Genomic DNA, 57,671 nt, shown 5'->3' on the forward strand with positions numbered 1-57,671 from the left:
GCGCCCTCGGGTGGCAACAGCGGTTCGATGGGCGGATACGCCGTGTCCGGATCCTTCGCGTCGTAGGTCGTCAGGCCCGGGGCCGGGCGATCCGGGATCGGCAGCATGCTGCGTGAGTGGCGGTCGAGACTCATGACGTTCCCCCAGGTCGTTGATTCGCGGCATCCGTGCGCTCGGCGCCGCGGTCGTCGCAGTGACGATGCGGCCACCGTACCGAAACCGGCGCGACGCCGAATCATCCTGTTCGGGTGATGCGTCGGTGCCCGCTCGCGACGACCCTGAAGCTGGCATGAGGCGCAACGCGCCGCTGCCGGCACTGCCACGAATCGGAGGAATGAAATGACTGAACAGGCGCTGGACGACCTCGGACCGGTCGACTTCCTCGTGATCGAGTTCCCGGCAGGGCAGGCGAACTTCACGGGCGAGATCGCGGAGGAGCTCGTGCGCCTCGTCGACGCCGGAACGATCCGCCTGATCGACGCGATCGTGCTCACCAAAGACGAGAACGGGACGATCGAAGCCGCGGAACTCGCCGACCTCGGCGAACTCGGCCCGCTCGTCGAGCTCGAAACCGAACTCGCCGAGTTGCTCGCCGCCGACGATGTCGAGCAGCTCGCGAACGCGATGGAGCCCGGCAGCGTCGCGGGCGTGCTCGTGTACGAGAATCTCTGGGCGGCGCCCTTCGCCGCGGCGGCTCGGCGTGCCGGCGGACAGCTGATCGCGAACGGCCGTATCCCGATCCAAGCGATCATCGCGTCACTCGATGCCGATGACGCCCTCGAGACGACAGGAGCCTGACATGCCATTGAGAGCTGCACGAATCGGACGCGTCGGCGTGGTCGGCGCACCGGTCGCGAGAGCGGCCGTCGTCGGAGCGGCGGTGCGCCCAGGACCCGCGCCGGTCGCGAAGGCCGCCGTTGTCGGTGCCGCATTGACGCCCGGACGTCGACGGCGTATCTAGTCGAGACTCGCGTCGTCGGGGGCTCCCGACGCGGGGGTCGCGTCGACGGGGGACCGGCGTCGACGCGACGCCGAATGCGTGAGTCGTCGTCGCATCGATCGGGGGAGATCATGGTCGCCGAGACGTTCGAGATCCTCGTTCGAGGCGAGGTCGGCGAGATGATCACCGATGAGCTCGAGGGATTCGAGGTCGTCGCGAGCGGCTCGGGTTCGACCCGCCTGCGCGGGCAGGTGCCCGATCAGGCGCGGCTCCTCGGAGTGCTCGACCTGCTTCGCGGCTTCAACGTCGAGATCGAGTCGGTCATACACGTACCGGCTCGACCGGCTCGACCGGCGTGAGCGGCCCGAGCGGCGTGAGTGGCCCGAGCAACCTCAGTTCGCGGGCTTCGGCGATCGCCGCGCTTCGCCCCGAGACCCCGAGTTTTCGATAGATGTGGGCCAAGTGCGTCTTGAGGGTGTTGACCGACACGAAGCACGCTCGTGCCAGTTCGGCGGTGGTCGAGTAGCCGGGCAGGTACGCGAGGATCTCGAGTTCGCGCTCGGTCAGCGGTTCGGTCAGGCCGTCGTTCGCATTCGGAGGTTCGAGCCGGCGTCGCCGTCGCAGGATCGCCGCCGCCAGGCCGTCGTGCGCCGGCGCGAGTTCGGCGACCAACTCGACGACGACGGGGCCCGATTCGAGGAAGACCTCGATGAGTCCGTCGGGTTCGGCGCGACTCAGCGCGGAGGCCGCGAGGTCGAGGGCGCCGCGATGGTCGCCTTCGAGTTCCGTGATCCAGCCGAGCAGTAGCGAGTGTCGGATGTCGCCGAGCTGCCCTGCTCCGGTGAAGAGGCGGCCCGTGTCGGAGAGCATCCGCGCTGCCGCAGCGTGTTCGCCGACGGTCAGGAGCGCGGCGATGGTCTCGAACGCGATCGCGGGCGTCGCGGGCGAGGTTGCTCCGTGCACCCGGAGGCTCTCCCGGGCCTGGCCCGTGCGGCGCAACGCCGTCATCTGCACCGCGACGAGTCGATCGAGGAGAACGGGCGCCGGCCCCGGCCCGGCCTCGCGCAGGGAATGCTCGGCGAGTTCGAGGGCCTCGGGGAAGCGGCCGGCGGCCGCAGCGAGGCGGGCGTGCTCGATGCGCGAGAGCCACAGCAGCTGTGCTCGACGGTTGGCCTCCGCACGGATCGTGCCCTCCCGGAGGGGCGGAGCCGCGGCATCCGGATCACTGCGCTCGAGCGCGACCATCGCCTCGGCGAAGTAGGCATCCGCGATCACCGGATGGGTGAGCAGCCCCGCGGTGGCCGCGAGCTCGAGGACTTCGGCCGCCAGGAGCTCGGCGTCGATGGTTCGCCCGCACCACGCATGGACGAGCGCGAGCGAACCGAGCAGCCCCACCCGGAACGGCGGATAGGAGCTCCCGTCGGTCTCCAGCGCCTGCAGCAGCCAGCGCTCCGCAGCGGCGAGGTCGCCGGCGAGGAAGAGCGATCGGCCGCCGGAACCGACGGCGAGGGTGCGCAGGAGTCGGCGACTCGTGAGGTGCATCAGATCGGGAACGGGCGTGCCCGTCTCGGCTTCCGCATCGGCATCCAGTAGGGCGATGGCCTGCTCCGCCGCGCGGAGCGGCCCAGCAGGGCGGGGGTTCCACTGGGTCGCCGCCGAGATCCACGCGTGGGCGACCATGCGCTGGCCGACCGTGGCGCGCGGGTCGTTCGCCACGGCGCTCATGGTATCGACCGCACGCACCGCGTCGCCCTCCATGCCGACGAGGATGCCGAGTTCGAGCGCGACATCCAACCGCTCGGCTCGAGCCGACTCTGGAACCGCGGTGATCCAGCGGATGACCGTACGCATCTCGCCGCGCTCGAACACATCGCTTCCGCGCGCCATGATGGCGTCGAGCGCGTCGTCCCACTGCCGCGCTCGCAGCAGGTACTCGATCGCCGGAGCGAGCTCACCGTGACGAGCATGGAACTCGGCGGCGCGACGGAGCAGACGAGTCTCCTCCTCGGCGTCGTCGGCGCGAAGCCGGGAGCGGAGCAGGTCACGGAAGAGCTGGTGGAATCGGAACCGCTCGCGGTGGGCGTCGAGTGCGACGAGGAAGACGGATTCGTGTTCGAGACGCTCCAGCAGCCGTTGCCCGTCAGCGCACTCGAGGAGATGGTCGAGGAGTTCGGCGGTCATCGCATCGAGGGTGGACATCTGCAACAGCCGCTCGCGGTCGGCCTCGGGCAGCGCGTCGAGCACTTCTTCGGTGAGGTACTCGGCGATCAGCCGATCGGTGCCGCCGAACTCGGCGACGAAGTCATCCGGTCGCTCGTGGAAGCGAAGGGTGAGTCCGGCCAGTTGCAGGCCGGCGGCCCATCCTTCGGTGCGGGTCATCAGCAACTCGAGCATCGCCGGGGGGATGTCGCGACGGGTGACCCTGGCGAGGAGCTCAGCCGACTCGGGGCCCGTCATCGCGAGATCGGCCTGCCTGATCTCGAGCAACCGGTGTCTGAGCCGCAACCGGCTCCACGCGATGGGCGGATCGACGCGCGTCGAGATGACGAAGTGCACGTTGGGCGGACTCGTCGATGCGAGCCTGCCGAGGTCGGCCAGCAGCGTGCCGTTGGAGAGGTGGTGCAGGTCATCGAGCACGATGACGGTCTCGGGGAATGCCTCGAGCTCGGCGGCGAGCGACCGGATCAGCGAGGTGCCCAGGCCTCCTGCGTTCAGCGCGGTCTGCCGTGCGAGCTGCATGACCTCGGGGTTGACCTCGGCGAGCGCCGCGAGCAGACGTCGGGCGAACCGCACCGGGTCGTCATCGGCCGATTCCACGTCGATCCACGCGAAGGCGACGCTCTCGTGCTCGGCGGCCCATTGGCTCAGCAGCACGGTCTTGCCGGCACCGGCCTGGGCGACGACGAGCGTCAGCGGCAGTGAGAGTGCACCGGCGAGGCGGTGCTGCAGTGCTGGTCGTCGGACCAGGTATTCCGAAGCGAGGTGTTCGACCACTCGTGCCCCCACGGACGCGCGCAGCCGTCCCACGGGTCAGTATGCACCGCGCGAGAATTCGCAGCCACGCCTTTCCGACCCCCCGAACGGGGCGCACGCACCACGGCATCACTCGATCCGGGTGATGTGCGATGGCGCGCAGCGGAATAGCTTCGAGCCGACGCGGGCGTGATCGGCACACCCACGGGAGAAGGGAACGGCCGTGACTCTCTGGGACTTCTTGAGCTGGTTCTTCTGGTTCTACATCGCAGTGTCGTGCATCGCCATCTTCATCTCGCTGCTCATCGACGTGTTCCGCGACGACACGCTGGGCGGCTGGGCGAAGGCTCTCTGGGTGCTGTTCCTGCTCGCGTTGCCGTTCCTCGCCGCCTTCATCTACCTGATCGCGCGCGGCAGCAGCATGTCGGCGCGCCGCGCGCGAGGCCGGGAAGTCATCGCATAGCGGGTTTCCACGAGCTCAACCGGCAGGTCGCGACGAACTCGACTCGCAGAGTTCACTTCGTGAGCAGTTCCCCGGCGAGCAACTCGAGCGTCTGCTCGCGGCCGGGGGTCGCGTCTGCGGGCTCGGCGTCGTAGGAGCCGCCGATCGGCGCGAGCATGACCTCGTCGATGCCGTGACGGGCGGCGAGGGTTCGCAGCTCGGCTGCGGCGCTCGCCGGGTCGGCGATGATCCAGCGCTGCTCCATCGCGGCGATGATCTCGTCGCCGATCGAGTCGGTGGGGGCGGCGAGCGCCTCTTCGACCGTCTCGAGGGGCAGCATCGGCCGGTTGGTGCGCAGCCGTGCCATCGAGTGCAGCTGCGGCAGCGCCCGCGCCCGGGCCTCTTCGACCGTCGGTGCCACCGAGGCGTTCACGGTGAGGAACGTCTCGGGCACCGGGTGGGCCTCGCTCGGCTGGTACTCGGTGCGGTAGAGCTCGAGCGCCCGCTCGAGTCCCTCGCCCGAGAAGTGGTTCGCGAAGACGTAGGGCAGGCCGAGCGAGGCGGCGAGCTTCGCCGAGTAGTCGCTCGACCCGAGCAGCCAGAGCGTCGGGACATCCGTCGCCGCCGGCGTCGCCGTGATCGCGTACTCGCGCCCGCTCGTGAGGCGCAGCATGGCGCCGTCGGGGGAGAGCAGCGAGATGATGTCGGCGATGTGGTCGGGGAAGCGGTCGACGTCGGCCGTCGGGCCCGAGATGCGCAGCAGTTGCGTGATCACGGGGTCGCTGCCCGGCGCACGGCCGATGCCGAGGTCGATGCGGCCGGGCGCGAGCGCTTCGAGCGCCGCGAACTGCTCGGCGACGACGAGCGGGGCGTGGTTCGGCAGCATGACGCCGCCCGAACCGACCCGGATGCGCTCGGTCTTCGCCGCGATCGCGGCGATCAGCACGGGCGGTGTGGTCGATGCGACCGAGGGCATGTTGTGGTGCTCGGCGAACCAGTAGCGGGTGAAGCCGAGCCGGTCGGCCAGCTGCGCCAGGCGCACGGATGCCGCGAGCGCGCCCGTACTCGTCTGGCCGCTGCGTACCGGAATCAGGTCGAGCACTGAGAGGCGGGGTGAAGAAGTCATCTCTCTCGGCAACCGGAGTTCGCGTCGGCGTATTCCGGTAGACGGAGCTCGAATCGGCGGGATCGCCGCTACGGCACTCAGCTCACGAGTTCAGACGGGAGCTGATCGCGCATCGCCTGGAATGCCGTTCCTCCGGCGCCTCGGGTGGAGAGCGATCCCGCGGACGCCGCCCACAGCACCCGTTCGGACTCGTCTCCGACGCCCGCGAGCATCGCGGCGAGGTACCCCGCGTCGAAGCTGTCGCCCGCTCCCGTGGTGTCCACGACATCGACGGCCAGCCCCGGTGCACGCACCGCCCGCCCGCCGGCCGCAACCGAGATCCCGCCGTCGGCACCGGCTTTCACGACGACGCGCGGGCCGAGCGCGGCGAGCGACCGCGCGGCAGTGACCGGGTCGTCGAAGGGCCGGCCCGCGATCGTGCCCGCTATGGCCAGGGCTTCCTCGACATTGGGGAAGAACACGTCGACGTGGGGCAGCACGGCATCGAGCCCCGCCCAACGATTTGCCGGGTCCCAGTTCGTGTCGAGGCTCGTCGACACCCCGCGGGCACGCAACCAGGCGAGGAGTTCGGGCAGCTCGGCGGCCAGTGCGGGTTGCAGGAAGTATGAGGCGACGTGCACGTGCCGAGGTGCGAGCCGCTCGACCGCGTCACGTACTTTCGCTGCCGTGAGCAAGGGGATCGCCCCCACCGAGGTGAAGATCGTTCGATCGTCGTCGGTCTGAAGGAGGACCGAGAGCCCGGTCTCTTCGGAGGGATCGACGATGAACGACGAGGTGTCGACCCGCCGGTACTCGAGCCGCGCACGCGTGAACCTGCCGAAGTCGTCGTCGCCGATCACGGCGATGAGCGCCGTCGCGACACCGAGGCGGGCGAGGCCGCACGCGACGATCGATGCGCTGCCGCCGAGCAGCAGGGTGGCGCCGTCGAGCAGCTGCTCGGACTGGCCGAACCGCGGCACGGTGTCGCCGGTCAGGATGAGATCGGGATTGGCGTCGCCGACCACGAGCACGTCGGTCGTCTCGGGCGGGGTGGTCTTCGTCACGGCGATCATCCCTTGAGGCCCGAGAACGTCATGGTGGCGATGAACTGCCGTTGGGCGAAGAGGAAGAAGAGGATGAGCGGCAGGGTTGCCACCACATTGCCTGCCATGAGGAGGCTCCATTCGGTGCGTCGGGTGCTTTGGAAGTTCGCGATGCCGAGTTGCAGCGTGAACGCCTGGTCGTTGTTGATCGCGATGAGGGGCCAGACGAGGTCGTTCCACGATCCGAGCAGGGTGAAGATCGCGAGCGTCGCGAGCGCCGGCTTCGCCAGCGGCAGCACGATGCGGAAGAACACCTGCCAACGGTTGCACCCGTCGATCATGCCGGACTCCTCGAGCTCGACGGGAAGTGAAAGGAAGAACTGGCGCATCAGGAAGATTCCGAACGCGGTCGCGAGCCACGGCACGATCGCGGCCCCGAGGCCGTCGAGCAGACCGAGTTTCGCGAACATGATGTACGTCGGGATCATGAGCAGCTGCGTCGGGATCATGATCGTGCCGATGATGGCGAAGAACCCGAATGCACGCCCCCTGAACGCGAGGCGCGCGAACCCGTAGCCGGCGAGGGAGCAGAGCACCAGGTTCGAGACGATCGCGGTACCGGCGACGATCACCGTGTTCGCGAGCCAGAGCAGGATGTCGGTCTTCGTGAAGAGGGTCGCATAGCCGTCGAAGGTCAGCGCCGACGGGAAGAACGGCGGAGGGAACGACACGAGTTCCTTCGCCGGTGACAGGGAGGCCATCGCCATCTGCACGAACGGCACGACGAAGATGAGCGCGACCGGGAAGAGGAAGAGGTGCCAGAAGCTGAATCCTCGCCGCCGTCGTCGCTTCGAAGGGCTGCGCGCGACCACTTCGGAGGACGTGGTGATCTCGTGGAGCAGGGTGGTCATCAGAAGGCCTCCAGGTTCCGCTTGCGCGAGTACACGACGATGCCGATCGTGATCGACAACGTCACGGCGAAGAGCACGTACGCGGCGGCCGAGCCGTACCCGAATTCCAGGGAGTGGAACGCCTTCTCCCAGAGGAAGTAGACGATCGTCTTCGTCGCGTCGAGCGGGCCGCCCCGAGTGGTCGTGTAGACGAGGTCGAACAGCTGGATCGCGCCGATCGTCTGCCAGATGGCCACGAACACCGTCACGGGCGTCAATTGCGGCCAGACGACCCGCCAGAAGGTCTGCCAGCGGGTGGCGCCGTCGATGCGGGCCGCCTCGAGCAGCTCGCCGGGAATGTCTTGCAGGGCGGCGAGGTAGATCACGGTCGTGAAGGCCGCCTGGCCCCACAGCGACATGATGGCGATGACGACCATCGCCTGAGACGGGTCTTCGAGCCAGCCCTGCGACGGTAGGCCGAGCGTGCGGAGCACGTTGTTCACGAGGCCGAACTGCGGGCTGAAGAGGTAGGTGGCGAGGATTCCGGTGGCTGCGGCGGAGGCGACGAACGGCACGAAGATCGCGGTGCGGTAGATGCCGATGAAGCGGATGCTCCGGTTCAGCGCCACCGCGAGGAACAGCCCCACCAACACCGAGGCCGGCACGAACAGCACGGTGTACCCGAGGGTGTTCAGCACCGCGTTCCAGAAGTCGGCGTCGGAGATGAGCCCTATGTAGTTCGCGCCGCCGACGAACGTCGGCTCGCTGAATCCGTCCCACTCCTGGAGGGACAGCACGAGCGCCCATGCCGCCGGAAACACCGACAGGCCGAGGATGATGAGCGTCGCCGGGCCGACGAAGCCCCATCCGGTCAACGTGGCCCGGGTGTTGTTGCGGCGACGTTGGCGCGTGGCGGATGCCCCGCCGTCCACGTTCATGGACGTCGGGGCATCCGCCACGGCGGTGTGCTGGGTGGGCATCGAGTGCGTCTCCCGGTATCCGCTACTTCGCGAGGGCGGCGTCGGCGTCGGCCGCTGCGGCCTCGAGTGCTTCCTTCGGATCGCCTTCTCCCTGCAGTACTTCGGAGATCGAGGCGCCGATGGCTTCGGAGAGTCCGACGTAGCCGGGGATCGTCGGACGAGGTTGCTCGGCGTTCACCGAGTTGCTCGCCATGATGTCGAGTCCGGGGTAGGTCGCGACCTGCTTCGCGAACGCCTCCGACTCGATCTCAGACGATCGCAGCGGGAGATTGCCGAGTGCGACGTTCCATCGCTCATCCTGCTCGGCCTCGGTCAGCCACTTCGTGAACTCGTACGCCCAGTGCTCGCGGTTCGTGTCCTTGTGATCGAAGAGGGCCCAGATGTCGGCGCCCGACACTGTCTGGTGGTCGCCGTCGGTGCCGGGCAGGATCGTGACGCCGTATTCGGTGCCCGCGGTCTTCAGGTCGTACAGCTGCCACGGACCGGAGGTGATCATGCCGATCCGGTCGCTTGCGAACAGCTGTCCGAACTTCGTGTCGGTCTGGTCGAGATAGATGCTCTGGTCCTCGACCGCCATGTCGCGGAGGAATGTGAGCGCCTCGACACCGGCTTGGTCGGCGAACTCGGCGGTGGTCTGGTCCTCGGAGAGGATCGCACCGCCGTTCTGCCAGAGGTGCGGCCAGAACTGCCATGTGGTCTCCTCGGAGCCCGAGACCGAATACGCGTAGCCGTACGTGCCGTCGTCGGCATCCGTCAGTTGCTTCGCCGCCTCGCGAAAGTCCTCCCACGTCCAGTCCTCGGTCGGGTACGCGACGCCTGCTGCGTCGAAGACTGTCGTGTTGTAGATGAGGGAGAGGTTGTCGGTGATGGCCGGGAAGCCGATGGTCTTCTCGCCCGTCGGCTGCACCGTCGCTCGCGACGAGGCCGAGAACTCGTCCCATTTCAGATCTGGGTCGGAGACCTTGTCGCTGATGTCGAGCGTGCGACCCGAGCCTTCGAGCTGTCCGGCCCACGAGCCGAATGCGTAGGAGATGTCAGGGTATTTGTCGCCGGCGAATCCGGCGGAGAGCTTCTGAAGCAGGTCTTCGGTCGAGGAGGCGCCGGGGGTGACCTTGATCGTCACGTTCGGGTGCAGCTCCTCGAACTCGGCGGCAAGTCCCTCGAGGAGGCTCTGCGCCTCATCGGCCTGCCCGCTCCACATCTCGATCTGTACGGGAGCATCGACATCGAGCTTCGTCGCCCCTTGCGGTGCGGCGCAGCCGCCGAGGGCGAGCAGTACGGATGCAGCTGTGACCATGCCAAGGGTCGGGGCGAGTGCGGATCGGCGGGAGTTGCCATTCATCGTTGAATCCTCTTCCTGGTGGTGCTGACGGTGCAGGACAGGTGGATCGTGCGTTTGCGGTCGACGGCACCGCGGTGGTTCATTCCTCGGGCATGCGCCCGCCGAGCGAGGCCGGAAGCACCTCGGCGTGCGCGACGGTGAGCTCGTCGCAGAGTGCCCAGATCTGGGCAGGTGTCAGGGTGGAACTGGCATTGGGGTCGACGAGCACCGCTCGACGGACGAGCTCGGGGTCGCCGGTTCGCGCAGCTTCGATCGTGAGTTCGGCCACCGAGAGGTACATGCGATTCAAGGCGGCGCCCTGCACCGGGATCGCACCGTACTGCAGCGGCCGGACCCCGCTCGCGTCGACGACGCTCGGCACCTCGACGACCGCGCCGCGGGGGAGATTGTCGATGAGGCCGTGATTCACGACGTTCGCGTGGATGAGGCGCTCGGTTCCGGTGAGCACCGAATGGATGATCTGCGGTGCGTACTCGGCCGCTTCGTTCTCGAGCGGCAGGTCGCGACCCTGCGCGAGCGCGGACTTCGCGGCCTCGAACTCGGCTACGTTCTCCTCGGAGATGCCGAGGTACTCCGACGGCTGAAGGCGGAAGCGTTCGATCTGCGCGTCGGATCGAAGGAACCAATCGAGGTACTCCGACGAGTGCTCGCTGGTCTCGGTGGGGTAGTAGCCGATGCGCCGGAAGATCTCGACCCGCGCGCGACGTTCGAGTTCCGGATCCTCGGCGATCCGCGCACGGAGGGCAGGGTAGAGGCTCTCGCCGTCGCGCGAGAATTCGAGGAGCCATGCCTGGTGGTTCACCCCGGCGGCGCGATAGTGCGTGCCCTCGACCGGCACTCCGATGAGCTCGCAGAGGTCGTGCACGGTCCAGTACACGCTGTGACAGAGGCCGACCGTCTTGATCTCGGGTGCGACCACCGACATCCACCACACGTTCATCGCCATGGGATTCGTATAGTTGAGGAACCAGGCATCGGGGCAGAGCTCGCGCATGTCCCGGGCGATCCCCGAGAGCACGGGAAAGGTGCGGAGACCTCGGAACACGCCGCCGACGCCCGTCGTGTCGCCGATCGTCTGGCGCAGGCCGTGCCGAGCCGGAATCTCAAGATCGAGCCGGGTCGCTTCGATGCCGCCGACCTGGATCATGTTGATGACGAAGTCCGCGCCGTCGAGTGCTTCGCGGCGATCGAGCGTCGCTGTGAGCTCGACCGTGCGGCCGAGTCGCGTCGACACCTGCTCGGCGGTGCCGCGGGCGACCGCCAGCCGTTCGGCGTCGATATCGTGCAGGGCGATGCTCAGTGTCGGCAGATCATCGAAGCGGAACAGATCTGCGAGCAACTGGCGGGTGAAGACGACGCTCCCGGCGCCGATGAACACAACCTTGGGCATGCCCTCGATGATGCGGGCGAATGCGCAATACGCGCAACCTTTTGCGCAATCTGCCGCTAAAATGATCATTCGAAATGATCAGCCGGCCACGAAGGCCGGGAAGGAGCCCCGTATGGCCATCACCGACGCCGCGTCGCAGATCCCACGTGTCGGATCGGGCAAGCGTGCGCGCCGAATGGTCGAGATCCTCGATCTCGTCGCCGCCCGCGGCACAGTGAAGCTCGACGAGTTGGCCGCCGTGCTCGGGGTCTCCGCCGCCACCGCGCGCCGCGACCTCGCCGATCTCGCCCAACAAGAGCTGCTCATCCGCACGCATGGCGGCGTCACCGCGGTCGACCGCGGCGAGGAGCTCCCCGTGGCCCTGCGCGACACTCGTTTTCACGAGGCCAAGACTCGCATCGCCCGCACGATGGCCGCGCTCATGCCCAGTGGGCGGCATGCCGTCGCCCTGTCCGGCGGCACGACGACGGCGAGCGTCGCACGGGAACTCGCGAACCATCGCGACCTCACGATCGTGACGAACTCGCTCACCATCGCCGGGCTCATCTCGAGCCACCCGCAGCTCAAGGTGATCATGACGGGCGGCATCCTGCGGCCGCAGTCGCTCGAGCTCGTGGGTGTGCTGGCCGAGAGCACCTTCACCGCCGTCAACATCGGCACGGCGATCCTCGGCGCCGACGGCATCTCCGCCGCGAACGGAGTCACCACCCACGATGAGACGGAGGCGCGCACCAACCACGCGATGGTCGCGAAGGCCCAGCGAACCGTCGTGGTCGCCGACGGCTCGAAGGTCGGGCGTGTCGCCCTCGCGAAGATGGCAGACGTGGATCAGGTCGCGATGCTCATCACGGACCGCTCCGCAGATTCCGACGAGATCAGGCGCATCGCCGCAGCCGGCGTCGAGGTGGTCATCGCCGACGGATGACTCGACGGGCGCAGGCGGCAGGCAGGGCTGGCCCTGAGCCGATCGGAGGGCCGACCCTGAAGCAGCGCCGCCGGCATCGAAGTTGGATGAGGATCGTCGCGAGCGCCGCCGGAGATCCGTGCGGCCGTCGAGCGCCGCCCTCGAGGCGCGCATGGGCCCGCGACGATCCCGAAAGGAACCATCCGTGAACACCCCTGTGCCCTCGGCCGTGACGACCGACATCACTGAAGCACCGGCGCGCGACGACGACGTCACCACGCTCTCCCTGCGCGAAGCCCTCGCGCTCCTCGACGCTCGCGTCGCGGGCGAGGTGCTGATCTCGGGCGACCCGCGCTGGGACGATGCCCGCGCCGCCTGGAACCTCGCCATCGACCAGCGGCCGACCGCGGTCGTCATCGCGAGGAGTGCCGCCGACATTGCACACACTGTACGCACCGCGAGGGGCGTCGGGCTCGCGGTCGCCCCGCAGGGCACCGGCCACAACGCCGGCCCCCTCGCCGCCCGCGACGGACTCGCCGACGCGATCCTGCTGCGCACGCACGAGTTGCGCGGAGTCGAGATCGATGTCGAGGCACGAATCGCGCGGGTCGAGGCAGGCGCGCTCTGGGGCGATGTCGTCGCCGCGGCCGCACCCCTTGGGCTCACCGCACTCGCCGGCTCCTCGCACGACGTCGGCGTCGTCGGCTACACCCTCGGCGGCGGGCTCAGCTGGCTCGGCCGCTCGCACGGCCTCGCCGCGAACCACGTCGTCGCGATCGAACTCGTCACGGCCGATGGCGAGAACCGCCGCGTCGACGCCGAGCACGACCCCGAGCTGTTCTGGGCGCTGCGCGGTGGCGGCGGCGACTTCGGCGTCGTCACGGCGCTCGAGTTCCGGCTCTTCGAGGTCGCCGAGCTGAGTGCCGGCATGCTGCTCTGGCCGATCGAGCGCACCGAAGACGTGCTCGCGGCCTGGTCGGCCTGGACCGACGAGCTCCCGACCTCGGTCACCTCGGTCGCGCGTGTGCTGCGCCTGCCGCCCATGCCCGAGCTGCCGCCGTTCCTCTCCGGGCGTTCGCTCGTCGTCGTCGAGGTCGCGATGCAGGAGGGCGCTGTGCGCGTCGACGAGATGCTCGCACCGCTGCGCGCCCTCGGGCCCGAGATCGACACCGTGCACCCGCAGTCCACGGCCGAACTGCTGCAACTGCACATGGACCCGCCCGAGCCGACTCCCGCATACGGCGACGGCATGCTGCTCGCCGAGTTGCCGCCGGCCGCGATCCGCGCATTCGTCACCGCGGTGGGGCCGGATGCCTCGTCGGCACTGCTCTCGACCGAGATCCGTCACCTCGGGGGCATGCTGTCGCCGGGGGTCGCGCGCGCCGCGGCATCCGCGCAGGCAATGCCCGAGCCCGGTGTCGTCGCGGGCTTCGACGCCGGCTACGCCGTCTACGGAGTCGGCATCGCGATGCCGGGCGCGGGCGACGCGCTCGCGGCATCCCTCGGCCGCCTGCTCTCGCGTATCGAGCCGTGGCGTGCCGAGAGCGACTACCTGAACTTCGCCGAGCACGAGCGCCCGGCCGAGCGTCTCTTCGGAGAGGAGCTCGAACGGTTGCGCGCAGTCAAGCACGCCGTCGACCCGACGCGGGTGATCCGTTCGAATCATCCGGTCGGCTGAGCTTGGGGGTGTCGCTCGCGCTCCGGCCTTCATAGGCTGGGGTGTGAGCGACCTCGCTGTCGCACGATCTTGGGGGAGAAACGATGACCGTACATTACGCATTGCCCACGGCAGCGGATTTCGTAGTGCTGGCGGGAGTGCATCACCCGTCGATCACGATCTACGCATCGACCTCGCCCGTCGTGAGCGAGCGTGAACGCGCAGAAGTCGCCGTCAAGAGTTCGTTCGACGAGGCGATCGAACGGGTGAAGGCGTCGGGCGCCCCGAACGCCGAGCTCGAGGCGCTCCGCCGGGAGCGCGATGCCGTGATCGGCGACCAGCAGGTGTGGGCCGGACTCGCCCGGTCGATCGCGATCTTCGTGGCCCCCGGGTTCAACGAGGTGTTCGTGCTGCCGAACCGCCTCGACGACGCCGTGCACGTCGGCTCGCACTTCACCCTCGGCCAGCTGCTACGGGCGCCGAGCCAAGACCAGGAGGCGTTCGCCCTCACCCTGTCGGCCAATGAATGGTCGCTCTGGCATGCGACGCCGACCGATCGTGCGGTGCCCCTCGACGTCGACGAGTCGCACGACAAGAGCCTCGACGATGCCATCAACCGCGACCCCGAGAACGACGACAAGCCGCGCGGCGGCAAGCACGGCGATCGCGGCGTTCAGGGCGACGAGCGCCGAAAGGGCTTCTTGGAGCTCTACGCGAAACGTGTCGCCGATTCGACGCGTCAGGAGCTCATGCGGCGCGACCCCGAGGGCAACGTACCGCTCTTCGTCTTCGCCGCCGAACCGCTGCTCAGCCTCTTCATCGACCGGATCCGGAATGGTCGCCGCGTCGTCGGCGTCGCCGGCGCCCCCGACCGGCTCGGCGCCGCCGAGATCGATGAGGCGCTGCGCGAACAGCTCGGCCGGCTGAACGTCGCCGAGGCCGATGGGGCGCTGCGCGAGCTCACCGAGGGTGCCGCCGGCCGCGTCGAACGAGATCTCGCCGCGATCGCCCGTGAGGCGGCCGACGGCGCGGTCGAGGTGTTCTGGTTCGACTTCACCACTTCGGTGAACGGCACGCTCGACCGCGAGTCGGGCGCCATCGAGTTCGCGAGCGACCACGGCACGGGTGAGCAGTTGGGTGACGGCACCCACGCCGGTGACCTGCTGCCGCAACTCGCGCTGCTCGTCATGGCGAAGGGCGGCAAGGTCGTCACGGTGCGCAGCTCCGATCTCGACGGCACCGTGTGGTCGGGGCCGGCGATGGCCGAGCTCAGGTACGCGCTGGCGTAGCTGCTACGCCTGCTGGCGGAGCTCTCGTCCGCTCGACGAGGCTCAGTAATCTCGACGAGGCTCAGTAATTCAGGTGCGGAGGAGTGTCGCGGTGCGTCGCGGGCGCGACACGCGGGCGCGACACACCTCCGCACCTGAATTGCTGCGGGGTGCGGCAATTGCTGCGGGGTGCGGCAGCTCAGCGCAGGGCGCCGACCCGCTCGCGCAGCGGAAGCACGAAGCCCTCGCGCCAGCGGAACCGAATGACGATCTCCTGCGCCGGGGAGTCCTCGATGATCGCCTCGACGGTCGCCTCGGTGAGCACCCGCGCGGCCCCATCGCGCGGCGGGGTCTCCCGGATCTCGAGCCACAGGCTCTCGGGATGGGGCACGACGCCGGGGTTGGCCGCGATGAGCTCGAGCTTCCAGCCGGCACTCGCGCAGAGCCCGGAGCCGGTGACGCGAATGAGGCGGATGCCGCTGCTCTCGATGACGGTCGCGTCGAAGTCGGCGGCTGTGAACTCGCAGTGCTGCTCTTCGTTCATTCGGCTGAAGCTACGCCCGCAAAGGTGAGACTGCCTCAGTGCTGGCGCTGAAATGAGACGCGCCGAACCACCTCGTTCCACCGGCGCGGGGCGCCTCGAGGCATCCGCCGAATCGTCCCTATGCTGTTCGAATGAGATTCGGAATGTTCGTTCCCCAGGGCTGGCGTCACGACCTCGTCGGCATCGAGCCGGCTGCGCAGTGGCAGGCGATGCGCTCGCTCGCCGAGTTCGCCGATGCGCCCGACTCGGCCTGGGAGTCGATCTGGGTCTACGACCACCTGCACACCACCCCCGTGCCCTCGGTGACCGAGGCGACGCACGAGGCGTGGAGCCTCATGGCGGCGTACGCCGCGTCGACCTCGCGCGTTCGCCTCGGCCAGATGTGCACGTGCATGAGCTACCGCAACCCCGCGTACCTCGCGAAGGTCGCGGCCACGGTCGACATCGTCTCGGGCGGGCGGGTCGAGATGGGCATCGGTGGCGGCTGGTACGAGCACGAATGGCGTGCCTACGGCTACGGCTTCCCGCCCGTGCCCGAGCGCCTCGGACGCCTGCGCGAGGGGGTCGAGATCATGCACCAGGCCTGGACCACCGGCTCCGCCACCCTCGACGGGAAGTACTACCAGGTCGACGGGGCGATCGTGCAGCCGCAACCGCTGCAGCCGGGCGGAATCCCGCTCTGGATCGCCGGCGGCGGCGAGAAGGTCACCTTGCGCATCGCCGCGAAGTACGCGTCGTACACGAACTTCACCGGCACGCCCGAGGAGTTCGCCCACAAGAGCGAGGTGCTGCGCGCGCACTGCGAGAACCTCGGCACCGACTTCGAGGCGATCACCCGGTCGTCGAACTTCCACACCGTCGTCGGCACCGACGAAGCGGATGTCGCTCGGCGCCTCGCTGCCATCGAGGCGCGGGTCGCGCCCTTCCTCGGACCGGAGAAGACCGCGGACTACCTCGCCGACCTCCACGCGCCGAACGCCGCGGTCGGCACGCCTGCCCAAGTGGTCGCCAAGCTCGCCGAGCGCCGAGAACTCGGCCTGGAGTACTCGATCCACTACTTCCCCGAGGCGGCCTACGACCGCTCGGGGCTCGAGTTGTTCGCGGCGGAGGTCATCCCCGCCCTGCGGTAGCCGTGGGGCGCGTCAGCGCAGCCCGCGCATGAGCAGGCCCAGCATTCGCGGCAGGTTGTCGGATGCCTCGGCGCGGGCGTCTGCCCCGACGCCCGGGCGCGACGCGGCCCACGCGAGCGAACCCGCCATCACGAAGAGGTCGCGGGCCGAGACATCCGCTGACACCGCGCCCTGTTCGCGTGCGCGCTCGAGGAGTCGGCCGGTGGTGTCGACGAGGCTGGAGCACGAGGCGCCGAGGGGCGATTTCTCGTTGTTGATCGACTGGGCGATCGAATCGGGCAGGCCGTCCCACGTGTTCGAGTGGCGGGCGATGGCGAGCATCCAGGCATCGAGCGCGGCGCCCGCGTCGTCGTCTGCGAGCAGGCGCTCACCGAGTTGGTTGATCTCGAGGCGGCTCTCGACGAGCGCGGCCTCGAGCAGGCAGTCGCGATTGGGGAAGTGCCGGTAGAGCGTGCCGGGGCCGACGCCCGCGCGACCCGCGATGTCGTCGAGCGATGCTTGCGTGCCGTGCTCTGAGAATGCCTGGCCGGCGACCTTCACGATGGTTTCGTAATTGCGGCGCGCGTCGGCGCGCATGGGCCGCGACGGTGCGGCGGCTTCGATGCTCACGGTTCCTCCTGCGGGGTCATGTGACGACCCTCTTGACAAAGCGGAGACTGTCTCCGTATTGTCGATTCGACAAGGGGAGACTCTCTCCGGATATCAGCCTAACCCAGCGAGACCAGGAGCACCAGCAATGAGCGAAGCGCCACCAGCGACCGTCGCCGAGACACCCGCCCCAGACGGGGCGCAGAGCCGCGACGGGGCGCAGGGCCGCGACGGGGCATCCGTCGGCGCCGCGCCATCCGTCGGCACGAAATCAGCCGTCACCGGCCCGGCCGCGACCCGCCTCAAGGGCCGCACCCTGCTCGGCCTCATCGTCGTCTTCATCACCCAACTCATGCTCGTGGTCGACGCGAGCATCGTGAACGTCGCGCTGCCGCACATCCGCGACGAGCTCGGCTTCAGCCCCACCAACCTGTCGTGGGTCGTCACGGCCTACGCGCTCGCGTTCGCCGGCCTCATCCTCTTGAGCGGACGCATCGGCCAGATGACCGGAGCGCGCCGAGCACTCATCATCGGCACGCTGATCTTCATCGCGGCATCCGCGCTCGGCGGCTTCGCCGTGAATCCCGAGATGCTCGTCATCGCCCGCGTGCTCCAGGGTGTCGGCGCCGCGCTCGCCGCGCCCAGCACGCTCGTGCTGCTCATGGAGAACACCGTGCCGGGCGCGCAGCGCAACCGCGCGATGGCGCTCTTCGTGCTCGCCTCCGGGTCGGGCGGGGCGATCGGCCTCATCCTCGGCGGGGTGCTCACCACGACCCTCGGCTGGGAATGGGTGATGTTCGTCAACGTGCCGATCGGCCTCGTGATCGTCGCCGGCGCGATCGCCTTCCTGCGCGAGACGTCGCGCACCCGGGCTCGCCTCGACGTCGGCGGTGCGTTCACCTCGACGCTCGCGATGGTCGCGCTCGTCTACGGCTTCACCGTCGCCGCGGAGTCCGGCTGGCTCGACCCGCGCACGCTCGTGGCTTTCGGCGTCGCGGCGGCGTCGCTCCTCGCGCTCGTGCTCATCGAGCGGCGCCATGCGAGCCCGGTGGTGCAGCTCGAGTACTTCCGCTCGCCGCGCACGGCCGTGCCGTTCTGGGTCATGCTCTTCGTGCCGGCCGGCATGTTCGGCTTCTTCTACTTCGTGACGATCTTCACGCAGAACGTGCTCGGCTTCGACCCCCTCGGCACCGGCCTCGCGCTGCTGCCGTTCGTCGCCAGCATGCTGATCGTGAACCAGCTCACGCCGCGGCTCGTCGCCCGCCTCGGCGAGCGGGTGGTCGCCCTCACCGGACTCGCCGCCCTCGCGGGTGGCATGCTCTGGATGGCCCAGCTCGGCACCGCGAGCACGTTCCTCAGCGGCATCCTCGGCCCGGCCATCGTGCTCGGCCTCGGCGCCGGACTCGCCTTCGCACCGATCACGTCGATCGTCATGGCGCAGACGCCCTCCGACGAGACCGGGCAGGCGTCGAGCCTGCTGCAGGGCATGCAACAGCTCGGCGGCTCGATCGGCGTCGCGGGCCTCACGACGGTCTTCGCGGCAGTCGCGGTGGCCGGCGGCGAAGCGCGAGGCATCGCCGCGGCGCTCATCGGCGGCACGGTCTTCCTGACGGTCGCGTTCGCGCTGTTCGCGGTCTGGGGCCGGCGGGCTCCGGTCGAGGGGGCGGCGGATGACGCGGAGCGAGCGGATGACGCGGAGCGAGCGACGGCGCCCTTCAGCCGGTGACGGGTTCGTGGTTCGCGGCTCGAGCGAGCGCTCCCGAAGCCGCCGATCTCGCGGTCTGCGGCCAGCCGGTCGCGGGGCGCGCGGTGCCCGCGTCGTCTGCGATCGCGGCGTAGGGCAAGGCGAGGAGGTCGCCGGCCACGAGGTCGCCGGGCAGGTCGATCGTCGTGAGCTCGCGACATCCGCCCGCCGTCGCACCGATCGTCGTCGGAGTCACCCGGGCGATCGACGCGCGACCGATGAGCCGCGCTTCGGCCCATACGGGTTCGAGTGGCGTGAGGTCGGCATCGATCGTGATGGTGCGAACGTCGTGGGCAGCGGATGCCTCGAGCACCTGCACCACGACGACGCCCGTCTGCTCGGAGACCGAGGCGAGCCGGCCGTTCGTGCCCGGCGCGACGGAACGGCCGATGTGCACCGCCGGCGTGCCGCAGAGCTCGGCGAGGCGGCGCAGCGAGACGCCGCCCACCGAGACGTCGGCCGTGCTGGCCGTCGTCGCATGCGGCCATTGGTCGACCGCCAGTGGGTCGGGGATGGAACGGCGCAGCGTCGGCAGGATGCGCGTCAGGGTCATGCCGCTCCCCGGCTCGGCCCGCTCGCCGTTCGGCGGGCGGGCGAGGTGGCACGAGACACTGGCATGACTTCAGTTGTACGCCGAGCAGGGCGCGCGCGCCGGAGTGTTACGCCATTCGAACGGCTCGGGGGCATCCGCAGACGGAATCCTGACGCAAATGCCCTGACGCAAATGCCCCGACGCAACTGCCCTGACGCACGCGGATGCCCCTGGCGCGATCGAGCTGCGCCAGGGGCATCCGCCCATCGGAAGCTCGAACTACTTCGCGAGCACCGCGGCGATCGTGTCGGTCAGTGCGGGCAAGCCGTTCGCCCAGTCGAACGTGAGCGCGGTCGGCGGGGAGACCGACGAGACGGTGATCGGGTCGAACACCTGCGCCACGTCGCCGGCGGCGACGGCGGGGATCGCCTGGAGCGCGGGCTTCGCGAGGAATTCCTTGGCCTCATCCTCGGTGTTGTGGTAGCTGATGACGAAGTCTGCGCTGAGCTTGTCGAGTTCCTCGTAGCTCAACTCGTAGAAGAAGCCGCCGTCGGAGTTGTCGAGCTCGGCGACGCTCGGCGCGATCTCGAGTCCGAGTTCGGTGAGGATCGCGATCCGCGCATCGAGCCCGGTGTAGACGTAGACGAAGCCGTCGCCGTCCCAGACTCCGGCGAAGGTCTTGCCGGCGAACTCGGGGTGCGCCTCGGCGCTCGCGGCGAGCGTCGCCTCGATGTCGTGGAGCACGGCGGTGCCGTCGGCTGAACGGCCGAGGGCGTCGGCGGTGATGCTGATCGTGTCGTCCCACGTGGTCGTCCACGGGCCCTCGGGGTAGGCGACCGTCGGGGCGATCTCGGAGAGCAACTCGTACTGCTCCTCGGTGAGGCCCGAGTACGGCGCGATGATCAGGTCGACATCGGCCGCGACGAACTCCTCGTAGGGCACGGTCGCGCCGCCCTCGGAATCGGAGAGCAGCGCCGGCAGCTCGACATCCGCTTCGGTGTAGGCCTCTTCGACCCATGGGAGGTAGTTGCCGGCGCCGACGGTCCAGGCCTGCTCGGCGATGGCGACGGGGTAGACACCGACGGCGATCGCGGCTTCGGTCGAGCCCCAACCCCACGTCGCGACGCGCTCGGGTGCGGCCTCGATCTCGGTCTCGCCGAACGCGTGGCTGATGGACAGGGGGAAGGTGTCGCCGGCACTGCTCGCGGCAGCGTCGGACTCGGACGGCTCGGCTGCGCCGGGGGTGCACGCGGCGAGGGTGAGCGCCGCAGCGGCGAGGGTGGCGATGGCCGCGAGTGGACGGCGAAGACGCACGGAGGGCTCCTGGTGGATTCGTGGTGGGATTAGGGCAGCCTAAGCTTACTTGATGGGTCGGGCCAGGCTGTCGACGGGGGCTGTCGAGCCGGGTATCGAGCCGGGGTGTCGACCGGGGTGTCGACCGGGCTCACGCCGCCGCGTGGAAGCGGCCGACGGGCACGACGAGCGGGCTCCCCGAGACGGGGTCGACCACGACGCGGGCCTCGAGGGCGAACGCCTGCGCGACGGTCTCCGTCGTGATGACCTCCGACGGCGGGCCCTGCGCGATGACGCCGCCGTCGCGCATGACGACGATGCGGTCGGCGTACCGGGCGGCGAGGTTCAACTCGTGCAGCACCATCACGACCGTCGTGCCGCGCGTGCGATTGAGTTCCGTGAGCAGGTCGAGCAGTTCGAGCTGATGCGTCACGTCAAGATAGGTCGTGGGTTCGTCGAGCAGCACGATGCCGGTCTGCTGGGCGAGCACCATCGCGATCCAGACCCGCTGTCGCTGGCCGCCCGAGAGCTCCTCGACGCGCCGGCCGGCGAGGTCGCCGATGCCCGTCGCCGCGAGCGCTTCGGCGACCACGCGGTCGTCGTCGCTCGAATGCCGGCCGAACCATCCCTGATGCGGGTACCGACCGCGGGCGACGAGTTCGGCCACGCGAACTCCGTCAGGGGCGATGGACGCCTGCGGCAGCACGCCGATGCGCCGTGCCAGGTCGCGACGGGACATGGTGGCGGTGTCTCGTCCGCCGAGTTCGATCCTTCCGGACTCCAGCGGATGCAGGCCGGCGATCCCGCGCAGCAGTGTCGACTTGCCGCACGCGTTCGGACCGACGATCGCGGTGATCCGGCCCGCTGGCAGCTCGAGGTCGAGCCCCTCGATGACGCGGCGGCCGTCGTAGGAGATGCTGGCGGACCGCACGGCGAGCGAGTCGTCGCCGGCCAGGTCGTCGGATGTCACGGAGCTCGCGTTCATGCGCGGGCCCTCCTCTCGTTCGTGGCGAGCAGCCACAGCAGGTAGGGCGCTCCGATGAGTCCGGTGACGATGCCGACGGGGGCGGTGAACGCCGGAATCGCGTATTGGCCGACGACGTCGGCCGTGAGGGTGAGGGCGGCGCCCACGAGCGCCGAGGTGCCGAGTGCGGCCTGGCCGTCGCCCTGCAGGCGCCGGGCTATCGCGGGCGCGATGAGCGCGACGAACGCGATCGGTCCGGCGGTCGACGTCGCGAGCGCGACGAGCGCGACGGCGAGCAGCAGGAGCACCATCCGGGCGGTGTTGGTGCGCACCCCGAGGCCGCTCGCATGATCGTCGCCGAGCGCGAGCACTCCGAGCGAGCGAGCCGTGAGTGCGATGAGCAGCGACAGCACGACGACGCCGATGAGGAGCATCGTGAGCTCGTCGCCGCGGATGTCGGCGACGCTGCCTACCGTCCAGACGAGCGCCGATTGCGCTTGCTTGACGTCGGCCCGGGCGAGCACCCAGGCCACGAGCGAGCCGCACACGTAGGCGAATCCGACGCCGACGAGGATGAACCGGATTCCGTGGAGGCCCCGGCGCCAGGCCAGGGCCCAGATCAGGACGGCGACCGCGATGGCGCCCAGGAACGCGAACGAGGAGACCACGAGCCCCGAGTAGCCGAGCATGAGGATCGCCCACACGGCGCCGAGGCTCGCCCCACTCGAGATGCCGAGGATGTCGGGGCTCGCGAGTGGATTGCGCAGCACGGATTGGAAAACCGCACCCGCGAGGGCGAACGCGGCACCGCATGCGACCGCGGCGAGGACTCGCGGCATCCGCAATCGGAAGATCACGAAACGGTCGCCCTCGTCGCCGAGCCCGATGAGTGCGAGCAGCACGCGATCGACCGATAGGCCGGCGGCGCCGAGCAGAAGCGCCGCGACACCGACGACCAGGATGATCGCCGCCCCGGCCCCGGCGACGAGGAGGAGCCGGCGGCGCACGGCTGCTCGCCGTCGACCCACATCGTCGGCGAGGCGCTCGGTGTCGGCAGCGGCCGCGAAGTGGAGGTCGGTGGACATGCTCACACCCCCGCCACGGTGCGGCTGCGGGCGACGGCGATGAGTACGGGGGCGCCGAGCAGGGCGGCGACGACACCGGCCTCGAGTTCTGCCGGTGCGGCGACGAGCCGCCCGATGACGTCGGCGGCGAGGAGCATGATCGGGCCGAGCACCACCGCGGCAGCGACGATCCATCGGTAGTCGCTGCCGACGAGGCGACGTGCGGCATGGGGAACGACGAGGCCCACGAGTGCGATCGGCCCGGCGAGCGCGGTCGCCGTACCCGTGAGCAGCACGATCGCAACCGCAGCCATGGCCCGGGTCGTGCCGACTCGCTGGCCGAGCCCCCGCGCGATGTCGTCGCCGAGCGCGAGGCCGTTGAGCCGGTGCGCGAGCACGATGGCGAGCACTGTGCCGGCCACGAGGAAGGGCCACAGCGCCGCGGCCGTGTCGAGACCGCGCCCGGTGAGCGAGCCGACCGCCCAGAACCGGTACTGGTTGAAGGCGTCGATGTCGCCCAACAGCACGAGAGTGATGAGCGGGGTGATGAACGCGGTGACCGCCGCGCCGACGAGGGCGAGCCGCACCGGCTTCGCGTGGCCGATCGAGAAGACGACGACGGATGCCGCGGCGGCACCTGCGAACGCGAACCAGACGAACCCGAACGGCGATGAGACGCCGAGCACCTGAATCGAGAGCAGCACGGCGAGCGATGCGCCGGAGTTGATGCCGAGCAGGCCCGGATCGGCGATGGGGTTGCGGGTGACGCCCTGGATCAGGGTGCCGGCGACGCCGAGGGCGACGCCGGCGAGCAGGCCGATGACGGTGCGGGGAATCCGCAGCTCACGCACGACGGCATGATCGGCGTCGCCCGGTACCGGTGCGATGATCGCCTGCCACACCTCGGTGACCGCCATCGATCGCACTCCGAACGCGAGACTCGCGGCGACGACGAGGAGGAGTACCGCCAGCGAGGCGCCGATCGCGATGAAACGCCGGGTGCGGTGCGTGTCGGTCGGCGAGTGTTCGGGTCGCGGCGAGTGAGTCGGGAGCGCGGCTCTCGACCTCGTGCTCAGCACGGTTCTGCACGGGCGTGAGTTCGGCCCGCACTACGGCGAACGCCGTACGACTGTACTGAGGTAAGCATTGCCTAAGTTTGACACGGCGACGCGCGTGCCCCAAGCCGGATCCGCCTGACCGCGCGGCGGAGAACGACCGTGCAGCGGAGAAGAACCGTGGGGCGGAGAAGAACCGTGGGGCGCAGAAGACCCCGCAGCGGAGAAGACCCCGGGGCGGCGGGCCGACCGGTCTACGCGGCGACGGCCTCGTCGAGCTTCGCGGCGAGCTCGGCGTCGGTCGGCTCGGTGAAGTGCGTACCGTCGGGGAAGACCACTACGGGGATCTGCGTGCGGCCGCTGATCGCCTTCGCCCGGTCGGCGCCGTCGAGCACGGTCTCGAGGTCGACGTAGTCGTAGTCGACGCCGCGGCGGTCGAGGAGTGCCTTCGAGCGGCGGCAGTCGACGCACCACTCCGCGCCGTACATCGTGACGCGGGCGGGGTTCAGATCGGGAGCAGGGGAAGTCATATCCATAACCTACGTGGGTACCCTGTGCAGTATTCCCAGCATCGGATGCCGGTGGCAGACTCGGCTTCATGCGATTCGAGACCACGATGTCCCAAGACGGCAACAACACCGGCATCGAGGTGCCGCCCGAGGTGATCGAGGCGCTCGGCGCCGGCAAGAAGCCACCCGTCGTCGTCACGGTGAACGGCTACGAGTATCGCAACACGGTCGCGGTCATGGGCGGCAGATTCATGATCTCGTTCAGCTCCGACAAGCGGGCGGCGACGGGCATCGGCGGAGGTGATGCGATCGTGGTCGACCTCGAGGTCGACACGGCGCCGCGCACGGTCGAGGTGCCGGCCGATCTCGCGGCTGCGCTCGAGGCGGCGCCAGGGGCGCGAGCCGCGTTCGACGCGCTCACGCCGAGCGCGAAGAAGGCGCACGTCACAGCCGTCGAGGGCGCGAAGGCCGCTGAGACGCGGCAGCGGCGCATCGACGGCATCGTCGCCAAGTCCGGCGGTTGAGCCGCCGCGGTCTGGCGTGGTCGTTCCCCAGAACAGGATGACCCGCCGGGTGCGCCGAGAACAGGTACACGCGGTCTCTTCCGCGGGCAGGTGCCTGTTCTCGTGACCCGGGTCAGCGCGCGCCGACGAGACGGACGAACGCGCTGAGTTGCGCCACCCCTTCGGGCGTGTACGGAAGGGCGTCGAGCAGCCCCGGGGAGTAGAGCAGGTACGCCGCCCACTTCGCCCGCGAGATCGCCACGTTCAGGCGGTTCTTCAGCAGCAGGAACTCGACGCCACGAGGCGCTGCCGCCGCCGATGAGGCGGCGAGCGACACGATCGCGACGACGGCCTCTTGACCTTGGAACTTGTCGACGGTGCCGACCGGCACTTCGGTGAACCCGGCGTCGTCGAGCGCCGCGCGCACGACGGTGAGCTGCGCGTTGTACGGCGTCACGACGATGAGGTCGCGCTGGGTGAGTGGGCGCGAACGAGCGGATGCCGCGGCACCCGCCGACCCGGCCGACGCGGCTGGGCCAACCGACCCGCCGGACCCGACCGACTCGACGGAGCCGACCGACTCGACGGAGCCGACCGACTCGACCCACTCCCGCCCGAGCAGGGCCTTCGCCAGCTCGACGACCGCGAGCGCCTCTTCGGGCGAGGAGGTCGTATTGCCGGTGTGCTCGATCGGCAGCGCGGTGAGGCCGGGCGCGACCGAGTCGAGCATGCGCTGCGAGGCCACGGGGTGCGAGTGCAGCTCTCCCTCGTAGGAGAGGTGCGAGACCGGCTCGGCGACCGCGGGGTGCATACGCCGGCTCTCGGCGAGGAAGTAGCCGAACTCGCTCGGTAGCACGTCGTGGCCGTCGGTGATCCAGCCGAGCGCCGAGGTGTCGATCGGTTCGGGGTGGTTGCCCTGGCTGACCTGCGGCAGCTGCTGCGGGTCGCCGAGCAGCAGCAGGTTGCGCGCCCCGACCGCTGAGGCGATCGTCGAGGCGAGGGAGAACTGGCCTGCCTCGTCGATGACGAGCAGGTCGAGCGAGCCGCGCGGCACGCGGTTGTCGTTCGAGAAGTCCCACGCGGTGCCGCCGATCACGTAGCCGGATGTCTCGTGAGCCGCCGTGTATTCGGCCACGCCGTTCTTCGCGATGAAGGTGTACTCGTGCCCGCCGGGATCTTTCGGGTCTTTCGGCGCTTTCGCGACGAGCTCTGGGTCGAGGCGCGCCGCGACGACGGCATCGAGCACGTTCTCGACGACCGCGTGCGACTGGGCGACGACGCCGATCTTCCACGCGTGCCGGCTCACGAGCGCGGCGATCACGTGCGAGGCGAGATAGGTCTTGCCGGTGCCGGGCGGGCCCTGCACCGCGAGGTACGAGTCGTCGAGGTCGCGGAGCGACGCGGTGACCGCGCCGACGTAGTCGTGGTCGGGCCCGAGCGGCACGAGTCCGCGGCCACTGCGGGTGCGCGGTGGGATGCGCCGCAGTACGTCGACGGCGGGGTCTGCCGGCCAGAGCGGGAAGGCGCGGTCGACCCGCTGCGCCCACTCGAGGATCGCGCCCTGCTGTCGCCCGGCCCGCGGGGGCGTGCCGGGTGCGAGAGCGAAGGGCAGCTCGTGCCAGGCGACGCCGGCGACCGCGGTCTCTTCGATGAGCACTCCGTCGTCGAGCACGTCAAGCACCCGCACCGAATGCCACGCTCGCGAACCGGGGCGCAGTGATTGACTCGGAAACGGCGCCGGCGGTTCGTAGAGTGCGATCGGCTCGCCGCCGACGCTGAACCGCGAGCCCGGCGCGATGCGACCGCGCAGCAGCACGTGCCGCCGATCGACTCGGTGGTGGTCTTCGCGGTACCAGCGTTGCACCACGGCGGATGCCGCGGGGTCGACGACGAGCACGTCGCGGTGGTCTTCCCAGGCCTCGAGCGGCTGCTCGACGCGGAAGTAGTGCGACCACCAGAAGCTCTTCGCCTCGCGGTCGTGATAGTCGATCGCGGCCGCCGCGAGCGCGAGCGCGGTGTGGTCGGCGTCTCGGTCGGGGTCGTCGGGCGGGCCGGCGACGGCCTGCAGGTGCACGGCGAGCGGGGAGGGCTCGTAGACCTTGCCCGCGGCCTTCGCCGATTCGACGATGAGCGACTCGGGCACCGGTTCGACGCCGGCGCCGCGCGCGAGCCCGAGCAACCAGTCACGCAACCGCAGGGTCGACACGCAGTCGTAGCGGTTGTAGTCGGCGAGATCGTCGAGCACGTGCTGGGCGGCAGCCGCACCGACGAGCCCGGTGATGGGGTCGGTCTCGCCCGTGGCGGCCAGCTCGCGAGCGCGCACGTACTCGAGGATCGAGTCGCCGCCCGACTTCACGTCGGCCTCGCGCAACTCGGTGCCCATGTAGAGCGGCTCGAGCTTCTTGATCGAGTACGAGCGGCTGCCGACCCGCACCGCGCGTTTCACGATCGGGTAGAGATCGACGAACACGCCGTCGGCGAGCAGCTGGTCGACCGCGGCCTCGCCGACGCCGTGGCGTGCGGCCATCGTGAGCAGGTGCGTACGCTCGTAGCTCGCGTAGTGGTAGATGTGCATGTTCGGGTGCGCCGCACGGCGCAGCGCCACGAGCTCGAGGAACTGCACGAGCGCGACCCGCTCTTCGGCGAACGAGTGCGCCCAGAGCGGTGTGAACTGCTCGGCCGTGTCGACCATGCCGAAGAGGTAGTCGAGTCCCCAGTCGTCGGCCGCGCCCTCGGTGTAGAGCGGGTCTCCCTCGAAGTCGAAGAAGAGGTCGCCGGGGTCGGGCTCGGGAATCGCGGCGAGCGAGGCGGCATCGCGCACGACGACCGGAGGGGGCAGTGGCGGGTCGTCGGGGGAGCGGAGCCCCGAGGCATCGGCGGCCACTTCGGCTGCCTCGGCCTCGAGCTGCAGCCGCGCCTGCACCCGCAGGTTCTCGATGGTCGCGTCGAGCACACCGGGCACCGGGCCGAAGGATGCCGCGAGCGCATCGATCGTCGTGATGCCCGCGTCGAACAGGGCGGCGCGCTGAGTGACCCGAAGCCCCGCGACGAGCAGCACGTCGCGGTGCGCCTGCACCTCGAGGTCGCATGTCGGGCAGCGACCGTCGAGTGCGTAGCGCGGGTCGCCCCAGGCGACCGGGCCGGCCTCGGCGAGCCGGTCGGCCACGATCTGCTCGAGCCGCTCGCGGCGCAGCCGGTAGACGGGGGCGATGTCGGCGAGGCGGTGCACGCTCGTCGATCCGTCGCCCAGGAGCAGTTCAACGGTGTCGGCGCAGGGCACGCCCGTACGTTCGAGTTGCTCGGCATAGGCCGCGAGCTGCAGCAGCGCCGTCACACGGGCCCGGCGCGCGAGCTTGGAGTCTTGCACGAGGTAACGGCCGTCGGGCTGACGCACGATGAAGTCGGCGAACCCGATGAACCCCTCGTCGGCGAAGGTCGCCTGGAAGACGATGGGCGCCCCCGCGGCGAACGCAGCCTGTGTGGCCTCGACCGCTGCGGCGACGGCGGCCGGATCGCGCACGTCGGGCCGCTCGATCTCGACGACGCCGTCGCCGAGCTCGGCACGGTAGGTCTCGAGCACACGGTGCTCGTGCTGGTCGCCGAGCCGACCCGAGCGCTCGAGCATCGCGTCTTCGGGGTCGGGCACCTTCTCGATGCGGCCGAGCTTCGCGTCGAGCGCGCGCAGGAAGGCGAACTCGCACTCGGACGCCTTCTTCAGATCACTCGCACTCGTGACGACCGAACCGTCGACCAGATACATCGGGCGTCCTCTCGTCGTCTCCGGACTTCACCGTAGCTGCCGCCGCCGACATCCGAGGCCGGCAGGGATGCGTCGACCGCCAAGTCGATCGGATGAATCGCGAACCATGGGTGATCGCGCATGATGAACCCACGGATGCCGCGGCATCCACTGCCCTCACGCCGGAGGCACCGCAACCCCGCGAGGGAGGCACCGCACCTCGCGCTGCTCCCGCCCCGCCTCGCGCTGCTCCCGCCCCGCTTCGCGCTGCTCCCGCCCCGCTTCGCCGCTCCCGCCCGACCTCGCGCTGCTCCTCCACATCCGTTCCGGGGGTGCTTTCCCGTCACAACGACGGCGTTTCCCGCGTGGATTTGGCGGGGATGCACCCCCGGAGCGAATCGGATGCTGCAGAGGTGAGTGCTGAAGAGTTGGGTGGTCGGTGTGGCGTGGAACGACTTCCTCGGGGCGAACAGTGACCTCGCGCTGCTCCCGCCCCGCGCTGCTCCCGCTCCGCCTCGCGCTGCTCCGGCCCCGCCCCGCGCTGCTCCCGCTCCGCCTCGCGCGCCCCTCCACATCCGTTCCGGGGGTGCTTTCCCGTCACAACGACGGCGTTTCTCGCGTGGATTTGGCGGGGATGCACCCCGGGAGCGAATCGGCTCGCGCAACTTTCCGCATCCGGAGGGCGCGCTGCCGACTGCTTCGCGGGCTTTGACGACGACATCGCCGAGTGCCGCAGCGGTCGAGGCGACGGGCCAACGCTTGTGCAGCTCGCAGGAATTCCAATAGGATCATTTCAAACTCTTGTTGAAACGATTCAACTCTGCACTCCGTCAACGACGATAGGACTGTAATGCGCGAAACTCTGGGTTCTCTCGGCCGCCCGATTGCTTCGTTGGCGCTCGCACTGACACTCTTCGCGCTCGGGAGCGCCGCGCCGGCGGCAGCCGCAGCGGATGAGGCGCCGGCCGCCGCCGAGGCCGAAGCGACTGCAGCTACCTCCGAGATCGACGAGCCCGTCGCTGCCGCCGGGGTCGAAGCCCCGGACCCCGCGACCGCGGACAAGTCCGCGACCGCCGACAAGTCCGCAACCGCCGCCAAGTCCGCGACCGCCGCCAACTCCGCGACCGCCGTCGCCGAGGCGCCCGCGCGCCTCGTCGACGCGCCTGCCACTGCCGGCCCGCCCGCGCGCCTCGTCGACGCGCCTGCCACTGCCGGCCCGCCCGCGCGCCTCGTCGACGCGCCTGCCACTGCCGGCCCGCCCGCGCGCCTCGTCGACGCGCCTGCCACTGCCGGCCCGCCCGCGCACCTCGTCGACGCGCCCGCCGCCGCCGACCCGCCCGCGCACCCAGCCGACGCGCCCGCCACTGCCGACCCAGCCTCCACGCCAGCCGACGCGCCCGCGCCCCGCGCCGCCGCAGCGACCGATGACTGGTTCACCTCGTGGGCGCAGTCGCAGGATCGGCGGTCGGGCATCACGTTCACGAATCAAACCTTCCGCATGATCACGCATCTGAGCCAGGGCGGTGACGCGCTTCGATTCCGCTTCCAGAACCAGTACGGTGCCGCGCCGATCACGATCGATGCTGCCGCGGTGGCGTTGAGCGCGACGGGCGCGGCGACCGTGCCCGGGACCAGTCGGACCCTGGCGTTCGCCGGCCTGCCGAGCGTCACCATTCCGGTCGGCGGCGAGGTCTGGAGCGACACCGTCGAACTCGAGACGACCGCGCAGGACGACATCGCGGTGAGCATGTACGTCATTGCGCCCACGGTGCCGAGCCTGCACAGCTACCCCTACCGCGACAACTACGTCTCCGCCACAGGGTCGGGCAACCAGGTGACGGATGCCTCGGGCGCACCGTTCGCCGAGAAGATGGCCTGGACTTACCTCGTGAGCGCCGTCGACGTGCACAACACCGAACTGCTCGGCACCATCGTGCCGTACGGCAGCTCGGTCGTCGACGGCGAGGGCAGCCAGAACTGCGGGCCCGGATGCACCGCGACCGGCACGGATCGTCGCTGGTCGGATGAGTTGGCGCGGCGTATCAACAGCGAGCTCCCGGCCGATGCGCAGCTCGCGGTCGCCAACGCGGGCATCGCCGGCACGACCAGTGCTCCGAGCTGCGCCGGCGGCGGTAACGACGGCGTCAACCGGGTGGAGCGCGACGTGCTCGCACTCCACGGAGTGACCGCGGTCATCTTCTACTACGGCACGAACGACCTGTCGGCGAACTGCAGCAGCGCGACGATCCTCGCGAGCTATCGGAACATCTTCGCGCGGCTCAGGGACGCCGGAATCACCGTGTTCGTCACGCCGATCACCCCGCGGCCTTCATATACGACCCAGCAGAACGTCGAGCGCAGCGCCGTCAATGCCTTCGTCAGGAACTCCGGCAACTGCTCGGGCATGTGCGATGGTTTGCTGGACTTCGATGAGGTGCTGAAGGATCCGGCGAACCCGAACATCATCTTCCCGCCGTACGACACGGGAGACGGCACGCACGCGAACGTCGCGGGTCAGCAGGGCATCGCCAACAGCATCTCGCTGCCGCTCATCGCCTCGTCAGCACTGGCGCCGGGTGACACGAGGCCGCTGACCAAGACGTTCTCGATCTACGACTTCGAAGACGGATTCCAGGGCTGGCAGGCTGGTTCGGGTGTCGGGGCCGTGGAGTGGGCCGGCAGCTTCGCGAACGGACCGAGGACTCCGTTCTCGGGAAAGCGGGTGATGGATGCCACTTCGGCCGCCGTACCCGCGGATGCCATGCGATCGGTGTTCGTCGAGCCGCCGCATCCGCTCGATCTCGAACTGGCGACGGAGCTGGTGGCGCACGTCGATTCGTGGGGCGGATTGGGCGGCAACGTCGACTACGAGGCGACCGTCACGCTGACGGGCGCCGACGGCGACGAGCTGACCGAGACCGTTCCGATCTCGAGCGACATGTGGAACGAACTCTCCCTCGACGTGTCCGATTGGCCCGCGCGCAGTGCGGTGAGCCGCATCGAGATCGGGTTCCGTGCGCTCGGCACGTCGAGGATCTGGGTGCCGCACTTCCAGATCGACGACGTCACCTGGAACGCCGGCCCCCTGATCACCTCGGATGCACCGGGTGCCGCGACCGTGGGCTCGGCGTACTCGTTCACCGTCGTCGCCACCGGCAACCCGGCTCCCACGTTATCGATCACCGAGGGGCGGCTGCCCGAGGGGTTGACCCTCGATGCGACCACGGGCGTCATCGCGGGAACCCCCACCTCGGCAGGGGCCGCGACATTCACCGTGGCTGCAGGCAACGGCGTCGGAACGGATGCGACCGCCGATTACACCCTCACCGTCGATGGCGCTCCGGCCGCGCCGACGATCACCACGACCACGACCGCGCCCGGGGCGGCGACGGTCGGCTCGGCGTACTCGTTCACGGTGGAGGCGACCGGCTACCCCGCGCCGACGTTCTCGGCGACGAGCCGCGTCGTGGCGGCGGCGGCGGCGGCGATGGCCTCGGCGATGGCAATGCAGGCGGCCACGGCCACGGCCGCAGTCGTGGTCACGGATGCCGCATCTCTCGCAGCACCGCTCGTCGCACCGCTCGCGGCGGGCGATGAGGTGCTGCCGCCCGGGCTGAGCCTCGACGCGGCCACGGGCGTCATCTCGGGTACTCCGACGGAAGCGGGAACGACCGCGTTCACGGTGGTCGCCGGCAACGGCGTCGGTGAGGATGCTTCGGCGGACTTCGAGATCATCGTGCTCGCCGCCGCCGTGGCCGACCCGGAGCCCACAGCCCCGAACACCTCGGCCGACGAGGCATTGACGCCCTTGGCGCGAACGGGTTTCGAGCTCGAGCCCATGGCCGTGGTCGCCGCGATCGTGCTCGCGCTCGGAGCCGGGCTGCTGCTCGTGCGTCGTCGCCGGATCCGGGCGGTGACGCTCAGCGCACCTCGACGGTGATCTCGTCGAGGCCCGTCGCGCCGTCGGGGATGACGCCCTGGCGCTTCGCGGTCTGCACCTCACCGTCGGCGCCGAGGGCTCGTACGCGCACGGTGTGCGAGCCCGCCGCGGCATCCGGCCACTGAAAACGCCACTGCACCCACGTGTCGTCCGAGATCGCCGTCGCGAGGTCGGCGGGGCGCCAGTCGCCGTCGTCGATCTGCACCTCGACGCCGTCGACGCCCACGTGCTGGTACCAGGCGACTCCGGCGAGCACGGCGGCGCCGGCCGAGAGCGACTGCCCCGGGCGCGGTACGTCGATGCGGGACTGCAGTTTGATGGGTCCGCGTTCGCTCCAGCCGCGCTCGGTCCAATAGGCGGATGCCTCGTCGAACCGCGTCACCTCGAGGTCGACGACCCACTTGGTCGCCGAGACGTACCCGTAGAGCCCTGGCACGACCATGCGCACCGGGAAGCCGTGCTCGGCGGGCAGCGGCTCGCCGTTCATGCCGACCGCGAGGATCGCGTTGCGGTCGTCGGTGAGCGCCGCGATCGGCGTCGACGCCGTGAACCCGTCGACGCTGCGCGAGAGCACCATGTCGGCGTCCGCGGTCGGCGCCGCGCGCGCGAGCAGCTCGCGAATCGGGTAGCCGAGCCAGACCGCGTTGCCGATCAGGTCGCCGCCGACCTCGTTGGAGACGCACGCGAGCGTCGTGATGCTCTCGTCGAGGGGGAGCGCGAGCAGCTCGTCCCACGTGATCGTGACCTCGCGGTCGACCATGCCGTGGATGCGCAGGCTCCAGCCGGCCGGGTCGACGGCGGGCACTGCGAGGGCGGTGTCGATGCGGTAGAACTCGGCGTTCGGCGTGATGAGGGGTGCGAGGCCGTCGATGCCGAGTTCGGCGCCCGCGGGCACGGCTGCGGTGGCGACGGGCTTCGGCAGGGTGATCGCGTCGCGCACCGCGGTCACCGCGCGGGTGCCGGCCTGCAGCGCGTAGCCGCCGAGTGCCGCGAGCGCGCCGAGCGCCACGGCGCCGCCGGTCCAGGCGAGGAATCGGCGGCGGTCGACGTGCACGTTGGGGGTTGCTCGGCCGGGGGTTGGCCGATCGGGGGTCTCGATACGCTCGCTGGCGCTCGCTACTCGACCAGCGGGTTCCGCTCGACCGGCGGGTTCCGGTTCCGCCGGGAGCCGATGCACGAGCAGCCGCAGTGCGATGACCGCCGCGATCGCCGCGAGGGCCGACGGCGCGATCGCGAGCATCGGCGCGTTCGCGCGGGTCGAGGCGGCGACCGCGCCGGCCACGCCGATGAGTCCGACGAGCACCTGCCCCCAGGGCGGTCGCCGAGCCTCGAGCACTCCGGACGCTCCAGCGGCGGCGAGCAGCACGAGCCCGATGCCGACGAGCAACGCGACCTTGTCGCCCGTTCCGAACAGGCCGATCGCGGCGTCTTTCGCCCAACCCGGCGCGAGATCGATGAGGAGCGCCCCGACCACGACGAACGGGCTCGAGGCGGGTGCGAGCACCGCGGCGGCGAGTTCTCCGACCCCGGCTCCGAAGGCGATGGATGCAACGCCGGCGGCGGCGGGCAACAGCCACCCGCGCGCGGGGCCGCTCTTCTCTGGCATGCGCACAGCGTACGCGTCTCGTTCCGGCAACGGCTGCACGCGGCATCCGCTCGCCCGGATGTCACCGGCTCGTGTCAGAATCGTGAGTCGCGGGCGCGCGCCCGCGCCGAGGGGAGCAGCCGCATGACCGCGACCGACCAGACCGCCGCCGACCATACCGCCGCCGGGCACACCGCGACCGACCACACCGCCGCCGGGCACAGCGCCGATGCGCACGACGTCATCCAGGTGCGCGGGGCGCACGAGAACAACCTCAAGGGCATCTCGCTCGACATCCCCAAGCGGCGGCTCAGCGTGTTCACGGGCGTCTCCGGTTCGGGTAAGTCGAGCCTCGTGTTCGGCACCATCGCGGCCGAGTCGCAGCGCCTCATCAACGAGACGTACTCCACGTTCATCCAGGGGTTCATGACCACGCAGCCGCGGCCCGAGGTCGACAGCCTGCGCAACGTCTCTGCCGCGATCATCGTCGATCAGGAGCGCATGGGCGCGAACTCGCGATCGACGGTGGGCACGGCGACCGACGCCTACGCGCTGCTGCGCATCCTGTTCTCCCGGCTCGGGCAGCCCTACGTCGGTCCGAGCTTCCACTTCAGCTTCAACGTGCCGGCCGGCATGTGCCCGAGGTGCGAGGGCGTCGGCGAGGTCAACGACCTCGACCTCGACGAGATCTTCGACCGCGACAAGTCGCTCGCCGAGGGCGCGATCACGATTCCGGGCTACACGGCCGACGGGTGGATGGTGCGCATCTACTCCGAGTCGGGCTTCGTCGACCCCGAGAAGAAGATCCGCGACTACACCGAGGCCGAGCTGCACGACTTCCTCTACAAGGAGTCCGTCAAGGTCAAGGTGCAGGGCATCAACATGACCTACGAGGGCCTCGTACTCAAGCTGCAGAAGAGCCTGCTCGCGAAAGACCGCGACGCGATGCAGCCGCACATCCGCGCGTTCGTCGATCGTGCGGTGACCTACACGGCGTGCCCCGAGTGCGGTGGGGCGCGCCTCAACCAAGAGGCACTCTCGTCGAAGATCAAGGGCATCAACATCGCGGATGCCTCGTCGATGCAGATCTCGGATCTCGCCGCGTGGATCGCCGACATCGACGACCCGAGCGTGGCGCCGCTCATCGCGAACCTGCGGCAGAACGCCGACTCGTTCGTCGAGATCGGCCTCGGCTACCTGAGTCTCGATCGACCCTCCGGAACCCTCTCGGGCGGCGAGGCGCAGCGCGTCAAGATGATCCGGCACATCGGGTCGGCGCTCACCGATGTCACCTACGTGTTCGACGAGCCCACGGTCGGGTTGCATCCCCACGACATCCAGCGCATGAACCGGCTGCTGCTGCAGTTGCGCGACAAGGGCAACACCGTGCTCGTCGTCGAGCACAAGCCCGAGGTCATCGAGATCGCCGACCACATCGTCGACCTCGGGCCGGGTGCCGGGTCCCGGGGCGGGCAGATCTGCTTCGAGGGCGACCTCGCGGGGCTGCGGGCCTCAGAGACGCTCACCGGCCGGCACCTCGACCATCGGGCGAAGCTCCGCGACGAGGTCAGAGCGGCATCCGGCGCACTCGAGATCCGGGGCGCCCGCCAGCACAACCTCACCGGGGTCGACGTCGACGTGCCGCTCGGGGTGCTCACGGTCGTCACGGGCGTGGCAGGGTCGGGCAAGTCGTCGCTGATCCACGGCAACGTGCCGAGGCGCGACCAGGTCGTCGTCGTCGACCAGTCGCCGATCCGCGGCTCGATCCGCTCGAACCCGGCCACCTACACGGGGCTGCTCGACACGATCCGCAAGGCCTTCGCGAAAGAGAACGGCGTGAAGCCCGCCCTCTTCAGCGCGAACTCCGAGGGCGCTTGCCCCAATTGCAAGGGCATCGGGCTCGTGTTCGTCGAACTCGGCCCCATGTCGACCGTCTCGAGTGTGTGCGAAGAGTGCGGCGGCAAGCGGTTCACCGCCGAGGTGCTCGAGTATCGCCTCAACGGCCTGAACATCGCCGAGGTGCTCGCGCTCTCGGTCGACGGGGCGCTCGAGTACCTCTCCGAGAGGCCCGCGCGGGCGATCCTGCAGCGGCTCTCCGACGTCGGGCTCGGCTACCTCGGCCTCGGGCAGGCGCTCAACACGCTGTCGGGCGGCGAACGCCAACGCCTCAAGCTCGCGATCAGCATGGCGAAGTCGGGCACGGTCTACGTGCTCGACGAGCCGACGACGGGCCTGCACCTGGCCGACGTCGATCGTCTGCTCGCGCTGCTCGATCGCCTCGTCGACGACGGCAATTCGGTCATCGTCATCGAGCATCACCAGGCCGTCATGGCGCACGCCGACTGGATCATCGACCTCGGCCCCGGTGCCGGGCGCGATGGTGGGCGCATCGTCTTCGAAGGCACGCCTCGGGCGCTCGTCGAGGCTGCGGTCACCGACGCCGCGACGCTCACGGGCACACACCTCGCGGCCTACGTCGCGGCTTGAGCCCCCGTTCCCGGGGTCGTTTCGCGACAGAATCACGTGCGGGATCGCATCCGGATGTCGCGATTCGACCCCGGGAGTGCCAGGCCCGCCGAGGTGCCCGGCCGCCGAGGTGCCCGGCCGATGCTCAACCGAGCGGTGGCTGCAGTTCAGCGGTGATCACCACTTCACCCCGGGAAAGCGTGCGAAGTCGCGGTCGAGGCTCACCCAGGTGGCTCCGGCCTCGGCCTCAGGCGAAGGGTGACCGACGACGACCCTCTGAGCAGCGCGAGCCTCACAGCCGGGAATCAGGTCGATCTGATCTGCAAGCGGGCGGCATCAGACCAGGCGTAACGTCGAAGACATGAGCAGAACTTATGTCATCACCGGAGCAGGATCCGGCATCGGGGCGGCCGCGGCCGCCCTCCTCACCGAGCACGGCCACCGCGTGATCGGCGTCGACCTGAAGGGGGCCGACATCACCGCCGACCTCTCGAAGCCCGAGGGCAGGGCGGATGCCGCGGCGGCGGTCGTCGAGGCATCCGGCGGTCGGATCGATGCGATCATCGCGGCGGCCGGCATCTCGGCGCCCGTGCCGCTCACCGTGGCCGTGAACTTCTTCGGCGTCACCGGATTCCTCGACGCGCTCGCGCCGACGCTTTCGAACGCCGACGCGCCGCGCATCGCGGTCGTCAGCTCGATGGCGAGCCTGCAACCGAACTCGCCCGAGCTCGTCGACGCGTTGCTCGCGGGCGACGAGGCGAAGGCGCTCGAGATCGGCGCAGCACTCGCCGCGCAGGGGCCCGAGGCCGGTTACCTCAACTACCCCTCGTCGAAGCGTGCGCTCAGTCGTTGGGTGCGCCGCGAGTCGATCGCGCCGCGCTACGCGGGTGCCGGCATCCCCGTGAACGCCGTCGCTCCCGGCACGGTCGTGACGCCGATGACGGCGTCGCTCCTCGCGACCGAAGAAGGCCGTGCCATGGTCGACGCCGCCGTGCCGATGCCGCTCAACGGGCACTCCGACGCTGTCGTGATCGCACGGCTGCTCGAGTGGCTCACGAGTGAGGAGAACACGCACGTGACCGGCCAGACGATCTACATCGACGGCGGTGCCGACGCCTCGATCCGCGGCGACGACATCTGGAGCTGGGCCGACCCGAGCTGATCCCCGCCGCGCGGGGCGTCGGCACGCGGGACGCAGCGTCCGAGCCGGCGGATTCAGTCACACTCAGCCCTCAGGCCGGACTCAGCCCTCAGGCCGGACTCAGCCCCCAGGCCGGACTCAGCCCTCAGGCCGGACTCAGCCCTCAGGCCGGACTCAGCCCCCAGGCCGGACTCAGCCCGCAGGGTGGGCGCGCACGAACGCTCGGGGCAGACGGCCGATTCGAACGGGTGAACGTGAGCGTGTATTCCTAGGCGTGCACCTTGCCGACGAGCACCTCACCGCGCGCGATGCGCGCCTGGTCGTCATCACCGGGAACCACACCACCGCGAAGCGAGCGGCCGGCGGTCTCGTTGAACGTCAGCACCGCGAGGAACCCGATGATGCCCGCGACGGTCAGGTAGACGCCCGGTACGAGGTTCGAGCCGGTCGCATCGATGAGGGCCTGGTTGGCGAGGCCGGCCGTGCCGCCGAGGATCGACGTCGCGACGTTGTAACCGAGCGCGAATCCGGCGAAGCGCACGGGCGTCGGGAACAACGCGGGAAGTGTCGCCGAGATGTTGCAGAGCAGCATCACGAGGAACAGCCCGAAGATCGAGATGCCGACGAACTGCAGCCCGAGGTTTCCGGTGTCGAGCAGCACCACGGCCGGGATCGACAGCAGGATGAAGCCGGCAGAGGCCACGAGCAGCAACGGTCGCCGGCCGATGCGGTCGGTGAGCGCCCCGAACGGCACGATCACGGCCATCATCGCGAGTTGCACGGCGACCAGCATGAGCCCTGAGGTCGTGGCATCCATATCGAGCGAGTTGGTCAGGTAGGTCGGCATGTACGTGAGCACCGTGTAGAACGCGACGTTGATGAGCACGACGAGGCCCATGATCTTCAGCAGTTGCTTCGGTTGGGTGCGCAGCAGGTTGCCGAGGGTCTGCCACGCGCTCGTGCTCGTGTCCTTCCGGTGCGCTTCCTCGAACGTCTCCGACTCGCGCAGCGACGAGCGCATGTACAACGCGATGGCGCCGAGGGGGAGACAGATGAGGAACGGGATGCGCCATCCCCAGTCCGCCATGAACTCCTCGCCGAGCGTGAACTGCATCACCGTGACGAGGATCGCCGCCGCCGAGAACCCGAGCAGCGTGCCGAACTCGAGGAACGACCCCCAGAATCCGCGACGGTTGTCGGGCGCGTGCTCGGCCATGTAGACGGCCGCGCCCGCATACTCGCCGCCTGCGGAGAAGCCCTGGATGATGCGAAGCGTGAAGAGCAGGACGGGCGCCCACCAGCCGATCATGTCGAACGTCGGCAGCAGCCCGATGCACGCGGTCGAGATCGAGATGAGCGAGATGGTGAATACGAGCACCTTCTGCCGTCCGATCCGGTCGCCCAGCGGGCCGAGCACCGCACCGCCGATGGGGCGCACGAGGAAGGACACCGCGAAGCCGAAGAGGGTCCAGAGCAGGGCGTTCTCGGTGTCGCCGAAGATCTGGCTGCTCAGGTACCCCGTGAGGTAGCCGTAGATCCCGTAGTCGAACCATTCGATGGCGTTGCCGGCCATCGCCCCCAGGACGGCCTTCTTCACCGTTTTCTGCTGGATGGGGGTGAGATCGATCTGGCGGGTGATGGGTGGCGGATCGGCGTGCTCGCCGGGTGAAGCGCTGTGGTCGGTCATTCGGACTCCTTGCTCGTCGATGCGTGCGTGGTGAACACCGGGGAGATGCGGTCGTCGGCGAGCGAGAGCATCAGGCGCGCATAGGCGCGGGCCGCGGTGCCGAGGTCGTGGATCGCCACGGATTCATCTGGCTGGTGCGCCTGCCCCGCGACATCCCCGGGGCCCATGATGACGGTCGGCACGCCGTGGTGGGCATGCATGAAGCCGCCCTCGCAGGCAGCGGTCCACGCCTCGATGCCTGCTTCGCGCCGTTCGCTCGCCAGAGACGCCACGACACTGGCGACGAGTGGGTGCTCCACTGCCGTCTCGAACCCGGGCATCTCCATGAGGGTGCGCACCACCACGGTCGAGCCGTCGACGGATGCCTCCGCTGCCAGCTGCTCGAGCAGGAGGTGGGCATCGGCCGCCCGCTCACCGGGCATCAGCCGCCGATCCACGAGCAGGGTGCACTGGTCGGGCACGATCGACGTGCCGTGCCCGCCTTCGATCCGGCCCACGTTCCAGGTGCCGGATCCGAGGCGACCCGCGGTGGATGCGCGCATGCGCCGGTGGTCGTCGCCGATCCGTTCGACGAGGTGGGCTGCGATCGCGATGGCGCTCACCCCGTCTTCGGGCCGCCCTGCGTGGGCCGCCCGCCCGCGGATCTCGATCTCGAAGTTGGCGGCACCGCGACAGGCGACGACGACCGCGAGGTCGGTCGGCTCGGCGACGACGCAGGCCCAGTACGGTTGCGGCGCTGCGCTCTCGAGGTAGGCGAGGATTCCGGTCGCGAGGTCCTCTTCGTCGACGGTGACGATCAGCTCGACGGGGAGGTCGGGCCTCACGGATGCGACCGCCCCCATCGCCTGCAGCACGCACGCGAGACCGCCCTTCATGTCGGCTGCGCCCCGGCCGATGATCCTGCCGTCCGCGATTCGCGGGGTGAACGGGTAGCCGCTCCATCCGTCGCCGCCCGGCACGACATCGGAGTGACCGAGAAAGAGGATTCCCGGTTCGTCGGGGCCGATGCTGATCGAGAGGTTCGAGCGGCCGGACGCGACCTCGGTGCGTCTCGTGCGCAATCCGAGCCGTGAAGCGATGCCCTCGAGCATCCGCACCGCCTGGATCTCGGTGCCGCCGGGGTTCTCGCTCGCCGCGACGATGAGCGAGGCTGTGTCGGCGACGATCGTCGCATCGTCGATCAGCGCCATCGCGGCGTCGACCTGCGGGTTCCCGCCCGTCTCGTCGTTCATCATGGTGCCGCCTTCACGATCAGCTTTCGCGGTGCATCCGTGAAGATCTCGATGCCGTCGCCTGTGATCGCGACGGACTCGCTGAGCTCGCAGCCGTAGTCGCGCATCCACATGCCGGCGATGACGTGGAAGCACATCCCGGCCTCGAGCACGGTGTCGTCGTCGTCGCGGATGCTCACGGTGCGCTCTCCCCAGTCGGGCGGGTAGCCGATGCCGATGGAGTAGCCGAGACGTGACGCTTTCGAGAGCCCGTTCCGGGCGAGCAGGGTGGCCCAGTCGCCGACGACGTCGCGCACGCTCACCCCGGGTCGCATGGCACCGAGCACGAGATCGAGCCCTTCCGCGGTGATGCCGGCCACCCGGTCGAGCTCGCGTGAGGGGCGCCCGAGGGAGACGGTGCGCGCGAGCGGCGCGTGGTAGCGGCGATGCACGCCGGCGAGTTCGAGCGAGACGCCCTCGTTCGATGCGAATCGGCGCGCGCTCCAGGTGAGGTGCGGGGTGTCGGCGGATTCTCCGGTCGGAATGAGGGGAACGATCGCCGCGTAGTCGCCTTCGGCGCCTTCGACACCTCTGGCCTGTGCGGCCTGGATGGCGGCGGCGACGTCGTGCTGCGGCGCACCGACCTGCACGGCATCGATGCCGGCGGCCATCGCGGCGCTCGCGTTGCGACCTGCCGAGCGCATGAGTGCCAGCTCGGCCGGCGACTTGACGAGCCGCACCCAGCCGATCAGGTCGAGGTCGTCGTCGAAGCGCCACTCGGGAATCCGTCGCGACAGGGTCGTGAACGCGCGCGGGGTGAAGAAATGGGCCTCGCCTTCGTAGCCGACGCGCATCGGCACGGCGTGGCCGCGTTCTCGCAACCGGTCGGCCGCCCAGTCGAACGGATGCCGGTCGGGGCGATGCACGAGGTCTTCGGGGTAGCCGAGGATCTGCTCGGCGGTCAGGGCGGCGGTGCGGTGGGCGCCGACGGCGTCCATGTGCCGGGTGATGAGCAGCAACTCGCCGACGGCCGGCACGAAGAGCAGTTGCGGCATGTAGAACGACCACGCGTCGTAGCCGGTGAGGTAGTGGATGTTGGCAGGATCCACGACGACGAGAGCGTCGAACGCGTGATCGCGCATTCGTGCCCTGGTGGCGGTGATTCGGCCGGCGAATTCTTCGATCGCAATGACTCCTCGGGTCTCGAGGTCGCCTCACATCAGCGTGCCGCGACCCGATCGGTGGCCACCACTCTACGGGCCGTCGTTCGCCGCACTGCGAGGCTCGCGCGTCATTCGTGTGCGCGCACGAACGCGGCGACCGGTACGGCGAGGGCAGCGCCGATCTCGTCGGCCGGGCGCTTGGCGCCCTTCACTTCGAACGTGTGGTTCGCGTCGTCGACCCAGTCGAGCGTGGCGTTCGGTCCGATGCGACGTACGACGTCGTCGAGTTGCTCGTTGGGCTTGGCGAACGGGTCGTTCCGCCCCTGCAGGAACAGCATCGGCACGGTGATGCCCGGCAGGTGCTCGTCGCGCGGCTTCTCGGGCTTGCCGGGCGCGTGCAGCGGGTAGCCGAGGAAGACGAGCCCGGCCACGGCCATGCCTTCGGCGACGGCCATCGACGCCATGCGACCGCCGAACGACTTGCCCGCCGCCCAGACAGGCTCGCCCGGTCGCCCGTCGGCGGTCGCGCGTGCGGCCGCGGCATCCATCACGGCACGCCACGTCGCGATCGCGACCGGCGGCCGGTCTGGGAACCGCCGCCCCGCCTCGCGGTACGGGAAGTTGAAACGGAGCGTCGCGAACCCGCTCTCGTTCAGCGCCCGGGTGAATCCGGTCATGAACGGATGCTCCATGCCGGTGCCCGCCCCGTGGGCGACGACGATCGTGGCAGTCGGGGCCGGCGGTCGCGCCGAGACCGCCGACACGGGTGTGCCGTCGACGTCGACCGTGATGGATTCCTCCGCGGCGGTCATGTCTCCATGGTGCCGCATCGGCCCGCGCGCTCGCGCTACGAACTGAACAGTTCGAACAAGTTGCCGACGCCGTCGACGACGTTGCCTGCGTCGTCGGTGAGGTCGCCGAGCGACGCGGTCAGTTCGACGACGTCGCCTGCGGCTTCGATGGCGAGGGCGATGTCGTCCGTGACGCCGACGAGTTCGCCGAGCGTGTCGAGGTTGCTCGGGCTGAGCTCGGCGTACTCGAGCTTCAGCTTGGCGATCCAATCGCGTTCGAGCCCGAAGATCACGGCGTAGGGCAGCAGCCGTTCGTGGAGGTGGAAACGGGACCCTGCGGCAGAGGGGCCGGCCGCAGGCGTGCCGCGTGCAGGAATCGGGGCGGCGGGCTGCGACGACCCGGGTGTCGCCACGAGGGTCGGCGCAGCGGCATCCGTCGCCCGCAGCTCTGCACCGCTCGGCGACTGCAGCACCTGCAGCCGTTTCGCCTCGACGAGCGCGATGTACTGCCGGAGCCCCGCCAAGTGCTCGCGTCGGGGAGTCGCTGCAGGGAGGAACTTGCGCCACGACGATGGGGTCACGAAGATCGTCGCGATGGTCGCGGCGACGGCGACGAGCGTCGCGATGAGCGCCGGCCAGTCGCCGTCGATGATCGTGAAGACGAGGAAGAGCACCTCGACGAGCATGCCGAGATAGGCGAGCACGGTGAGCGTGACGCCCGGCCACGAGACGCGGCGTTCGGCGACGAGTCCCTCGCGGGCGAGTGCGTGCTCCGTGTTCAGCAGCAGGCTCTTCATACGACCGGCGAGTGCGCGGCGGTCGGAGGAGAAGCGGCGCACACGCGTGGGGGTGTGCTCTGGGCCGAACAGCCCTTCGAGCAGCGCTGTCTCTTCGGCGGTGAGCACGACGTTCGGCGCGAGCTCCACCCCGATGGGGTCTCGCTTTCCCTCGCCGGCGAGGAGGCGCACCTTGCGCTTCACGGCCAGGTCGATGAGGGCAGCGGATGGCGCGCGCCGATCGGCGCCGACGAGCAACGCGTCCCGCAGCACCGTGGAGCCGCGTTCCGGGGTGTACTGCACGGCCCGCTGCGTCACCCGTTGCGCGGCGACGGCGCGCGCGACGAGACCCAGCCCGAGGATGACGAAGGCGGGCACGATCGCGAGCAGGAAGACGGCGGGCAGCACGCGCTCAGTCTAGGGATCCGAGCGGCCTGCTCGGGAGACGAGTCGGAGCGAACCGCTCGTGGCGACGCGCGTACGGGTTCCGGACGATGTCGGCGGCCGGGCGTACCGTGACTGCCATGACGAAGCAGATGCAGCACAACGCACCGCACCTGGTGATCGACGAGCCGTGTCCGCGCTGCGATTCCCTCGCGGTGCGCGCGATCGTCTACGGCCCGCTCGACTTCGAGGTCGAGACGGCCGATGTCGCAGGCGCCCTCTCGCTCGATGATTCGCCCATCTTCGACTGCCGCGAGTGCGGGTTCGAGTGGGGCGCCGCGGTGCGCGACCTGCTCGGCTGAAGTCGGCCTGGCGCCCCGGCATGGCGAGCGTCTCCAGCGCGATGAAGGCCGACAGCGCGATGAAGGCCGACAGCGCGATGAAGGCCGACATCGCGATGAAGAGGCGGAGCGGCCACCGCTGCGGGTCAGGCCGTGCTCGCCGCGCCGACCGCACGCGCACGTGAGACACCGCTCGCGATGCGAGCCCACACCGTCGCGATGACGACGGCGACCACGGCGACGATCGCCGCAATGCCGGTCACGGTCGACTCCGGGGCATCGGTCAGGCGTGCGATCGCGACCCAGGAGAGCCCCCAGCCGAGCGCGAGGGTCGGGGCGATCCGGCCGCGGTCCCACACCGCGAGTGCGACACCGATGATGCCGGCGAGTGAGATGACGGCGACCGACCAGGCTTCGGGCGCGATGCCCCAGCCGTCGAAACCGACGGCGACGAGTGCGGCGGTGATGTTCGCGGCGGTGGCGACGCAGACCCAACCCAGGTAGAGGCCGACCGTGCCATCGGTGACGATGCCGTCGACCGTCGAGGTCGGCGGCACGGAGCGGCAGACGCGGAAGGCGATGATCAGCACGACCAGCAGCAGGGCGATGACCGGCACGCTCAGCCACAGGAGGTCGAACTGGATGCTGAGGATCCATGCCGCGTTCAGCAGCAATGACGCGGCGATCGGGTAACCGAGGCGGCGGTGCCGGGGTGCTTCCCGCTGGGAGGGAAGGAACTGCCAGACCGCGTACGCGGCGAGTCCGAGGTAGATGAGCGTCCAGATCGCGAACGCGCTGCCCCCTGGTGCGATGAGGGTGGCGTCCGCCGCGAGCGCCCCGCCCGCGGCATCCTGAATAGGAGTTCCGCCGGCGGCGCCTGACCCGATGAAGGAGCCGACCACCGCCAGAACGGCGCTCACCGCCACGGTGATCTGTCGCACCAGGTCGCTGACCGTCGCCCGCGTCGTCGCCGATGTCATCATCATCATCTGCTCTTCCCGTCGTCTGCTGGATCTCGGTCGAGGTGGTCCCAGCCTAGAACGACGGATGTCGCACCGCGTCGAACTTCCGATTGATGCGTGCAGGTTCTCGGTGGGTGCGGCGCCGTCGGTGCGCCGCTCCTCCGGCTACTCCTCGACGAGCGCGGCGCGGATGCGCCGCAGGTCTTCCAGGAGCGAGCCGATGAGGATCCAGTGCCCCGACCTCGGCGGGGACACCACGAGGGGTGAGGTCAGCGCGGGCACGGCCGAGGTCATCGGCTCGGGGTCGACATCGGCGAGGTGCACGGCGAGTCGCACGTCGTGCGCGGCCCGCCGCAGTTGCTCGGCGATCGCGCGCACGGTCGGCTCATCGGCCAGCGCGGCGTCGTAGTGGTCGAAGAACGCGCGCGTCATGCCGATCACCTGGGTGACGATGGGGCTCAGTCGTTCGAGCAGGGCGCGCATCTCGGCGAGCTCGGTGCGATGCGCCGAGCGACGCGGATTCAGCGTGAGCGATTCCTCCCCCGTCGAGATCGAGGCATCCGCTGCATCTCGCATCGGTCGCATGAGGCGCGCTTCGACCATGAGTCGTTGCAGATCGGCCGCCGACTGCGGGCTCTCGAGGGCGCTTGCGAGCCGGTCGAGGGATGCCGCGAGCTCACCGCCGAGCAGCGACAGGTCGCGTCGGGCCGGGGCGAGTGCCACCGGCGGCACGATCAGCGCATTGACGACGATGCCGATCGCGGCGCCGATGAGCGTCTCGATGATGCGGTCGAGCGCGTACTCGGGCGAGGAGGAGCCGAGGGCGAGCACGAGCATCGCGCTGATGGCGACCTGGTTCGAAGTGCCAGGGGTCATCTTCAGCGACCACGCGACGAGCATCGCGATCATGATCGTCACGAGGATGATCCAGCTGTTCTGCCCGAACACGAGCGAGATGGCGCTGGCGATGAGCACGCCGAGGATCACGCCGATCGAACGCTCGATCGCCTTGCCGAGCGACTGGTTCACGCTCGGCTGCACCACGAGCAGTGCCGCGATCGCGGCGAATACCGGTAACTGCCCCGGAATCAGCCAGCCTGCGACGAGCCACGCCGCGATCGTCGCGGCCGACGCCTTGGCGACCTGCAGGATGGGCACGCGCTTCGAGGCTCGGAAGGTGTTGGTGATGCCCATACGCTCCATTCTGCTCGGAACGGCCGGGTCTCGATACGCTCGCTGACGCTCGCTACTCGACCAGCGGACGTGATCCCGCGGGTCTCGATACGCTCGCTGAAGCTCGCTACTCGACCAGCGGACGTGATCCCGATCGTCGGTCGAGTAGCGACGAAGGAGCGTATCGAGACCCCGGGGTTCGTCGGGTCACTGGGGCAGGCCGCGAGGGCCGTCTTCCCCGTGCTCGGGCACGTCGGGGTCGTCGTGGTCCGACAACGGATCATGGTCGACGACTTCGTCGACGTCGGCGATCGGCACGGCATCGGGAAGGGCGTTCTGCTCGGCGAGCGACGCGGGGGAGGCGCGTCTGAGCGCCGCCGAGGCATCCGTGCCCAGACGCAGCCGTCGCAGAAACCCTCGCGCCCATCTCACCTCGCCCACGACGAGGCCGCGCTGGAGCGGTTCCTCGACCTCGAGCCCGTAGTACTTGCCGATGTGGTCGACGAACTGGGCTCGTTCGGCCTTCGCGTAGGCGCGGCGCTCGCGAGTGAAGGCGATGATCGTCGACCAGCAGATGAGCAGCATCACGATGCTGAACGGCAACGCGATGATGATCGCCGCGGTCTGCAGGGCGGTGAGACCGCCCGTGAGCAGCAGCGCGATCGCGAGCAGCGCGGTGATCACGGTGAAGAAGATGCGGATCCACCGCTTCGGGTTGAGCTGGCCGCCAGTGGCGATCATGCCCATCACGAGCGCGCCCGAGTCTGCCGAGGTGACGAAGAAGATCGTGATGAGCAGGATCACGCCGACCGTGAGCACCGGGGTGCCGGGGAGGTAGGTGAGCAGCTCGAAGAGCGCGGCCTCGACGTTGACGCTGCCGTCGGGCTGGGTGAGTGCGCCGGGGTCGGCGAGCTCGATCGCGAGTGCCGAACCGCCGAGCACCGCGAACCAGAGGATGCCGATGAGCGTCGGCACGAGGATGACGCCGGCGACGAACTGGCGCACGGTGCGGCCCTTCGAGACGCGAGCGATGAAGATGCCGACGAAAGGCGCCCACGAGATCCACCAGCCCCAGTAGAACGACGTCCACGACGCCTGCCATTCCTCGCCGGCGGTGCCCTGGAAGGCGCTCACGTTGAAGGAGAGGCCGACGAAGTTCTGGATGTACGTACCCATCGACTGCACGAACTCGCGCAGCAGGAACTCGGTCGGCCCCATCACGAGGAGGTACACCACGAGGAGGCCCGCGAGCACGATGTTCGCGGTCGAGAGCCACTTCATGCCCTTCGTGACTCCGGAGAGCACCGACCAGAGCACGAACACCGAGATGACGAGGATGATGATCACTTGCGTGAGCGCGTTCGGCTCGAGGATGCCGGCGATGTCGAGCCCCGCGCTGATCTGCAGCACGCCGAGGCCGAGCGAGGTCGCCACGCCGAAGAGGGTGCCGACGAGCGCCACGACGTCGATGGCATGGCCCCAACCGCCCTCGACGCGTTTGCCGAGCAACGGTTCGAGCGTCCAGCGGATCGAGATCGGCCGGCGTCGGCGGTGGATCGCGTAGGCGAGTCCGAGCCCGACGACGACGTAGATCGACCACGCGTGCACGCCCCAGTGCAAGTAGGTCTGGGCGAGCGCCTCCTGCGCGAGCGCGTCGGGCGGGCCGGTGACCCCCGGTCGCGGCGACACGAAATGGCTGAGCGGCTCGCTCACGCCGTAGAACACAAGCCCGATGCCCATGCCCGCGGCGAAGAGCAGTGCGAACCACGCGAGCAACGAGAACTCGGGCTCGTCGTCATCACGGCCGAGTTTGATGTCGCCGAAACGGCTGAATCCGACGAACAGGCTGAACGCCACGAAGAATGCGGCGATGAGCACGTAATACCAGTTGAAGGTGTTGACGATGCCGGTCTGGATCGCGCCGAACATCGCGTCCGCCGCATCCGGGGCGATCAGGACGAACGCGACGAACAGGGCGACGATGACCGCCGCCGGCCAGAACACCCAGCGCTGCACGGGGGGCAGCGACCGGCGAGGGGGCGGCGGCGCCGAAGCACCCGCATCCGGGGCATCCGTGGTGTTCAGAGGCTGGTCGGTCGGCTCGTTCGGCGTACCGCTCATGGGCAACACGGTAGCGAGGTGGGCGCTCCGCCGCATCGACCCGCGCCGAACCCGCGCCGGAGTCGCCGGACTCGCAAGTGTCGCCGGGCGGGGCTATCGTGACGCGCATGGCCCAGATCGACGCTGACCTCGCACGCCTCGGCACCGAGTTCTGGCAGTGGCGCGCCGTGAACTCGTTCCGCAGCTCCGACGACATTCCGCGCATCGAGCGGCCCGGGGGCTGGGTGCCGCGGTTCGATCCGGCGGCCATCGAGCTGCAGCGAGACGAGCTCGCCGTCTTCGTCGAACGTTGGCAGGCGACGGATGCCGCGGGCATGCCGGTGCCCGACCAGGTCGATCACCGGCTGCTGGGCTCGGCGCTCGCGCGCGTGCGCTGGGAACTCGACGTGCTCCGCAACTGGGAGCGCGATGCCGTGTTCCTCACGAGCCAGATCCTCGGCCCGTGGTTCGATCTGCTGCTCGCCCCGCCACCGTTCGACGCCGGGCGACAGGCCGATCTGGTCACGGTGCTCACCGCCATCCCACGGGCCGTCGAGCAGGCGATCGCGAACCTCGAGCGCGCAGGCGTCGCGACGCTCGCCCGGGTGGCCGCGGTCGAACTCGACGGCATCGGGCCGCGACTGGCCGATTCGGTGGCGGCGCTCGCCGGGCAGGTCGAGGCCGCGACGGCGACCGCGCTCGCCGAGGCGCAGCCCGCCGCGAGTGCGGCGCTCACCCGGTACGCGCAGTGGCTCGAGGCATCCGCTGATCGCCTCGGCGCCGAGGTCATCGTGGGCCCCGACGCCTTCGTCTGGTACCTGCGTCACGTCGCGCTCGTCGCGGCCGAGCCCGAAGAACTCGTTCGTGCCGCCCTGCAGGACTACCGGCGGGCCGTCGTCGCCGAGACGGTCACGCGCAACCGGTACCGCGACGCGCCGGTCGCGCCGCTCGCGCGCGATGTCGCCGCCGAGGTGGCCGACGAGGCCGCACGCGACGCCGAGGTGCGGGCGTTCTCCGACCGCGAGGGCCTGCTGACCCAACCCGAGTCGCTGCGCCGCTACTTCTTCTCGAGTTACCCGGCGTATCTCGAGCCCGTTGCCTTTCTCGGTGTGACCGACCACCTGGCGAACGAGCGCACGCGCGGCGACGACGCGGTCTCGTACGTGCCCGAACCCTCGCCTGACCTTCCGTACTTCGACGCCGCGAACGCGCGCGACCCGCGGCTCGGCATCATCCACGAGGGGGCGCACAGTCAACAGCTCGCCCTTTCGTGGGGGCACCCCCGCGCCATCCGCCGTCACTACGTCGACTCGGTCGCCAACGAGGGCATCGCCCATTACAACGAAGAACTCATGCTCGATGCTGGGCTCTTCGACGATGCGCCGCACTCGCAGACGATCGTGCACAACTTCATGCGGCTGCGGGCCCTGCGCGTCGTCGTCGACGTGAACCTCGCGACCGGCGTCTTCGGCCTCGAAGAGGCGATCGACTTCTTCGTGCGGCTCGTGCCGATGGACGTCGAGACCGCTACCGAAGAGACCTCCTACTACGTTGCGACCCCGGGCCTCGCGATGTCGTACCACGTCGGCAAGCTCGAGGTGAAGCGGCTGCTCGCCGACGCCGCAGTCGCCCGAGGCGACGACTTCTCACTCCGCGAGTTCCACGATGCCGTGTGGCTGAACGGCAACGTACCGGTGTCGTTGCAACGCTGGGAGTTGCTCGGCGATCGCGGCGACCTCGACGTGCTCGATGCCGCGGGCGACTGGCTCGAGACGTTCCCGGGGTAGGAGCGGCAGCCGCATCGTGCCATGATCGGCCTGTGGCCGACCGACTGATGCTCCTCGACACCGCTTCGCTGTACTTCCGTGCGTTCTACGGCGTGCCCGACTCGATCACCGCGCCAGACGGCACCCCCGTCAACGCCGTGCGCGGGCTGCTCGACATGATCGCGCGCCTCGTCCCCGACTTCGAGGCGACGAACCTCGTCGCCTGCTGGGACGACGACTGGCGCCCGGCCTGGCGAGTCGAACTCATTCCGAGCTACAAGGCGCACCGCGTCGCGCGTGCCGTGCCCGGCGGCGTCGACGTCGAGGAGACCCCACCGGGTCTCATCGTGCAGATTCCGCGCATCCGCGAGGTGCTCGGCCTCCTCGGCATCCCCGTCGTCGGAACGCCCGAGCACGAGGCCGACGACGTCATCGGCACTCTCGCGACGGGCGCCGACATGCCGGTCGACGTCGTCACGGGCGACCGCGACCTGTTCCAGCTCGTTGACGACGAGGCATCCGTGCGGGTGATCTATACCGCTCGGGGCATGAGCAAGCTCGAGGTGCTGACCGACGCCTCGGTCGTCGCGAAGTACGCGGTGCTGCCCCAGCAGTACGTCGACTTCTCGGTCATGCGGGGCGACTCGTCAGACGGGTTGCCGGGTGTTGCGGGAGTGGGGGAGAAGACCGCTGCGTCGCTGCTGCGGGAATTCGTCGACCTCGACGGCATCAGGGCGGCTGCAGCGGATCCCTCGGCGCCGATGTCGGCGAGCGTGCGCGCGAAGTTCGCTGCGGCCTCCGACTATCTCGACGTCGCCCCGACCGTCGTCGAGGTCGTGCGCGACCTCGATCTCGGCGAGTTCGACTCCCGGCTGCACCCCGTCACGGGAGCGCGCCGTGAAGCCCTCGAAGCGCGCGGTGCCGAGTGGAACCTCGGCGGGTCGGTGTCGCGAGTGCTCGCGGCACTCGACTCCCTGCCGGCCGCCCAGTAGGGTCGCACCGAGAACGGGCCGCCTGGCGGTCGATCAGACGACGGATGCCTCGCGGCCGGCCCGTGCGGTCCGACCGAGCAGCATGCGCGCGACGAGTCCGATCACGGCGACGCCGATCGCCGTCGCGAGCGGCGCCACGACGAGGCTCGGTTCGGTGAGAGCCATGCGGAACACTCTGACCCCGTAGTCGAGCATCTCACCGGGGTGGCCGGCGAGTACCCGCGTTCCGGCCGCGCTCGACACCGCGGTGATCAGTGCAGGCCCGACCCAGAGCATCGCGAGGCTCGCGATCGCCGCGACGATTCGGCCGACCGTTTCGACTCCGCCCCAAGCGATCGCCGCGCCGACGAGCACCGCCGGCGCCCAGCGAACGGCGTCCCAGAGCCAGGCAGGCTCGCCCGCGAACGCGGGACCCCGCGGCGAGAGGAGCGCGTGCAGCCAGCCGGCCGAGAGGATCGCCGCGATGGTGAGGCCGATGACCGCGCCGGCTCGCGGTGCTCGGGCGACGAGCCAGAGCACGCCGAGTCCGACGACGACCGCGAGGATCGCAACGGCGATGACCGCGCCGAGGTACACGAGAGACCACTCGTCGTGTCGCAGGCCTGCGGCGACGAAGGCGGCGGTCTGGACGATCGCGACGACATCGACGAGGAGCACGCCGGCGAGCAGCATCATGAACCCACCGCGCTGAGCGCGGGGGCGCGTGGAGCGACCCACGAGCCCGGCGACCGCTGCACCGATGATGATGAGCGTGGCGATGAGTGACAGGGAGTACTGACTGAAGGGCAGCAGCACGATCGGCATCTCATCGGGCAGGGTGTCGTTCGCCCAGAGATTCTGCAGCGGCAGGCGCATGCCCGTGATCAGCCACGGCAGCAGGCCGAGCGCGGCGGAGGCCACGCCGAACAGAAGCAGGTGCCAGCCGCGCAGCGGTCGCGCCTGGCCGGCATCGGTCGCCACGTACTCGCGGGAGGGCTGCATGTCGGGCGTCGTCTGACTCATTGCCACCTCGTCGTTGGATCGGCGCCGGCCCGGAGCCGGGCGGGTGCGACCACCCTATGCTGCGCGGAGGACGGAGGTCTCGTTGCGATCATTCCGCGCGGCCGACTCGAGATTCGAGTCCCGATCACCCCTCGCCGAGCGCCGACGCGAAGAACGCGAGCTCGTGCTCGGCCGATCGGCGGAACGCCCGACGCATCAGCTCGCGTGTCTCGGGCGTCGCACTCGCCGCCAGGCGCGTGACGATGTCGATCGCCTCGCGGTTCGCGACGGCGAACGCGGGGTCGGCGTACGTCGCGAGCCACGAGGCATACGGATGCGCCGTCGCCGTCGCCGTCGCCGTCGCACCGAAGACGCCGTCCGCGAACCGCTCGCCGAGGTCGACGTAGATCCAGTAGCAGGGCAGTACGGCGGCGGCGAGCGCCGCGTAGTCGCCACGGGCCGCAGTGGAGAGCAGGTGGCCGAGGTAGGCGGTCGTCGCGGCGTCGGGCTCGGCCGCGAATGTCGATGCGCCGGCCGAGTCGAGCCATGTCTCGTGCAGCTCGAGTTCGCCGACGAGGGAGCCGTGTGCGGCGTTCGCCCAGAATGCCTGCTCCGAGGCATCCGTCGCGAGACGCGAGGCATCGGCCAATACGCGCGCGTAGTCGCGCAGGTAGAGCGCGTCCTGCGCGAGGTAGCGGAGGAACGCGGGTCGCTCGAGCGTGCCGTCGGCGAGCTCGCGGATGAACGCGAGCCCGTCGATCGCCGAGCGAAGGTCGTGGATCGACGCCCACCACTCCGCCTCGACCTCGGCGGGCGTCGGCGCGGTGCGTACCCCGCCGCGGGACCAGAGCCCCGCGAAGTGGCTGATCGGCCCGTGCCCGCGGCCGACCTCGAGCGCTTCGCCGTGCCGCAGCGACTCGCGCAGCCACCGGCGGGCCTCGATGATCGCGAGGGTCCAATCTCCGAGCTCTGCGCGGAGGCTCGCGATCGCGGAGGAGAGCGAGCACCCCGTGCCGTGCGTGGCTGTGGTCTCGATGCGCTCCCCCGGGAACTCGATGATCGTGCCGGTCTCGGCGTCGACGAGCGCGTCGGGAGCGTCGGCGCCGTCGAGGTGGCCGCCCTTCGCGAGCACGAGCACGCCGAACTCGCGCGAGACTCGTCGGGCCTGCTCGAGCGCCGCCGGCCAGGTGAGTGCGTGCGGCTCGCCGGCGAGCACGGCGAGTTCGTGCAGGTTCGGCGTGATGAGGTGCGCCCGGGGGATGAGCGCGCGAAGTGCCTGCTCGCCGTCGGGATCGAGCAGTCGGTCGCCGCTCGTCGCGATCATGACCGGGTCGAGCACCACCACCGGGGGCCGCGTGCGCGCGAGCCAGTCGTCGACCGTGCCGATGATCGCTGCGTCGGCGAGCATGCCGATCTTCACGGCGTCGATCGTCACGTCGTCGCTCACCGCATCGAGCTGCTCGGCGAGGAACGACGCCGGCGGCAGATGCACGCTGCGCACGCCCCGCGTGTTCTGCGCGACGAGCGCGGTCACCGCCGCCATGCCGTAGCCGCCGACAGCGGCGATCGACTTCAGGTCGGCGTGGATGCCGGCACCGCCGGTCGGGTCGGTACCGGCGATGCTGAGCACGCGCGGCACCCGCCGGTCGCGCGGCACGCTGCGGACGCCGGGCGTGTGGCGGCCTCGCGGGGGCGTGGCGGTCTCGAGTGCGAGGCGAGCGGATGCCACGGCGCCGATGTCGACCGCTCGAGTGGCCGTCTCGCTCATCGCCGGGCCTCCGAAACGCGGCGGTCGCGGGGTGGCGCGATGGCCGCCCAAGCGTCGACGAAGTGCAGCGCAGCGTCGCGGGGATCGGCGGCGGCGCAGATCGCGGAGACGAGGGCGACCCCGGCGGCGCCGCCGTCACGGAGCGGCGCGACGTCGCCGAGAGTGATGCCGCCGATCGCGACGCACGGCAACTCGGCCTCGGCCGCGAGTCGTGCGAACCCGTCGACGCCGAGTGCCGGCGGATGATCGGGCTTCGTCACGGTGGGCCGGATCACGCCGACGCCCAGGTAGTCGACCGTGCCACGCGGCATCCGTCGTACGGCCTCGAAGTGGGCCGAGGTGTTCGCGGTGAGGCCGACGACGCCGTTCGGTCCGAGCCGCTCACGCGCGATCGTCGCCGCGGCGTCACCCTGGCCGAGATGCACACCGTCGACGGGCAAGCCGTTCGCCCGTGCCGCGAGGGCGACGTCGAGCCGGTCGTTCACGAGCAGCGTCGCCCGCCCGTCGATCACGGCGCACAGCCCTTCGAGCAGCGTCAGCAGCTCCGTCGAGGAGCCGAGCCTGTCGCGCAGCTGCACCACTCGCACCCCGCCATCGACCGCATCGGCGACGACCGACGTCACGCCCCGCGGGCCGCAGAGTGCCGCATCGGTGACGAGGTAGACCGAGAGATCGAGCGCCGTGTGCGCCGTCACGACCGCACCGACGTCGAGGGCAATGCCACGGATGCGAGTTCGGCCGCCACCGCGGTGTGCGCGTCGGCGGCGACCTCGACGAGCTGCACCCGCCCGCGCTCGGCGACCTCGTCGGCCGTGACCTGCGCGAGAGCATCGAGGAACAGCGGTGCGAAACTGCCCGGCCCGGCGGCACCCGCGGCCGCGAGCTCGGCTGCCACGGTGTAGACGAGCGTCGCTGCAACGGCGCCGGAGAACGCGTCGTCGGTGACCGAGAGGAAGGCCGCGGTGACGGCGCCGAGGGCGCAACCGCCGCCCGTGACCCGGGTGAGCAGCACGTCGCCGTTGGCGACCCGGGCAACCCGCCGGCCGTCGGTGATCAGGTCGATCGGGCCCGACACCGCGACGACGGAGCCGTGCGCCCGGGCGAGGTGAGCCGCGGCATCCGCTGCCGACTCGGTCGAATCGGAGGCGTCGACGCCGCGTCCGCCGCTGCCCCTGCCGGCGAGGGCGATGACCTCGCTCGCATTGCCGCGGATCACGGTCGGGCGCTGCGCGAGCAGCTCGTGGGCGAACGCGGTGCGCACGGGCAGTCCGCCGACGGCGACGGGGTCGAGCACCCAGGGCGTGCCGGTCTCGGATGCCGCGGCCACCGCCTCGCGGGCGGCATCTCGCTGCTCCTCGTGCGGCGTGCCGAGGTTCACGAGCAGCCCCGACGCGATTCGCGCGAAGATCCCGGCCTCACCGCGGATGTCGACCATGGCCGGGGCCGCGCCGAGGGCGAGCAGAGTGTTGGCCGTCACGTTGGTGACGACGCTGTTGGTGATGCACTGCACGAGCGGCGTCGCCTCGCGCACGAGGGTCAGGAGCTCGGCAGAGTGCCGGGCAGGGTCGGTTGGCAGACGATCGCTCATCGCGACATCCCTTCGCTAGTTCGAACTAGATCAGGTTCGACGGGTGTGTTCTCAGCCATGCCCGCTTCGGTGAAGCGATGCACGGCACCCCGTGTCACTGCGATGAAGCCTAGCGGTCGCCCGGTGACGGTCGGCGACACGGGCGTCTCGCGCGAAGGATAATGAAGCGGTGAGTTCCGACCCCTCAATGCCGCCGCCCGCTCCCGCCCTCGAGAGCACGGTGAAGCCGCGCCTGTTCTGGTTCGTCGCGCTCCTCGCCGTCGTCGTGATCCTCATCGACCAGGCCTCGAAGTGGTGGGCCGAGGCCGCACTCGAGGAGCGGGTGTCCGTTCCGCTGATCGGTGACCTGATCCGCTTCCAGCTCGTGTACAATCCCGGCGCCGCATTCTCGATCGGCACCGAGTTCACCTGGGTGTTCGCGATCCTGGCGGCAGTGGGGGTCATCGCCATCATCGTGTTCGCGTGGCCGGTGCGCTCACGGGGTTGGGCGATCGCGCTCGGTCTCCTGCTCGGCGGCGCCGCGACCCACCTCGGCGATCGGCTGTTCCGTGAACCGGGATTCGGTCGCGGGCATGTCGTGGACTTCATCGGTTACGGCAACCTCTTCATCGGCAACGTGGCCGACATCGCGATCTTCGCCGGCGCCGTGATGGTGCTCGTGCTGACCTTCAAGGGCGTGCATCGCAGCGGCGCTGTCAACTCGGCTGACGCTGACGCTGACGCTGACGCCGACGCTGACACGGCTACCGACGCTGACACGGCTACCGACTCCGACACCGCTGCCGAGACGAACACCGGCACCGAGACATCCGCATAGCGCCCCTCAGCGACGCTCGATGGTCGACCCGCGGATCACGAGCCGCACGGGCAGGTGATGCACGCCGGCGTCAGGTTCGGTGCCGTCGATCGCGTCGAAGATTCGCATGGCCGCGGTGCGCCCGAGCTGCTGCAGGTTCGCGTCGATGCTCGTCAGCTCGGGACGGGAGTTCACGGCGAGCACCTCCCAGTTGTCGTACCCGATGACGGCGACGTCTTCGGGCACGCGCTTGCCGAGGTCGCGCATGGTGTCGATCACGCCGCGCGCGATCTGGTCGCTGCCGGCGACGACGCCGTCGATGTCGGGATGCTGGGCGAGCAGCATGCCGGCCGCTGCGCGGCCCCAGTGTTCGCTCCAGCTCGAGGTCATGACGTCGCCCACGAGTTCGAGTCCGGCTTCGGCGAGGGCCGCCTGCACGCCGACCGCACGATCCTGTGCGGCGGCGTACTCGGGCTCGCCCGTGATGTGCGCGATGCGCCGCCGCCCCGTGGCGAGGAGGTGCTCGACGGCGATGCGTCCGCCGGCAATGTTGTCGGGCGTCACCGAGACGTCGCCGGGGTCGTCTGATGGCGCGTAGGCGTAGACCACGGGCACGGGGAGGTCGTGGCCGAGCGACGGTCGCGGGTCGGTCTGGCGTCCCACGACGATGATGCCGTCGACGCGTCGGTTCAGCAGCGCCTTGAGGTGGTGCTGCTCGCGGATCGTGTCGCCGCGCGCGTCGCAGAGGAACACGTTGATCTGACCTGCGCCGAACGCGTCCTCGGCGCCCATGAGGATGGGGATCACGAACCGGCCCTCGAGGTCGCTCGTGAGCAGGCCCACGGTTCCGGTGCGGCCGGCGATGAGGCTTCTGGCGAGCGAGTTGGGTGTGAACGAGAGCTGTTCGGCGGCGTCGATGACGCGCTTGCGCGTGGCCGGGGCGACTTGGTCGCGGCCGTTGATGGCCTTCGAGGCGGTCGCGAGCGAGACGCCTGCCATGCGGGCCACGTCGTTGAGCGTCGCCGCCCGTGAGCTGCCCGAGCCGGTTCTCGCCATGTTCGCCTCCTCAACTGAAACGCTACCGGCTGTCGCTCTTGACGGCCGGGAGATTCACACTGTAGCGTGCCGAAAGGCCTTTCGGAAATTTCGGAAAGGCCGCACCAGCACCTGACATTCCGGGCGTCTCGGCGCCCTCTCAACGACGAGCAAGGAGTACACGGATGAGATCACGCAATCGCCGGATGACGCGGGCTGCAGCTCTGTTCGCCGCCGGCGCTCTCACGATCGGGCTGGCCGCCTGCACGGGCGGCGACGAACCCGGAACGAGCCTCGCGGACGCCGGCGCCGAGGGCGTCGACGACGGCACGACCCTGACGCTCTGGACGCGTGCGCCCCTCGAGAAGCAGGCGAAACTCCTCGTCGAGGCCTACAACGACAGCCACGAGAACCAGGTCGAGCTCA

Annotated in this window: 48 protein-coding genes and 1 riboswitch (2 of these 49 only partly in view); of the genes, 17 read left to right on the forward strand and 31 right to left on the reverse strand. The window is 69.9% G+C overall.

Going from position 1 to position 57,671, the window contains the following annotated elements:
* A protein-coding gene (locus AC1C2R_RS11000) for an arylsulfatase (RefSeq protein ID WP_495352517.1) crosses the window boundary here: on the reverse strand, positions 1-134 show its 5' end (the start). It extends 2,233 nt beyond the left edge of the window; only the first 134 of its 2,367 coding nucleotides appear in the window; the start codon lies at positions 132-134; its stop codon lies beyond the left edge, outside the window.
* Between the two features lie 205 nt (positions 135-339).
* On the opposite strand from AC1C2R_RS11000, the gene AC1C2R_RS11005 reads away from it, so the two are divergent.
* The gene (locus tag AC1C2R_RS11005) at positions 340-798 is read left to right on the forward strand and encodes a DUF6325 family protein (protein WP_495352518.1); all 459 of its coding nucleotides are present in this window, start codon (positions 340-342) and stop codon (positions 796-798) included.
* Between the two features lie 273 nt (positions 799-1,071).
* Positions 1,072-1,299 carry a DUF8691 family protein gene (locus tag AC1C2R_RS11010; protein ID WP_495379921.1) on the forward strand — a complete coding sequence of 76 codons (228 nt, stop codon included), beginning with the start codon at positions 1,072-1,074 and terminating at the stop codon, positions 1,297-1,299.
* Here the strand turns inward: AC1C2R_RS11010 and AC1C2R_RS11015 are convergent.
* Positions 1,262-3,934, reverse strand: a complete 2,673-nt coding sequence (locus AC1C2R_RS11015; RefSeq protein ID WP_495379922.1) for a winged helix-turn-helix domain-containing protein — start codon at positions 3,932-3,934, stop codon at positions 1,262-1,264. The genes AC1C2R_RS11010 and AC1C2R_RS11015 overlap by 38 nt on opposite strands.
* A 202-nt stretch (positions 3,935-4,136) precedes the next feature.
* On the opposite strand from AC1C2R_RS11015, the gene AC1C2R_RS11020 reads away from it, so the two are divergent.
* Positions 4,137-4,376 carry a PLDc N-terminal domain-containing protein gene (locus tag AC1C2R_RS11020; RefSeq protein WP_495352521.1) on the forward strand — a complete coding sequence of 80 codons (240 nt, stop codon included), beginning with the start codon at positions 4,137-4,139 and terminating at the stop codon, positions 4,374-4,376.
* A 52-nt stretch (positions 4,377-4,428) separates the two neighbouring features.
* Here the strand turns inward: AC1C2R_RS11020 and AC1C2R_RS11025 are convergent, their stop codons facing one another.
* The 6 genes from AC1C2R_RS11025 to AC1C2R_RS11050 form a co-directional block, all read right to left on the reverse strand.
* Positions 4,429-5,481, reverse strand: coding sequence for an LLM class flavin-dependent oxidoreductase (locus tag AC1C2R_RS11025; RefSeq protein WP_495352522.1), 1,053 nt, complete (start codon positions 5,479-5,481; stop codon positions 4,429-4,431).
* A gap of 77 nt (positions 5,482-5,558) precedes the next feature.
* The gene (locus tag AC1C2R_RS11030) at positions 5,559-6,524 is read right to left on the reverse strand and encodes a carbohydrate kinase family protein (protein ID WP_495352523.1); all 966 of its coding nucleotides are present in this window, start codon (positions 6,522-6,524) and stop codon (positions 5,559-5,561) included.
* Positions 6,525-6,529: 5 nt separating this feature from the next.
* Positions 6,530-7,414 (reverse strand): carbohydrate ABC transporter permease, encoded by an 885-nt coding sequence (locus AC1C2R_RS11035; protein ID WP_495379923.1) that lies wholly within the window; start codon positions 7,412-7,414, stop codon positions 6,530-6,532.
* Complete coding sequence (locus AC1C2R_RS11040) at positions 7,414-8,373, reverse strand: carbohydrate ABC transporter permease (protein WP_495379924.1); 960 nt, start codon at positions 8,371-8,373, stop codon at positions 7,414-7,416. The genes AC1C2R_RS11035 and AC1C2R_RS11040 overlap by 1 nt, the downstream gene beginning before the upstream one ends.
* Before the next feature lie 22 nt (positions 8,374-8,395).
* Positions 8,396-9,715, reverse strand: coding sequence for an ABC transporter substrate-binding protein (locus AC1C2R_RS11045; RefSeq protein ID WP_495352526.1), 1,320 nt, complete (start codon positions 9,713-9,715; stop codon positions 8,396-8,398).
* Positions 9,716-9,794: 79 nt separating this feature from the next.
* Complete coding sequence (locus AC1C2R_RS11050; protein ID WP_495379925.1) at positions 9,795-11,105, reverse strand: alpha-glucosidase/alpha-galactosidase; 1,311 nt, start codon at positions 11,103-11,105, stop codon at positions 9,795-9,797.
* A gap of 112 nt (positions 11,106-11,217) precedes the next feature.
* Here AC1C2R_RS11050 and AC1C2R_RS11055 point away from each other — a divergent pair, with 112 nt between their 5' ends.
* From AC1C2R_RS11055 to AC1C2R_RS11065, 3 genes are all read left to right on the forward strand, one after another.
* A complete protein-coding gene (locus tag AC1C2R_RS11055) occupies positions 11,218-12,030 on the forward strand; it encodes a DeoR/GlpR family DNA-binding transcription regulator (protein WP_495352528.1) in 813 nt (270 codons plus the stop codon).
* Between the two features lie 184 nt (positions 12,031-12,214).
* On the forward strand, positions 12,215-13,687 hold the full coding sequence (locus AC1C2R_RS11060; RefSeq protein WP_495379926.1) for an FAD-binding oxidoreductase: 1,473 nt from the start codon (positions 12,215-12,217) through the stop codon (positions 13,685-13,687).
* 83 nt (positions 13,688-13,770) lie between these two features.
* Positions 13,771-14,955 (forward strand): baeRF3 domain-containing protein, encoded by a 1,185-nt coding sequence (locus AC1C2R_RS11065; RefSeq protein WP_495379927.1) that lies wholly within the window; start codon positions 13,771-13,773, stop codon positions 14,953-14,955.
* Between the two features lie 178 nt (positions 14,956-15,133).
* Here AC1C2R_RS11065 and AC1C2R_RS11070 read toward each other — a convergent pair whose 3' ends face one another.
* On the reverse strand, positions 15,134-15,478 hold the full coding sequence (locus AC1C2R_RS11070; protein ID WP_495352531.1) for a hypothetical protein: 345 nt from the start codon (positions 15,476-15,478) through the stop codon (positions 15,134-15,136).
* A 131-nt stretch (positions 15,479-15,609) separates the two neighbouring features.
* Between AC1C2R_RS11070 and AC1C2R_RS11075 the strand changes: the two genes are divergently transcribed.
* Positions 15,610-16,608, forward strand: a complete 999-nt coding sequence (locus AC1C2R_RS11075) for an LLM class F420-dependent oxidoreductase (protein ID WP_495379928.1) — start codon at positions 15,610-15,612, stop codon at positions 16,606-16,608.
* A 12-nt stretch (positions 16,609-16,620) separates the two neighbouring features.
* Here the strand turns inward: AC1C2R_RS11075 and AC1C2R_RS11080 are convergent, their stop codons facing one another.
* A complete protein-coding gene (locus AC1C2R_RS11080) occupies positions 16,621-17,217 on the reverse strand; it encodes a TetR/AcrR family transcriptional regulator (RefSeq protein ID WP_495352533.1) in 597 nt (198 codons plus the stop codon).
* Positions 17,218-17,344: 127 nt separating this feature from the next.
* Between AC1C2R_RS11080 and AC1C2R_RS11085 the strand changes: the two genes are divergently transcribed.
* A complete protein-coding gene (locus AC1C2R_RS11085) occupies positions 17,345-18,922 on the forward strand; it encodes an MFS transporter (protein WP_495379929.1) in 1,578 nt (525 codons plus the stop codon).
* Here AC1C2R_RS11085 and AC1C2R_RS11090 read toward each other — a convergent pair.
* The 6 genes from AC1C2R_RS11090 to AC1C2R_RS11115 form a co-directional block, all read right to left on the reverse strand.
* A complete protein-coding gene (locus tag AC1C2R_RS11090) occupies positions 18,912-19,493 on the reverse strand; it encodes a hypothetical protein (RefSeq protein WP_495379930.1) in 582 nt (193 codons plus the stop codon). The genes AC1C2R_RS11085 and AC1C2R_RS11090 overlap by 11 nt on opposite strands.
* 258 nt (positions 19,494-19,751) lie before the next feature.
* The gene (locus tag AC1C2R_RS11095; protein WP_495379931.1) at positions 19,752-20,786 is read right to left on the reverse strand and encodes an iron-siderophore ABC transporter substrate-binding protein; all 1,035 of its coding nucleotides are present in this window, start codon (positions 20,784-20,786) and stop codon (positions 19,752-19,754) included.
* A gap of 130 nt (positions 20,787-20,916) precedes the next feature.
* A complete protein-coding gene (locus AC1C2R_RS11100; protein WP_495379932.1) occupies positions 20,917-21,750 on the reverse strand; it encodes an ABC transporter ATP-binding protein in 834 nt (277 codons plus the stop codon).
* The gene (locus AC1C2R_RS11105; RefSeq protein WP_495379933.1) at positions 21,747-22,814 is read right to left on the reverse strand and encodes a FecCD family ABC transporter permease; all 1,068 of its coding nucleotides are present in this window, start codon (positions 22,812-22,814) and stop codon (positions 21,747-21,749) included. Before AC1C2R_RS11105 ends, AC1C2R_RS11100 begins: the two co-directional genes overlap by 4 nt.
* A 2-nt stretch (positions 22,815-22,816) precedes the next feature.
* Entirely contained in the window at positions 22,817-23,872 is a 1,056-nt protein-coding gene (locus AC1C2R_RS11110) for a FecCD family ABC transporter permease (protein ID WP_495379934.1), read from the reverse strand.
* A gap of 230 nt (positions 23,873-24,102) precedes the next feature.
* Positions 24,103-24,378, reverse strand: coding sequence for a glutaredoxin family protein (locus AC1C2R_RS11115; RefSeq protein ID WP_495352540.1), 276 nt, complete (start codon positions 24,376-24,378; stop codon positions 24,103-24,105).
* Positions 24,379-24,446: 68 nt separating this feature from the next.
* Here AC1C2R_RS11115 and AC1C2R_RS11120 point away from each other — a divergent pair, with 68 nt between their 5' ends.
* Complete coding sequence (locus AC1C2R_RS11120) at positions 24,447-24,881, forward strand: YdeI/OmpD-associated family protein (protein WP_495352541.1); 435 nt, start codon at positions 24,447-24,449, stop codon at positions 24,879-24,881.
* A gap of 112 nt (positions 24,882-24,993) precedes the next feature.
* On the opposite strand, the gene AC1C2R_RS11125 is transcribed toward AC1C2R_RS11120, so the two are convergent.
* The gene (locus AC1C2R_RS11125; RefSeq protein WP_495379935.1) at positions 24,994-28,620 is read right to left on the reverse strand and encodes a TM0106 family RecB-like putative nuclease; all 3,627 of its coding nucleotides are present in this window, start codon (positions 28,618-28,620) and stop codon (positions 24,994-24,996) included.
* A gap of 829 nt (positions 28,621-29,449) precedes the next feature.
* Here AC1C2R_RS11125 and AC1C2R_RS11130 point away from each other — a divergent pair.
* On the forward strand, positions 29,450-32,539 hold the full coding sequence (locus AC1C2R_RS11130; protein ID WP_495379936.1) for a putative Ig domain-containing protein: 3,090 nt from the start codon (positions 29,450-29,452) through the stop codon (positions 32,537-32,539).
* On the opposite strand, the gene AC1C2R_RS11135 is transcribed toward AC1C2R_RS11130, so the two are convergent.
* Positions 32,520-34,145 carry a molybdopterin-dependent oxidoreductase gene (locus tag AC1C2R_RS11135; protein WP_495379937.1) on the reverse strand — a complete coding sequence of 542 codons (1,626 nt, stop codon included), beginning with the start codon at positions 34,143-34,145 and terminating at the stop codon, positions 32,520-32,522. The two genes, AC1C2R_RS11130 and AC1C2R_RS11135, sit on opposite strands and share 20 nt — an antisense overlap.
* Positions 34,146-34,268: 123 nt before the next feature.
* On the opposite strand from AC1C2R_RS11135, the gene AC1C2R_RS11140 reads away from it, so the two are divergent.
* Together AC1C2R_RS11140 and AC1C2R_RS11145 are read left to right on the forward strand one after the other, a co-directional pair.
* A complete protein-coding gene (locus AC1C2R_RS11140; RefSeq protein WP_495379938.1) occupies positions 34,269-36,611 on the forward strand; it encodes an ATP-binding cassette domain-containing protein in 2,343 nt (780 codons plus the stop codon).
* Between the two features lie 340 nt (positions 36,612-36,951).
* Positions 36,952-37,752 (forward strand): SDR family oxidoreductase, encoded by an 801-nt coding sequence (locus AC1C2R_RS11145; RefSeq protein ID WP_495379939.1) that lies wholly within the window; start codon positions 36,952-36,954, stop codon positions 37,750-37,752.
* 247 nt (positions 37,753-37,999) lie between these two features.
* Here the strand turns inward: AC1C2R_RS11145 and AC1C2R_RS11150 are convergent, their stop codons facing one another.
* The 5 genes from AC1C2R_RS11150 to AC1C2R_RS11170 form a co-directional block, all read right to left on the reverse strand.
* Positions 38,000-39,418 carry an MFS transporter gene (locus AC1C2R_RS11150; RefSeq protein WP_495379940.1) on the reverse strand — a complete coding sequence of 473 codons (1,419 nt, stop codon included), beginning with the start codon at positions 39,416-39,418 and terminating at the stop codon, positions 38,000-38,002.
* On the reverse strand, positions 39,415-40,650 hold the full coding sequence (locus AC1C2R_RS11155; RefSeq protein ID WP_495379941.1) for a M20 family metallopeptidase: 1,236 nt from the start codon (positions 40,648-40,650) through the stop codon (positions 39,415-39,417). The genes AC1C2R_RS11150 and AC1C2R_RS11155 overlap by 4 nt, the downstream gene beginning before the upstream one ends.
* Positions 40,650-41,819 (reverse strand): M24 family metallopeptidase, encoded by a 1,170-nt coding sequence (locus AC1C2R_RS11160; RefSeq protein ID WP_495380401.1) that lies wholly within the window; start codon positions 41,817-41,819, stop codon positions 40,650-40,652. The genes AC1C2R_RS11155 and AC1C2R_RS11160 overlap by 1 nt, the downstream gene beginning before the upstream one ends.
* 101 nt (positions 41,820-41,920) lie before the next feature.
* Entirely contained in the window at positions 41,921-42,604 is a 684-nt protein-coding gene (locus AC1C2R_RS11165) for an alpha/beta hydrolase family protein (protein ID WP_495352549.1), read from the reverse strand.
* Between the two features lie 35 nt (positions 42,605-42,639).
* The gene (locus AC1C2R_RS11170) at positions 42,640-43,767 is read right to left on the reverse strand and encodes a DUF2207 domain-containing protein (protein ID WP_495379942.1); all 1,128 of its coding nucleotides are present in this window, start codon (positions 43,765-43,767) and stop codon (positions 42,640-42,642) included.
* A gap of 116 nt (positions 43,768-43,883) precedes the next feature.
* Between AC1C2R_RS11170 and AC1C2R_RS11175 the strand changes: the two genes are divergently transcribed.
* Entirely contained in the window at positions 43,884-44,105 is a 222-nt protein-coding gene (locus AC1C2R_RS11175; protein WP_495379943.1) for a hypothetical protein, read from the forward strand.
* A 125-nt stretch (positions 44,106-44,230) separates the two neighbouring features.
* Here the strand turns inward: AC1C2R_RS11175 and AC1C2R_RS11180 are convergent, their stop codons facing one another.
* From AC1C2R_RS11180 to AC1C2R_RS11190, 3 genes are all read right to left on the reverse strand, one after another.
* A complete protein-coding gene (locus AC1C2R_RS11180; RefSeq protein WP_495379944.1) occupies positions 44,231-45,070 on the reverse strand; it encodes a TspO/MBR family protein in 840 nt (279 codons plus the stop codon).
* A gap of 141 nt (positions 45,071-45,211) precedes the next feature.
* Complete coding sequence (locus tag AC1C2R_RS11185) at positions 45,212-46,240, reverse strand: FUSC family protein (RefSeq protein ID WP_495352553.1); 1,029 nt, start codon at positions 46,238-46,240, stop codon at positions 45,212-45,214.
* 186 nt (positions 46,241-46,426) lie between these two features.
* On the reverse strand, positions 46,427-48,340 hold the full coding sequence (locus tag AC1C2R_RS11190) for a BCCT family transporter (protein WP_495379945.1): 1,914 nt from the start codon (positions 48,338-48,340) through the stop codon (positions 46,427-46,429).
* Between the two features lie 107 nt (positions 48,341-48,447).
* Between AC1C2R_RS11190 and AC1C2R_RS11195 the strand changes: the two genes are divergently transcribed.
* Together AC1C2R_RS11195 and AC1C2R_RS11200 are read left to right on the forward strand one after the other, a co-directional pair.
* Positions 48,448-50,106: a DUF885 family protein gene (locus AC1C2R_RS11195; protein ID WP_495379946.1), complete on the forward strand. Its 1,659-nt coding sequence runs from the start codon at positions 48,448-48,450 to the stop codon at positions 50,104-50,106.
* A gap of 32 nt (positions 50,107-50,138) precedes the next feature.
* Positions 50,139-51,077, forward strand: coding sequence for a 5'-3' exonuclease (locus AC1C2R_RS11200; protein ID WP_495379947.1), 939 nt, complete (start codon positions 50,139-50,141; stop codon positions 51,075-51,077).
* A gap of 33 nt (positions 51,078-51,110) precedes the next feature.
* Here AC1C2R_RS11200 and AC1C2R_RS11205 read toward each other — a convergent pair whose 3' ends face one another.
* From AC1C2R_RS11205 to thiM, 4 genes are all read right to left on the reverse strand, one after another.
* Entirely contained in the window at positions 51,111-52,079 is a 969-nt protein-coding gene (locus AC1C2R_RS11205; RefSeq protein ID WP_495352557.1) for a hypothetical protein, read from the reverse strand.
* A gap of 124 nt (positions 52,080-52,203) precedes the next feature.
* The gene (locus AC1C2R_RS11210; RefSeq protein WP_495379948.1) at positions 52,204-53,826 is read right to left on the reverse strand and encodes a bifunctional hydroxymethylpyrimidine kinase/phosphomethylpyrimidine kinase; all 1,623 of its coding nucleotides are present in this window, start codon (positions 53,824-53,826) and stop codon (positions 52,204-52,206) included.
* A complete protein-coding gene (gene thiE / locus AC1C2R_RS11215) occupies positions 53,823-54,521 on the reverse strand; it encodes a thiamine phosphate synthase (RefSeq protein WP_495379949.1) in 699 nt (232 codons plus the stop codon). Before thiE ends, AC1C2R_RS11210 begins: the two co-directional genes overlap by 4 nt.
* Entirely contained in the window at positions 54,518-55,414 is an 897-nt protein-coding gene (gene thiM / locus AC1C2R_RS11220; RefSeq protein ID WP_495379950.1) for a hydroxyethylthiazole kinase, read from the reverse strand. Before thiM ends, thiE begins: the two co-directional genes overlap by 4 nt.
* Positions 55,405-55,516: riboswitch (TPP riboswitch) on the reverse strand. It overlaps the preceding gene by 10 nt.
* 67 nt (positions 55,517-55,583) lie before the next feature.
* Between thiM and AC1C2R_RS11225 the strand changes: the two genes are divergently transcribed.
* Positions 55,584-56,231 carry a signal peptidase II gene (locus AC1C2R_RS11225; protein WP_495379951.1) on the forward strand — a complete coding sequence of 216 codons (648 nt, stop codon included), beginning with the start codon at positions 55,584-55,586 and terminating at the stop codon, positions 56,229-56,231.
* A 6-nt stretch (positions 56,232-56,237) separates the two neighbouring features.
* Here AC1C2R_RS11225 and AC1C2R_RS11230 read toward each other — a convergent pair whose 3' ends face one another.
* Positions 56,238-57,266, reverse strand: coding sequence for a LacI family DNA-binding transcriptional regulator (locus AC1C2R_RS11230; RefSeq protein WP_495379952.1), 1,029 nt, complete (start codon positions 57,264-57,266; stop codon positions 56,238-56,240).
* Between the two features lie 164 nt (positions 57,267-57,430).
* Here AC1C2R_RS11230 and AC1C2R_RS11235 point away from each other — a divergent pair, with 164 nt between their 5' ends.
* On the forward strand, positions 57,431-57,671 hold the 5' end (the start) of the coding sequence (locus AC1C2R_RS11235; RefSeq protein WP_495379953.1) for an ABC transporter substrate-binding protein. The gene runs 1,052 nt beyond the window's last position; 241 of the gene's 1,293 nt are visible here — the first part of the coding sequence; the start codon lies at positions 57,431-57,433; its stop codon lies beyond the right edge, outside the window.

It is taken from the genome of Agromyces sp. Y182 (genome assembly GCF_059445385.1).

Coding starts and splice junctions, on each gene's coding strand:
- AC1C2R_RS11005 (WP_495352518.1), top strand. CDS start 340: ATGACTGAACAGGCGCTGGACGACCTCGGACCGGTCGACTTCCTCGTG.
- AC1C2R_RS11010 (WP_495379921.1), top strand. CDS start 1,072: ATGGTCGCCGAGACGTTCGAGATCCTCGTTCGAGGCGAGGTCGGCGAG.
- AC1C2R_RS11025 (WP_495352522.1), bottom strand. CDS start 5,481: ATGACTTCTTCACCCCGCCTCTCAGTGCTCGACCTGATTCCGGTACGC.
- AC1C2R_RS11035 (WP_495379923.1), bottom strand. CDS start 7,414: ATGACCACCCTGCTCCACGAGATCACCACGTCCTCCGAAGTGGTCGCG.
- AC1C2R_RS11040 (WP_495379924.1), bottom strand. CDS start 8,373: ATGCCCACCCAGCACACCGCCGTGGCGGATGCCCCGACGTCCATGAAC.
- AC1C2R_RS11045 (WP_495352526.1), bottom strand. CDS start 9,715: ATGAATGGCAACTCCCGCCGATCCGCACTCGCCCCGACCCTTGGCATG.
- AC1C2R_RS11050 (WP_495379925.1), bottom strand. CDS start 11,105: ATGCCCAAGGTTGTGTTCATCGGCGCCGGGAGCGTCGTCTTCACCCGC.
- AC1C2R_RS11055 (WP_495352528.1), top strand. CDS start 11,218: ATGGCCATCACCGACGCCGCGTCGCAGATCCCACGTGTCGGATCGGGC.
- AC1C2R_RS11065 (WP_495379927.1), top strand. CDS start 13,771: ATGACCGTACATTACGCATTGCCCACGGCAGCGGATTTCGTAGTGCTG.
- AC1C2R_RS11070 (WP_495352531.1), bottom strand. CDS start 15,478: ATGAACGAAGAGCAGCACTGCGAGTTCACAGCCGCCGACTTCGACGCG.
- AC1C2R_RS11075 (WP_495379928.1), top strand. CDS start 15,610: ATGAGATTCGGAATGTTCGTTCCCCAGGGCTGGCGTCACGACCTCGTC.
- AC1C2R_RS11085 (WP_495379929.1), top strand. CDS start 17,345: ATGAGCGAAGCGCCACCAGCGACCGTCGCCGAGACACCCGCCCCAGAC.
- AC1C2R_RS11090 (WP_495379930.1), bottom strand. CDS start 19,493: ATGACCCTGACGCGCATCCTGCCGACGCTGCGCCGTTCCATCCCCGAC.
- AC1C2R_RS11100 (WP_495379932.1), bottom strand. CDS start 21,750: ATGAACGCGAGCTCCGTGACATCCGACGACCTGGCCGGCGACGACTCG.
- AC1C2R_RS11105 (WP_495379933.1), bottom strand. CDS start 22,814: ATGTCCACCGACCTCCACTTCGCGGCCGCTGCCGACACCGAGCGCCTC.
- AC1C2R_RS11115 (WP_495352540.1), bottom strand. CDS start 24,378: ATGACTTCCCCTGCTCCCGATCTGAACCCCGCCCGCGTCACGATGTAC.
- AC1C2R_RS11120 (WP_495352541.1), top strand. CDS start 24,447: ATGCGATTCGAGACCACGATGTCCCAAGACGGCAACAACACCGGCATC.
- AC1C2R_RS11125 (WP_495379935.1), bottom strand. CDS start 28,620: ATGTATCTGGTCGACGGTTCGGTCGTCACGAGTGCGAGTGATCTGAAG.
- AC1C2R_RS11130 (WP_495379936.1), top strand. CDS start 29,450: ATGCGCGAAACTCTGGGTTCTCTCGGCCGCCCGATTGCTTCGTTGGCG.
- AC1C2R_RS11135 (WP_495379937.1), bottom strand. CDS start 34,145: ATGCCAGAGAAGAGCGGCCCCGCGCGCGGGTGGCTGTTGCCCGCCGCC.
- AC1C2R_RS11140 (WP_495379938.1), top strand. CDS start 34,269: ATGACCGCGACCGACCAGACCGCCGCCGACCATACCGCCGCCGGGCAC.
- AC1C2R_RS11145 (WP_495379939.1), top strand. CDS start 36,952: ATGAGCAGAACTTATGTCATCACCGGAGCAGGATCCGGCATCGGGGCG.
- AC1C2R_RS11150 (WP_495379940.1), bottom strand. CDS start 39,418: ATGACCGACCACAGCGCTTCACCCGGCGAGCACGCCGATCCGCCACCC.
- AC1C2R_RS11155 (WP_495379941.1), bottom strand. CDS start 40,650: ATGAACGACGAGACGGGCGGGAACCCGCAGGTCGACGCCGCGATGGCG.
- AC1C2R_RS11165 (WP_495352549.1), bottom strand. CDS start 42,604: ATGACCGCCGCGGAGGAATCCATCACGGTCGACGTCGACGGCACACCC.
- AC1C2R_RS11175 (WP_495379943.1), top strand. CDS start 43,884: ATGACGAAGCAGATGCAGCACAACGCACCGCACCTGGTGATCGACGAG.
- AC1C2R_RS11180 (WP_495379944.1), bottom strand. CDS start 45,070: ATGATGATGACATCGGCGACGACGCGGGCGACGGTCAGCGACCTGGTG.
- AC1C2R_RS11185 (WP_495352553.1), bottom strand. CDS start 46,240: ATGGGCATCACCAACACCTTCCGAGCCTCGAAGCGCGTGCCCATCCTG.
- AC1C2R_RS11190 (WP_495379945.1), bottom strand. CDS start 48,340: ATGAGCGGTACGCCGAACGAGCCGACCGACCAGCCTCTGAACACCACG.
- AC1C2R_RS11195 (WP_495379946.1), top strand. CDS start 48,448: ATGGCCCAGATCGACGCTGACCTCGCACGCCTCGGCACCGAGTTCTGG.
- AC1C2R_RS11205 (WP_495352557.1), bottom strand. CDS start 52,079: ATGAGTCAGACGACGCCCGACATGCAGCCCTCCCGCGAGTACGTGGCG.
- AC1C2R_RS11210 (WP_495379948.1), bottom strand. CDS start 53,826: ATGAGCGAGACGGCCACTCGAGCGGTCGACATCGGCGCCGTGGCATCC.
- thiM (WP_495379950.1), bottom strand. CDS start 55,414: ATGAGCGATCGTCTGCCAACCGACCCTGCCCGGCACTCTGCCGAGCTC.
- AC1C2R_RS11230 (WP_495379952.1), bottom strand. CDS start 57,266: ATGGCGAGAACCGGCTCGGGCAGCTCACGGGCGGCGACGCTCAACGAC.